At 64.2% G+C, this 55,718-nt stretch carries 58 protein-coding genes and 1 tRNA gene (2 of these 59 only partly in view); 31 read left to right on the plus strand and 28 right to left on the minus strand.

The annotated features are described in order from the left end of the window. The 6 genes from iolB to LCM4577_RS01975 all read right to left on the minus strand — a co-directional run. Positions 1–223, minus strand: partial view of a 5-deoxy-glucuronate isomerase gene (gene iolB, locus LCM4577_RS01950; protein WP_071036730.1) — the beginning only. The gene continues 590 nt to the left of window position 1, outside the view; 223 of the gene's 813 nt are visible here — the first part of the coding sequence; the start codon lies at positions 221–223; its stop codon lies off the left edge, out of view. Between the two features lie 382 nt (positions 224–605). Beyond that, the gene (locus LCM4577_RS01955) at positions 606–818 is read right to left on the minus strand and encodes a hypothetical protein (protein ID WP_071036729.1); all 213 of its coding nucleotides are present in this window, start codon (positions 816–818) and stop codon (positions 606–608) included. A gap of 81 nt (positions 819–899) precedes the next feature. Beyond that, positions 900–1,814 (minus strand): myo-inosose-2 dehydratase, encoded by a 915-nt coding sequence (gene iolE / locus LCM4577_RS01960; RefSeq protein WP_071069313.1) that lies wholly within the window; start codon positions 1,812–1,814, stop codon positions 900–902. Positions 1,815–1,964: 150 nt separating this feature from the next. Beyond that, positions 1,965–3,815, minus strand: a complete 1,851-nt coding sequence (iolD, locus tag LCM4577_RS01965; protein WP_071069315.1) for a 3D-(3,5/4)-trihydroxycyclohexane-1,2-dione acylhydrolase (decyclizing) — start codon at positions 3,813–3,815, stop codon at positions 1,965–1,967. A 32-nt stretch (positions 3,816–3,847) separates the two neighbouring features. Then, positions 3,848–5,782, minus strand: a complete 1,935-nt coding sequence (gene iolC / locus LCM4577_RS01970; protein WP_071069316.1) for a 5-dehydro-2-deoxygluconokinase — start codon at positions 5,780–5,782, stop codon at positions 3,848–3,850. Positions 5,783–5,936: 154 nt separating this feature from the next. Then, positions 5,937–6,782 (minus strand): MurR/RpiR family transcriptional regulator, encoded by an 846-nt coding sequence (locus tag LCM4577_RS01975; RefSeq protein WP_071069851.1) that lies wholly within the window; start codon positions 6,780–6,782, stop codon positions 5,937–5,939. Between the two features lie 158 nt (positions 6,783–6,940). Between LCM4577_RS01975 and LCM4577_RS01980 the strand changes: the two genes are divergently transcribed. After that, positions 6,941–8,050 (plus strand): Gfo/Idh/MocA family protein, encoded by a 1,110-nt coding sequence (locus LCM4577_RS01980; protein WP_071069318.1) that lies wholly within the window; start codon positions 6,941–6,943, stop codon positions 8,048–8,050. A 13-nt stretch (positions 8,051–8,063) separates the two neighbouring features. Here the strand turns inward: LCM4577_RS01980 and iolG are convergent, their stop codons facing one another. The 6 genes from iolG to iolE (LCM4577_RS02010) form a co-directional block, all read right to left on the minus strand. Beyond that, a complete protein-coding gene (gene iolG / locus LCM4577_RS01985) occupies positions 8,064–9,056 on the minus strand; it encodes an inositol 2-dehydrogenase (protein ID WP_071069320.1) in 993 nt (330 codons plus the stop codon). A 21-nt stretch (positions 9,057–9,077) separates the two neighbouring features. After that, positions 9,078–9,896 (minus strand): ATP-binding cassette domain-containing protein, encoded by an 819-nt coding sequence (locus tag LCM4577_RS01990; RefSeq protein ID WP_071036722.1) that lies wholly within the window; start codon positions 9,894–9,896, stop codon positions 9,078–9,080. Beyond that, positions 9,896–11,014 (minus strand): ABC transporter permease, encoded by a 1,119-nt coding sequence (locus tag LCM4577_RS01995; RefSeq protein ID WP_071069322.1) that lies wholly within the window; start codon positions 11,012–11,014, stop codon positions 9,896–9,898. The genes LCM4577_RS01990 and LCM4577_RS01995 overlap by 1 nt, the downstream gene beginning before the upstream one ends. A 66-nt stretch (positions 11,015–11,080) precedes the next feature. Further along, positions 11,081–12,070: a sugar ABC transporter substrate-binding protein gene (locus tag LCM4577_RS02000; RefSeq protein WP_244508195.1), complete on the minus strand. Its 990-nt coding sequence runs from the start codon at positions 12,068–12,070 to the stop codon at positions 11,081–11,083. 129 nt (positions 12,071–12,199) lie between these two features. After that, entirely contained in the window at positions 12,200–13,042 is an 843-nt protein-coding gene (locus LCM4577_RS02005; protein ID WP_244508196.1) for a polysaccharide deacetylase family protein, read from the minus strand. After that, positions 13,032–13,961, minus strand: coding sequence for a myo-inosose-2 dehydratase (gene iolE, locus LCM4577_RS02010; protein ID WP_071069326.1), 930 nt, complete (start codon positions 13,959–13,961; stop codon positions 13,032–13,034). The genes LCM4577_RS02005 and iolE (LCM4577_RS02010) overlap by 11 nt, the downstream gene beginning before the upstream one ends. A gap of 522 nt (positions 13,962–14,483) precedes the next feature. Here iolE (LCM4577_RS02010) and LCM4577_RS02015 point away from each other — a divergent pair. Continuing rightward, positions 14,484–16,040: a PLP-dependent aminotransferase family protein gene (locus LCM4577_RS02015; RefSeq protein ID WP_071069328.1), complete on the plus strand. Its 1,557-nt coding sequence runs from the start codon at positions 14,484–14,486 to the stop codon at positions 16,038–16,040. 34 nt (positions 16,041–16,074) lie between these two features. On the opposite strand, the gene LCM4577_RS02020 is transcribed toward LCM4577_RS02015, so the two are convergent. Both LCM4577_RS02020 and LCM4577_RS02025 read right to left on the minus strand, forming a co-directional pair. After that, entirely contained in the window at positions 16,075–17,247 is a 1,173-nt protein-coding gene (locus tag LCM4577_RS02020; protein ID WP_131803415.1) for a hypothetical protein, read from the minus strand. A 6-nt stretch (positions 17,248–17,253) separates the two neighbouring features. Further along, the gene (locus tag LCM4577_RS02025; RefSeq protein WP_071069330.1) at positions 17,254–19,536 is read right to left on the minus strand and encodes a hypothetical protein; all 2,283 of its coding nucleotides are present in this window, start codon (positions 19,534–19,536) and stop codon (positions 17,254–17,256) included. Positions 19,537–19,669: 133 nt separating this feature from the next. On the opposite strand from LCM4577_RS02025, the gene LCM4577_RS02030 reads away from it, so the two are divergent. Then, positions 19,670–20,254 (plus strand): hypothetical protein, encoded by a 585-nt coding sequence (locus tag LCM4577_RS02030; protein ID WP_071069332.1) that lies wholly within the window; start codon positions 19,670–19,672, stop codon positions 20,252–20,254. 76 nt (positions 20,255–20,330) lie between these two features. Here the strand turns inward: LCM4577_RS02030 and LCM4577_RS02035 are convergent. Both LCM4577_RS02035 and LCM4577_RS02040 read right to left on the minus strand, forming a co-directional pair. Beyond that, a tRNA-Arg gene (locus LCM4577_RS02035) sits at positions 20,331–20,407 on the minus strand. A gap of 211 nt (positions 20,408–20,618) precedes the next feature. Next, the gene (locus tag LCM4577_RS02040; protein ID WP_071036695.1) at positions 20,619–21,560 is read right to left on the minus strand and encodes a DUF1003 domain-containing protein; all 942 of its coding nucleotides are present in this window, start codon (positions 21,558–21,560) and stop codon (positions 20,619–20,621) included. A 477-nt stretch (positions 21,561–22,037) separates the two neighbouring features. Between LCM4577_RS02040 and LCM4577_RS02045 the strand changes: the two genes are divergently transcribed. Then, positions 22,038–22,487, plus strand: coding sequence for a universal stress protein (locus LCM4577_RS02045; RefSeq protein WP_071069334.1), 450 nt, complete (start codon positions 22,038–22,040; stop codon positions 22,485–22,487). Positions 22,488–22,765: 278 nt separating this feature from the next. Here LCM4577_RS02045 and LCM4577_RS02050 read toward each other — a convergent pair whose 3' ends face one another. Continuing rightward, entirely contained in the window at positions 22,766–23,824 is a 1,059-nt protein-coding gene (locus tag LCM4577_RS02050; RefSeq protein ID WP_071069335.1) for a D-alanyl-D-alanine carboxypeptidase family protein, read from the minus strand. A gap of 427 nt (positions 23,825–24,251) precedes the next feature. Between LCM4577_RS02050 and LCM4577_RS02055 the strand changes: the two genes are divergently transcribed. The 3 genes from LCM4577_RS02055 (at position 24,252) to LCM4577_RS02065 (ending at position 26,899) form a co-directional block, all read left to right on the plus strand. Continuing rightward, complete coding sequence (locus LCM4577_RS02055) at positions 24,252–25,355, plus strand: hypothetical protein (RefSeq protein ID WP_071069853.1); 1,104 nt, start codon at positions 24,252–24,254, stop codon at positions 25,353–25,355. A gap of 405 nt (positions 25,356–25,760) precedes the next feature. Then, a complete protein-coding gene (locus LCM4577_RS02060) occupies positions 25,761–26,372 on the plus strand; it encodes a nucleoside triphosphate hydrolase (RefSeq protein WP_041009032.1) in 612 nt (203 codons plus the stop codon). A gap of 188 nt (positions 26,373–26,560) precedes the next feature. Next, on the plus strand, positions 26,561–26,899 hold the full coding sequence (locus LCM4577_RS02065; RefSeq protein WP_071036689.1) for a hypothetical protein: 339 nt from the start codon (positions 26,561–26,563) through the stop codon (positions 26,897–26,899). 4 nt (positions 26,900–26,903) lie between these two features. On the opposite strand, the gene LCM4577_RS02070 is transcribed toward LCM4577_RS02065, so the two are convergent. From LCM4577_RS02070 to LCM4577_RS02080, 3 genes are all read right to left on the minus strand, one after another. Then, the gene (locus LCM4577_RS02070; protein ID WP_071069337.1) at positions 26,904–27,608 is read right to left on the minus strand and encodes a glutathione S-transferase family protein; all 705 of its coding nucleotides are present in this window, start codon (positions 27,606–27,608) and stop codon (positions 26,904–26,906) included. A 135-nt stretch (positions 27,609–27,743) separates the two neighbouring features. Further along, positions 27,744–28,952, minus strand: coding sequence for a beta-ketoacyl synthase (locus LCM4577_RS02075; protein ID WP_071069339.1), 1,209 nt, complete (start codon positions 28,950–28,952; stop codon positions 27,744–27,746). Positions 28,953–28,956: 4 nt separating this feature from the next. Continuing rightward, positions 28,957–29,211 (minus strand): acyl carrier protein, encoded by a 255-nt coding sequence (locus tag LCM4577_RS02080; RefSeq protein ID WP_041003067.1) that lies wholly within the window; start codon positions 29,209–29,211, stop codon positions 28,957–28,959. 195 nt (positions 29,212–29,406) lie between these two features. Between LCM4577_RS02080 and LCM4577_RS02085 the strand changes: the two genes are divergently transcribed. From LCM4577_RS02085 to LCM4577_RS02105, 5 genes are read left to right on the plus strand one after another with little or no spacing between them, the layout of a single operon-like run. Further along, positions 29,407–30,294 (plus strand): urease accessory protein UreD, encoded by an 888-nt coding sequence (locus tag LCM4577_RS02085; protein ID WP_371410022.1) that lies wholly within the window; start codon positions 29,407–29,409, stop codon positions 30,292–30,294. A gap of 21 nt (positions 30,295–30,315) precedes the next feature. Continuing rightward, positions 30,316–30,618 carry an urease subunit gamma gene (locus tag LCM4577_RS02090; RefSeq protein WP_071036682.1) on the plus strand — a complete coding sequence of 101 codons (303 nt, stop codon included), beginning with the start codon at positions 30,316–30,318 and terminating at the stop codon, positions 30,616–30,618. Between the two features lie 12 nt (positions 30,619–30,630). Next, positions 30,631–30,882, plus strand: coding sequence for a DUF1272 domain-containing protein (locus tag LCM4577_RS02095; protein ID WP_041003806.1), 252 nt, complete (start codon positions 30,631–30,633; stop codon positions 30,880–30,882). A gap of 25 nt (positions 30,883–30,907) precedes the next feature. After that, positions 30,908–31,501, plus strand: a complete 594-nt coding sequence (locus tag LCM4577_RS02100) for a HupE/UreJ family protein (RefSeq protein WP_071036676.1) — start codon at positions 30,908–30,910, stop codon at positions 31,499–31,501. A 7-nt stretch (positions 31,502–31,508) separates the two neighbouring features. Next, entirely contained in the window at positions 31,509–31,814 is a 306-nt protein-coding gene (locus LCM4577_RS02105) for an urease subunit beta (RefSeq protein WP_040986972.1), read from the plus strand. A gap of 50 nt (positions 31,815–31,864) precedes the next feature. Here the strand turns inward: LCM4577_RS02105 and LCM4577_RS02110 are convergent, their stop codons facing one another. After that, the gene (locus LCM4577_RS02110) at positions 31,865–32,350 is read right to left on the minus strand and encodes a hypothetical protein (protein ID WP_244508198.1); all 486 of its coding nucleotides are present in this window, start codon (positions 32,348–32,350) and stop codon (positions 31,865–31,867) included. A gap of 117 nt (positions 32,351–32,467) precedes the next feature. Continuing rightward, positions 32,468–32,845 (minus strand): hypothetical protein, encoded by a 378-nt coding sequence (locus LCM4577_RS02115; protein ID WP_116389956.1) that lies wholly within the window; start codon positions 32,843–32,845, stop codon positions 32,468–32,470. A 167-nt stretch (positions 32,846–33,012) separates the two neighbouring features. Here LCM4577_RS02115 and ureC point away from each other — a divergent pair, with 167 nt between their 5' ends. The 9 genes from ureC (at position 33,013) to LCM4577_RS02160 (ending at position 39,693) form a co-directional block, all read left to right on the plus strand. Continuing rightward, positions 33,013–34,725 carry an urease subunit alpha gene (gene ureC, locus LCM4577_RS02120; RefSeq protein WP_071069343.1) on the plus strand — a complete coding sequence of 571 codons (1,713 nt, stop codon included), beginning with the start codon at positions 33,013–33,015 and terminating at the stop codon, positions 34,723–34,725. Positions 34,726–34,785: 60 nt separating this feature from the next. Further along, positions 34,786–35,274, plus strand: a complete 489-nt coding sequence (locus LCM4577_RS02125) for a DUF29 domain-containing protein (protein WP_071069344.1) — start codon at positions 34,786–34,788, stop codon at positions 35,272–35,274. Between the two features lie 38 nt (positions 35,275–35,312). Further along, the gene (locus LCM4577_RS02130; RefSeq protein WP_071069345.1) at positions 35,313–35,906 is read left to right on the plus strand and encodes a hypothetical protein; all 594 of its coding nucleotides are present in this window, start codon (positions 35,313–35,315) and stop codon (positions 35,904–35,906) included. A 46-nt stretch (positions 35,907–35,952) separates the two neighbouring features. Beyond that, on the plus strand, positions 35,953–36,558 hold the full coding sequence (locus tag LCM4577_RS02135) for a glutathione S-transferase family protein (RefSeq protein WP_071069347.1): 606 nt from the start codon (positions 35,953–35,955) through the stop codon (positions 36,556–36,558). Then, the gene (ureE, locus tag LCM4577_RS02140; protein ID WP_071069349.1) at positions 36,555–37,121 is read left to right on the plus strand and encodes an urease accessory protein UreE; all 567 of its coding nucleotides are present in this window, start codon (positions 36,555–36,557) and stop codon (positions 37,119–37,121) included. Before LCM4577_RS02135 ends, ureE begins: the two co-directional genes overlap by 4 nt. Continuing rightward, positions 37,114–37,785 carry an urease accessory protein UreF gene (locus tag LCM4577_RS02145; protein ID WP_071069855.1) on the plus strand — a complete coding sequence of 224 codons (672 nt, stop codon included), beginning with the start codon at positions 37,114–37,116 and terminating at the stop codon, positions 37,783–37,785. Before ureE ends, LCM4577_RS02145 begins: the two co-directional genes overlap by 8 nt. Next, positions 37,782–38,222 carry a DUF3995 domain-containing protein gene (locus LCM4577_RS02150; protein ID WP_071069351.1) on the plus strand — a complete coding sequence of 147 codons (441 nt, stop codon included), beginning with the start codon at positions 37,782–37,784 and terminating at the stop codon, positions 38,220–38,222. Before LCM4577_RS02145 ends, LCM4577_RS02150 begins: the two co-directional genes overlap by 4 nt. Beyond that, positions 38,219–38,851, plus strand: coding sequence for an urease accessory protein UreG (gene ureG / locus LCM4577_RS02155; RefSeq protein ID WP_041003813.1), 633 nt, complete (start codon positions 38,219–38,221; stop codon positions 38,849–38,851). Before LCM4577_RS02150 ends, ureG begins: the two co-directional genes overlap by 4 nt. A gap of 74 nt (positions 38,852–38,925) precedes the next feature. After that, positions 38,926–39,693 (plus strand): class II aldolase and adducin N-terminal domain-containing protein, encoded by a 768-nt coding sequence (locus tag LCM4577_RS02160; RefSeq protein WP_040986987.1) that lies wholly within the window; start codon positions 38,926–38,928, stop codon positions 39,691–39,693. A gap of 237 nt (positions 39,694–39,930) precedes the next feature. Here LCM4577_RS02160 and LCM4577_RS02165 read toward each other — a convergent pair whose 3' ends face one another. Next, a complete protein-coding gene (locus LCM4577_RS02165) occupies positions 39,931–40,563 on the minus strand; it encodes an HAD family phosphatase (protein ID WP_040986989.1) in 633 nt (210 codons plus the stop codon). A 209-nt stretch (positions 40,564–40,772) separates the two neighbouring features. On the opposite strand from LCM4577_RS02165, the gene LCM4577_RS02170 reads away from it, so the two are divergent. Further along, positions 40,773–41,729, plus strand: coding sequence for a sugar-binding transcriptional regulator (locus LCM4577_RS02170; RefSeq protein WP_071069353.1), 957 nt, complete (start codon positions 40,773–40,775; stop codon positions 41,727–41,729). 20 nt (positions 41,730–41,749) lie between these two features. On the opposite strand, the gene LCM4577_RS02175 is transcribed toward LCM4577_RS02170, so the two are convergent. Next, positions 41,750–41,935, minus strand: a complete 186-nt coding sequence (locus LCM4577_RS02175; protein ID WP_040986994.1) for a hypothetical protein — start codon at positions 41,933–41,935, stop codon at positions 41,750–41,752. Between the two features lie 100 nt (positions 41,936–42,035). Between LCM4577_RS02175 and gcvA the strand changes: the two genes are divergently transcribed. The 9 genes from gcvA to LCM4577_RS02220 all read left to right on the plus strand — a co-directional run bounded on the left by gcvA (position 42,036) and on the right by LCM4577_RS02220 (position 52,057). Then, complete coding sequence (gene gcvA, locus LCM4577_RS02180; RefSeq protein ID WP_071069355.1) at positions 42,036–42,944, plus strand: transcriptional regulator GcvA; 909 nt, start codon at positions 42,036–42,038, stop codon at positions 42,942–42,944. Between the two features lie 172 nt (positions 42,945–43,116). Further along, entirely contained in the window at positions 43,117–44,427 is a 1,311-nt protein-coding gene (locus LCM4577_RS02185; RefSeq protein ID WP_040986998.1) for a sugar ABC transporter substrate-binding protein, read from the plus strand. A 144-nt stretch (positions 44,428–44,571) separates the two neighbouring features. Continuing rightward, positions 44,572–45,444, plus strand: a complete 873-nt coding sequence (locus LCM4577_RS02190) for a carbohydrate ABC transporter permease (RefSeq protein ID WP_071069357.1) — start codon at positions 44,572–44,574, stop codon at positions 45,442–45,444. An 11-nt stretch (positions 45,445–45,455) separates the two neighbouring features. Then, a complete protein-coding gene (locus tag LCM4577_RS02195) occupies positions 45,456–46,280 on the plus strand; it encodes a carbohydrate ABC transporter permease (protein ID WP_040987001.1) in 825 nt (274 codons plus the stop codon). Between the two features lie 46 nt (positions 46,281–46,326). Continuing rightward, complete coding sequence (locus LCM4577_RS02200; protein ID WP_071069360.1) at positions 46,327–47,331, plus strand: ABC transporter ATP-binding protein; 1,005 nt, start codon at positions 46,327–46,329, stop codon at positions 47,329–47,331. A 25-nt stretch (positions 47,332–47,356) separates the two neighbouring features. Continuing rightward, positions 47,357–48,127, plus strand: coding sequence for an L-iditol 2-dehydrogenase (locus LCM4577_RS02205; RefSeq protein WP_071069362.1), 771 nt, complete (start codon positions 47,357–47,359; stop codon positions 48,125–48,127). Between the two features lie 164 nt (positions 48,128–48,291). Continuing rightward, positions 48,292–49,770 (plus strand): mannitol dehydrogenase family protein, encoded by a 1,479-nt coding sequence (locus tag LCM4577_RS02210; protein ID WP_071069364.1) that lies wholly within the window; start codon positions 48,292–48,294, stop codon positions 49,768–49,770. 20 nt (positions 49,771–49,790) lie between these two features. Beyond that, positions 49,791–50,474: an HAD family phosphatase gene (locus LCM4577_RS02215; protein ID WP_071069366.1), complete on the plus strand. Its 684-nt coding sequence runs from the start codon at positions 49,791–49,793 to the stop codon at positions 50,472–50,474. Beyond that, positions 50,471–52,057 carry an FGGY-family carbohydrate kinase gene (locus LCM4577_RS02220; protein WP_071069368.1) on the plus strand — a complete coding sequence of 529 codons (1,587 nt, stop codon included), beginning with the start codon at positions 50,471–50,473 and terminating at the stop codon, positions 52,055–52,057. Before LCM4577_RS02215 ends, LCM4577_RS02220 begins: the two co-directional genes overlap by 4 nt. A gap of 366 nt (positions 52,058–52,423) precedes the next feature. Here LCM4577_RS02220 and LCM4577_RS02225 read toward each other — a convergent pair whose 3' ends face one another. The 4 genes in view from LCM4577_RS02225 to LCM4577_RS02240 are tightly spaced (at most 14 nt apart) and all read right to left on the minus strand, a layout consistent with a single transcriptional unit that may run on beyond the window. Beyond that, a complete protein-coding gene (locus tag LCM4577_RS02225; RefSeq protein ID WP_071036627.1) occupies positions 52,424–53,509 on the minus strand; it encodes an ABC transporter ATP-binding protein in 1,086 nt (361 codons plus the stop codon). 3 nt (positions 53,510–53,512) lie between these two features. Further along, positions 53,513–54,559 carry an NAD(P)-dependent alcohol dehydrogenase gene (locus LCM4577_RS02230; RefSeq protein ID WP_071069370.1) on the minus strand — a complete coding sequence of 349 codons (1,047 nt, stop codon included), beginning with the start codon at positions 54,557–54,559 and terminating at the stop codon, positions 53,513–53,515. 14 nt (positions 54,560–54,573) lie between these two features. Then, positions 54,574–55,386: a carbohydrate ABC transporter permease gene (locus tag LCM4577_RS02235; RefSeq protein WP_071036825.1), complete on the minus strand. Its 813-nt coding sequence runs from the start codon at positions 55,384–55,386 to the stop codon at positions 54,574–54,576. 11 nt (positions 55,387–55,397) lie between these two features. Next, positions 55,398–55,718 carry the final stretch of a carbohydrate ABC transporter permease gene (locus LCM4577_RS02240; RefSeq protein WP_041009099.1) on the minus strand. Its footprint extends 546 nt past the window's final position, so the window shows 321 of its 867 coding nt (coding positions 547–867); its start codon lies beyond the right edge, outside the window; the stop codon is at positions 55,398–55,400.

The following is a 55,718-nucleotide window of genomic DNA, read 5'->3' on the forward strand; positions in this document are numbered from 1 at the left end:
TGCGCTCGCCAAGCAGGCCGAGATCCTTGCCCCCGGCCGAGGCCTTGCCCTTGCCGGTGACGAAGACCAGGCAGACCTCGCGGTCGACCGTCTTGCCAGACGCCGTCTCGCCCGCCTTCAGCCGATGCAGATCGAAACCGACATAGGTCCAGCCGGCGCTTTGCGGCGTGACGTGAGCGACGTGGCCGTGGCCTTTGTCGGCCTTGACGAGCAGTTTCGACATTTTTTGTCTCTCCTATCCCTATTCGCTCTGGCGGGCTGGCGACCCAGAGATTCCATCAGCTGAGGAGTCCGGCGCGAACCTTCGCGATTGGCCGTGGCCTCCAAACTTCGTCATCCTAGGGCGAAGCAGGAGCGAAGCTCCGTCGCGGAGACCCTAGGATCCATGCCGTTACCTCCGACGTGGAATGCCAGCAGCGCAGAATTCTGCACCGTCGCAACGCTTCAAAGTCATGGCATGGATCCTAGGGTCTGCGCTGCGTCGCTGAGCTCCTTGCTCCGCCCTAGGATGACGAGGCGAGGGGCGTTCCGGCCAACCGCCGACGCTTGCGATCCTCTGCGCAGGCAACATCCGCAAGGTAAGGACCGTTGCACCATCGACCGATTCATTCCTTCGGCTCGGCCGGAGGCTTCCCCTCCTCGACCGGCTTGTAGAGATAGAAAAACTGCCACACGGCATATCCGGCGAAGCCGAGCGCGATGACGCCCCAGAACGGCGTGCCGGAGGCGAACTCGATCGCCGACCAGATCAGGCAGACCGCGACGACGGCGATGCGCCGCCACAGCGGCCGGAAGAAGGGGTGCTCATAGTCTTTCATCGCGCCAATCCAGGATTTGCCAAAGCGCAACGGATAAACCGCGCGCCCCGACTAATCCATCATTCATGACGAATCCACCGTTTACGCCGGAAACCCTTGTGTCTCCACCGTGTAGCCGGCGGCCGTCATCACCCGCATCAGCTCCTTGTGGCCGACTTGGGCCATCTTGAGCGGCGGGTTCTTCTTCGGATCCTGCTCGGCCTCGACCACGAACCAGCCCTCATAGCCATGATCGGCGAAGCGCTGGACGATGGCGGCGAAATCGAGCGAGCCGTCGCCCGGCACGGTGAAGGCGCCGAGCGCCACGGCATCGAGGAAGGACTGTTTCGAGCGATCGAGGCCGTCGATCACGCCCATGCGCACGTCCTTCACATGGACATGGTTGATGCGCTTGTGATGGTTGTCGATGGCGCGCAGCACATCGCCGCCGGCGAAGGCGAGGTGGCCGGCATCGAGCAAAAGCGGGATGCCTTCGCCGGAATGGCGCATGAAGGCGTCGAGCTCCGGCTCGGTCTCGACCACCGCCGCCATGTGATGGTGATAGGAAAGCGGCATGCCCTGCTCCGCGCACCATTCGCCGAATTCGGTGACGCGCCGGCCATAGGCCTTCATCTCGTCGCCGGTAAGCTTCGGCTTGGTGGCCAAAGGCTTGGAGCGGTCGCCCTGGATGGAACGGCCGACCTCGCCATAGACGATGCAGGGCGCGTCGACCGCCTTGAACAGCTCGATCATCGGCTGGATGCGATCCTTGTTCCGGGCCAGGTCCTCGTTGACCAGCGTGCCGGAGAACCAGCCGCCGCACAGCGTCACGTCGGCCTCTTTCAGGATCGGCAGCATCACCTTCGGGTCGTTGGGGAAGCGGCGGCCCATCTCCATGCCGGTGAAGCCGGCCGAGCGCGACTGGCGCAGACATTCCTCCAGCGACACGTCATCGCTGAGCTCCACGAGATCGTCGTTCCACCACGCGATGGGGGACATGCCCAGTTTGGCTTTCAAGTCGTCACTCCAATATCGGTTCGTTTCTACCCTCCCCCTTTGTGGGGAGGGTCGCTGCAAAGCAGCGGGGAGGGGGCAGCGCCGACCCCCACCCGGACCTTCGGTCCGACCTCCCCGCAAGGGGGAGGTAGGGGATCTGCGCTGTCAGCTTCAATCTCCGATCTTCTGCATTTGACGTTTTTCTTCGTAGACTTTGCGCGCGGCGTTGACCTGGGGCCGCGACGAGACTTCCGGCACGGCCACATCCCACCAGTGGCCGCCGGCTTCGGTCGAAACCAGCGGGTCGGTGTCGATGACCAGCACGGTCGTCCTGTCGTTCTTCTTCGCCTTGGCCAGCGCCGTTTCCAGCTCGGCGATCGAGGCCACCTTCTCGGCGACAGCGCCGAGGCTTGCAGCATGCGCGGCGAAGTCGACGTCGGGCAGCACCTCGTGGCGGGCATCCTTCAAGAGATTGTTGAAGTTGGCGCCGCCGGTCGCCATCTGCAGGCGGTTGATGCAGCCATAGCCGCGATTGTCGAGCAGCACGACGGTGAGCTTCAGGCCAAGCATCACCGATGTGGCGATCTCGGAATTGAGCATGAGGTAGGAGCCGTCGCCGACCATGACGACCACCTCCTGGTCGGGCTTCGCCATCTTCACGCCGAGCCCGCCGGCGATCTCGTAGCCCATCGTCGAGAAGCCGTATTCGGCATGGTAGGAACCCGGCGCGCCGGCCTGCCAGAGCTTATGCAATTCGCCGGGCAGACCGCCCGCGGCATGCAGCAAGGTGACCCCGGAACCCATGGCGCGCTGCACGGCGCCGATCACCTGCGCGTCGGACGGATGGGCCGCATTGGTCGAGGCTGTCACCTTGGCGGCCVCCGCCTGCCACTCCGTCTTGCCCTTCAGCGCATTGTCGGTCCAGGCGCTCGGCGCCTTCCAGCCTTTTAGCGCGGCCGACAGCTCGGCAAGTCCTTCGGCCGCGTCCGCGACCAGCGGCAGAGCCCAATGCTTGCCGGCGTCGAAGACCTGCGTGTTCAGCCCGATGATGGTGCGGCCGGCATTCTTGAACAGCGCCCAGGAGCCGGTGGTGAAATCCTGCAGCCTGGTTCCCACGGCAAGCACGACATCGGCTTCCTCGGCCAGCCGGTTGGCGGCCGACGTGCCGGTGACGCCGACCGCCGCCATGTTGAGCGGATGGTCGTCGGGCAGCGCGGACTTGCCACCCTGCGTTTCGCAGACCGGAATGCCCGTGCCCTGCACCAGTTTCGCCAACTCGCCGGAAGCCTGCGAATAAAGCACTCCGCCGCCGGCGATCACCAGCGGCTTCTTTGCGCCCTTCAGCGCCGCGACGGCGGCCGCCAACTCGTTGCGGTCCGGGCGCAACCGGCGCGGCGTCCAGACGCGCTCGACGAACAGGCTTTCGGGATAATCATAGGCCTCGGCCTGCACGTCCTGGCAGAGCGAGAGCGTGACCGGGCCGCATTCGGCCGGATCGGTCAGCACCTGCATGGCGCGGTTCAGCGCCGGGATGATCTGCTCCGGCCGCGTGATGCGGTCGAAATAGCGCGACACGGGGCGGAAGCAGTCGTTGACGCTCGCCGTGCCGTCGGAAAAGTCCTCGGCCTGCTGCAGCACCGGGTCGGGCAGGCGGTTGGCGAAGACATCGCCGGGCAGAAACAGGACGGGCAACCGGTTCACATGCGCGAGCGCGGCCGCCGTCACCATGTTGAGCGCGCCGGGGCCGATCGAAGAGGTCGCGGCCATGAAGCGGCGGCGGAAATTCGCCTTGCCATAGGCGATTGCCGCATGCGCCATCGCCTGCTCGTTATGGGCGCGGAAGGTCGGCAACTCGTCGCGCACCTGGTAGAGCGCCTCGCCGATGCCTGCGACATTGCCATGRCCGAAGATCGCCCAGACGCCGCCGAAGATCGGCACTCGTCTGCCATCGATCTCGGTCATTTGCCGGCTGAGGAAGCGGGTCACAGCCTGCGCCATCGTCAGGCGAATTGTCTTGCTCATGATGTTTCCTCCGCGATCCTTCAGCGGTCTTGTTATGCTGCCTTGCGGCCGCGTGCGGCAAGCCATGCCTCGGTCAGTTGCTCGAAGCGCGCGGCCATATCGGCGACCGCCTCGTCATCCGACATCCGGCCTCCCAGCCATTGTTCGGCGGCGTTGATGAAGATGGTGCGACCGACGGCGAAACCCTTGACGATCGGCGCATTGCTCGTTGCGGCAAACGCCGCGACCAGCTCGTCCTGCGGCGCTTCGAGCCCGAGCAGCACGACGCCCCGGCACCAGGGGTCGTTCTTGACGATCACCTGTTCGATCTTTGCCCAGGCGGCTGCAGAAGCCTGCGGCTCCAGCTTCCACCAGTCGGGCTTGATGCCCAGCGCGTAGAGTTCCTCCAGCGCGCGCGGAATGGTGGTGTCGTCGAGCTTGCCGTGCTTGCCGGCAATGATCTCGACCAGCAGTTCCCGGCCGACTTTCCGCGCCGCCTCGAACAGCGCGCGCAGCTTCTGCTGCTGCTCGACTTTGAGCGCTTCCGGGTCGTCCGGGTGGTAGAAGCACAGGCATTTGATGCAATGGTCGACCGGCCATTCGGTCAGCTGCGAGCCGATGTCCTGCGAGAATTCGAAGCGCAGCGGCCGCGATCCCGGCAATTCGACCGGGCGGCCGAGCCAGGCGAAGGGATGGCGGGCGAATTCGAACATCGCGTCGCGACCGTATTTCTCGTCGATCAGCATGCCGTAGCCGTCGCGGCCGGCGGCGACCTTTGCCGCCGCCTTCACGGTGAGCACCTTGAAATCAGGGATGCGCGCGGCGTCGGCGCCGACTCTTGCCGCGACGTCCTCGAGCTGCACGCGATGGTCGCAGGCCAAAGCCATCAGCGAGGGAATGTCGCGCCGGCGCGTCGTCGCCCAATGAATGTGGTTGATCGCTTCGTCCTTACGCAGCGCCAGATGCTTGCTGCCGTGCTTCAGGAAGAACTGCAGCTCCTCGAAAGTCGGATATTCCGGCGCGCAGAGCAGGCGCGACACAGCGAAGGCGCCGCAGGCATTGGCCCAGGTCGCGGCGGTGGCAAAGCTTTCGCCGCCCAGCCAGCCGCGCAGGAAGCCCGACATGAAGGCATCGCCGGCGCCCAGCACATTGTAGATCTCGATCGGGAAACCTTTGCCGACGATGCCGTCCTCGAGGTCGTCGCTGATCGGCCCGTCATAGACGATGCAGCCCTTGGCGCCGCGCTTCAGCACGATTGTGGCCGAGGACAGCGCGCGGATCGTCTTCAGCGCGCTCAGGCACTCGTCGGCGCCGGAAGCGATCATGATTTCCTCTTCGGTGCCGACGATGAGATCGCAATCCGGCAGCACCGTCTTCAGCTGCGCCGAGACGCGGTCGGACTTGACGTAGCGCTCGAAACCTTCGGCATGACCGGCAAGGCCCCAGAGGTTCGGGCGGTAGTCGATGTCGAAGACAACCTTGCCACCCCGGGCCTTCATCAGGCGGATCGCCTTGCGCTGCGCGGCATCGGAATTCGGCCGGGAAAAATGCGTGCCGGTGACGACGACCGAGCGGGCCGAAGCGATGAAAGCCTCGTCGATGTCCTCCTCGGCAAGCGCCATGTCGGCGCAGTCGGAGCGATAGAAAATCATCGGCGAGACGCCTTCGCTCTCGACCGACAGCAGCACCAGCGCCGTCAGCCGCTCCTTGTCGGTCTTCAAGCCGTCGACCGAGACGCCCTCGCGCCGAAGCTGCTCGCGGATGAAGCGGCCCATCTGCTCGTCGCCGACGCGGGTCAGCAGCGCCGAGCGCAGGCCGAGCCTTGCCGTGCCAACGGAAATATTGGCCGGGCAACCGCCGACCGACTTGGCGAAGGAGGCGATGTCCTCCAGCCGCGAGCCGATCTGCTGGCCATAGAGATCGACCGATGCACGGCCGATGGTGATGACGTCGAGCGGCGGGTATTTCCCTTCCACGGCTTCGCCCATTCGAACCTCCCATCGGCCTTGTTGTGCAGAGCAGCGTCGTTTGGACAGCGCGCGCCAGCGATGGCGTGGTGTCGTCAATATGAAATATTAATTCCAATCTACAGTCAATATGGAATGAGCATTCCCATGCTGAAAAGCGCTGGCCGCCGAGGCCTCAGCCCTTGCGCCGGCGGCCGGCTTCGCGGCGCTTCTCGCCGACGGCGACCGTCAGCGCCATGGCCAAAGCCATGGTTGCCGAAATCGAGCGGAAGCCGCCGAAATCGGCCTCGGCGACCTCGAACCAGACCTTGGCGAATTGCGCCAGCGGCGAGAAGGACGAGTCGGTGACGGCCACGATCGGCACGCCCTGTTCGGCGATCGAGCGCGTCTCGTCGATGGTCGCGGGCGCGTAAGGCGAGAAGCTGATGGCGATGACGGCGTCGCGCGGCGTGGCGAAGCCGATCATCTCGGCGTTGAGCCCGGCTGCCGATTCCACCAGCTGGTTGCGGATCTTGAGCTTGCCCAGCGCGTAGGCGATGTAGGAGGCGACCGGATAGGAGCGGCGCTTGGCCAGCACATAGATGGTCTCGGCCTTCGCCAGCAAATTGACTGCCTCTTCGAAATGCGCATCGTTGAGCGAACGCGAAATATCGCCCAGCGAGGTGCTGGCGGCGGCGACGAAGCCGTCGAAGATCGCCCGGTGGCCGCCACCGTCCTCGGCCTTGGCGCGCAACGCCGCCAGCCGCTCGTCATAGGAGGAATTGCGCTCGCGCAGCCGCTCGCGGAAAACCTGCTGCAGGCTGGTGAATCCGTCGAAGCCGAGTTGCTGGGCAAAGCGGATCAGCGTCGAAGGCTGGACGCCGGCCGAGGCCGCGATGCTCGCTGCCGTCCCAAAAGCGATGTCGTCGGGGTTGTCGAGCGCATAGGCGGCGATCTGCGCGATGCGCTTGGGCAGGCTCGCGCGCCTGTCCAGGATCGTCGCGCGCAGCGTTTCGAAATCGCGAGGCACCCGTTCGTCCATCGTCGCTCCGCCCACGCCCATATGGTTCGTCCCTCTCCTGCCCCATCATAGCGAGTTCGCGCAAGAACACCATAAAAAATGATTTGTATGTTCCATTCTTTACCAAAATGGACTAATCAATCCACACCGTTATTTCCTTCATCTTGGAGACAATCGACATGGTCGGAGTGGGCCTCATCGGCACGGGCTTCATGGGCAAGTGCCACGCCATCGCCTGGAACGCGGTGGGCACCGTCTTTCCCGATGTCGAGAAGCCGAAACTCGTGCATCTGGGCGAGGTGAATGACGAGTTGGCCCGGCGCAAGGCCGGCGAGTTCGGCTTCGCGAAAGGTTCCGGCGACTGGCGCGCCGTGGTCGACGACCCGGAGGTCGATGTCGTCTCGCTGACCACGCCCAATCAGTTCCATCCGGAAATGGCGATCGCCATCCTCCAAGCCGGCAAGCATCTGTGGTGCGAGAAGCCGATGGCGCCGAGCTTTGCCGAGGCCGAGACCATGGCGGCCGCGGCGAGGAAATCCGGCAAGGTCGCTGGGCTCGGCTACAACTACATCCAGAATCCCGCCATCCGTCACATCGGCGCGTTGCTCGAGGAAAAGATCATCGGTGACGTCAACCTCGTGCGCATCGAGATGGACGAGGACTTCATGGCCGACCCGGAAGCGCTGTTCTTCTGGAAGCACGAGGCTACGTCCGGCTATGGCGCGCTCGACGATTTCGCCGTGCATCCGCTGTCGCTGATCAAGGCGCTGTTCGGCCGCGTCAGCCGCGTCATGTGCGACATGGCCAAGCCCTATGCCGACCGCAAGACCGCGTCCGGCGCCCGCCGCGCGGTCGAGACCTATGACATCGCCAGCGTCTTGATGCATCTCGAGAACGGCGTTGCCGGCACGCTGCTGGTCAACCGCTCGGCCTGGGGCCGCAAGGGCCGCATCGCCATCCAGATCTTCGGCTCGAAGGGCTCGATCCTCTACGACCAGGAGCGGATGAACGAGTTCCAACTCTACCTCACCGCCGACCGGCCGACCGAACAGGGCTACCGCACCGTCCTGGTCGCGCCGCACCACAAGCCCTACGATTCCTTCCTGCCGGCGCCCGGCCATGGGCTGGGCTTCAACGATCTCAAGATGATCGAATGCCGCGAGCTCCTGATGCGCATCGCCGGCAGGCCGGCCCGCATCATCGACTTCGACGAGGGACTGGAGATCGAGCGCACCGTGCACGCCATGGCGCGTTCCTTCCAGGAGCAGCGCTGGGTGGATGTGAGATAGGCCAGGCAACGCCTCAGAACCGGACTGGCTCGAAGCGGCCGGACTTCGCGGAGGCAAGCGCGGCCTCGCACAGGATCATCGCCTTGCGGCCGTCCGCCGCGCCGACGGCCGGCGTCCGTCCCGCGCCGACCGACTGGATGAAATGGTCGAGCTCCGCCTCGTAGGAGTCTGCATAGCGCTCGACGAAGAAATAGAGCGGCCGGTCGGCCGCGATCCCGCTCTCGCCGCTGAGGCTGACCGAAGTCGGCGTGCGGTTGCCGGCCTGCAGCATGCCCTTCGCGCCATGCACCTCGATGCGCTGGTCGTAGCCATAGACGGCGCGCACGCTGTTGTTGATGTGGCACTGCTTCCCTGAGGCGGTGCGCAGGATGAACATCGCCGTGTCGTAGTCGCCGAGCTTGGCGTAATAGGGCTCGACCAGCGAGGAGCCGGTGGCAAAGAGCTCGACCGGCTCCTCGCCCAACAAGAAGCGCGCCATGTCGAAATCGTGGATGGTCATCTCGCGGAACACGCCGCCGCCGCCGGCCAGCGCTTCCTCGGTCTCCGGTTCCGGGTCGCGGCTGGTGATGATCACCTGCTCGACCGCGCCGATCTCGCCGGCGTCGATGCGCTTTCTCACAGCGGCGAAGGACGGATCGAAGCGCCGGTTGAAGCCGATCTGCAGCGGCACGCCGGCCTTCTCGACCGCAGCCAGGCATTGATCGGTGCGGGCGATGTCGAGGTCGATCGGCTTCTCGCAGAAGATCGCCTTGCCTTGTGCCGCGGCCCCGATGATCAGGTCGGCATGGGTGCGGGTGGCAGACGCGATCACCACGGCCTTGACCGACGGGTCGTTCATCACCGTCGCGGTGTCGGCGATCTCCGCGCCGGTTCCGGCGGCGATCCGCTCGGCGGCGTCCTGTCGCGGGTCGACGACATAGCGCAGGCGCACGCCCGGATGCCGGGCAAGATTTTTCGCATGCACCGAGCCGATCAGCCCGGCGCCGAACAATGCGGCGTCGATCATTTTTCTACCTTCTGTAGTGCCTCAGTTGGCTGCCGCTTCCGCGCCGGATCCCGGCTTGGTGAAGCGCTCCAGCTCCTGCTGCAATTCGCGGATCTCGCGGCCGCCGGCCATCATGTCCAGCACCTCCTTCTCGCTGATATCGCCCTTGCGGAACGTGCCGAGCGAGCGGCCGCGGTTGAGCATGGTGAAGACATCGCCGATCGGATAGGCGTGATGGATGTTGTGGGTGATGAAGATGACGGCGAGCCCGCGCTGGCGCGCCTGCGCCACATAGCGCAGCACGATCGAGGCCTGGTGCACGCCGAGCGCCGAGGTCGGCTCGTCGAGGATCAGCACCCGGGCGCCGTGATAGACGGCGCGCGCGATCGCCACGCATTGCCGCTCGCCGCCGGAAAGCGTGCCGACCGCCTGCTGCGGATCGCGCACATTGATGCCGATCTTGCCGAGCTGGTCATAGACGATCGCATCGGCCGTCTTCATGTCGATACGCCTGGCCGGCCCCCAGCCCTTCACCGGCTCGCGTCCAAGGAAGAAATTGCGGGTGATGCTCATCAGCGGGATCATCGACAGGTCCTGGAAAACCGTGGCGATGCCGGCGTCGAGCGCCTGCCTGGGCGATGAGAACGTCACCGGTTTGCCGTCGACATACATCTGGCCTTCGCTCGGCGTGTGCACGCCCGACAGCGTCTTGATCAGCGTCGACTTGCCGGCGCCATTGTCGCCGAGCAGGCAATGCACCTCGCCGGCATGCGCGGCAAACGACATGTCGCGCAGTGCCGTCACCGAGCCGAAGCGGCGGGTGACGTTGCGCAGTTCGATGAGCGGAACGGGCTCGGTCATCAGCGTGCCTCCGTCGCCTTGCGGCGCACGTAATTGTTGACCAGCACGGCGATCAGAAGCATCGAGCCGAGGAACACCTGGAACCAGTCGGTGTCGATGCCGGTGTAGAAGATGCCCATCTCCACCGTGCCGAAGATCAGCGCGCCGAACATGGCGCCGATCGCCGAGCCGTAGCCGCCGGTGAGCAGGCAGCCGCCGATCACCGCCGCGATGATCGCCTGGAATTCCTTCTGCGTGCCGCGCAGCGTGTCGGCGGAGCCCGCCTCCAGCACCTGGATGACGGCGAACAGCGTCGCCGAAAGCGCTGTGCCGATGAACAGCAGGATCTTCACCCGGTCGACCGGCACGCCGACATTGCGCGCCGCGCGGTCGTCGCCGCCGACGGCGAACACCCAGTTGCCGAAGCGCGTCTTGATCAGCAGCCAGGTGGCGAAGGCGGTCACCGCCACCCACCACAGGATCGACATCGAAAGACCCTGCACCATCGCCGAGCCGTCGGGGCGCGCGGCGATCACGCCATGCGCGGCGAGCCAGGCGAAGACCGGCGCGCCGAACTTGCCGCCGAACAGCCAGACCACGAAGCTGCCTTCCTGGCCGTCGGTGATATAGGGGATCTGCGTGCGCCCGGTGATGGTGCGCGTGATCGCGAGCGTCAGGCCGCGCAGGATGAACAGGCCGGCCAGCGTGACGATGAAGGAGGGCAGCCTGGTGCGCACCACGAGGATGCCGTTCAGTGCACCCACGATGATGGCGATGATGAAGGCGATCGCCACCGCCGCGGGGATCGAAAGCCCGAACTGGGTGACGCAAAGCCCGATGGTGACGCTGGCAAAGCCAATCATCGAGCCCAGCGACAGGTCGAACTCGCCGCCGATCATCAGCAGCGCCACCGCCGCGGCCAATATGCCGAGCTGCGCCGATACCTGCAGGAAATTGGCGATGCCGGCCATCGAGAACAGGCCGCTGTTGCCTGCGGTGATGCCGAAGGCGAGGAACACGATGACGGTGCCGGTGATGGCGCCGAGCTCCGGCCGCCGCATCAGGCGCACCAGGCGTCGCGAAACGGGTTTCGGCTCGGGCGGATGAGCCGGGTTCAGTGCATCGGTCACGATCGTCATCCCAATAAGCGTCCAGGGCACCCAACAAAGGCCCGCCGGCGCTTTCGCCGGCGGGCCATTATAGCATCAGCGGATGCCGGCCTTGCTGAGATCGCGCACGGCGGCCGCGTCGTCCTTCATGATGAAGGACGGACCGGTGCGCACGGCCGATGTCGGGAAGGTCTTGTACATCGCCTTGTTGGTGAGGAAGACGACGGGATAGTAGCCCATCATATATTGCTGGTTGTCGATGCCGAACATCATCGTGCCCTTGGCGACCGCATCGAGGATCTCGGGCGACAGGTCGAACGTGCCGATCTTGTAATTGCCGATCGTGCCGGCATCCGAAAACATCTTGAGCAGGGGTGCGGCGACGGTCGGGCCCAGCGTCAGCACGCCGGTGACGTCCGCATGCGCGGTGAGATAGCCTTCGACGCGGCGCGTCACGTCGGTCGGGTCCATCGTGGCCGCCACCACGTCGGAGGAACCGCCGCTCTTCTTCAGCCCGTCATTATAGCCTTCGCAGCGCTTGTCGAGGCTGACATTGCCGACCTCATGGTTGATGCAGATGCCCTTCTTGACGCCGGCCTTGGCCATGATCTCGCCGGCCTTGACGCCATTGTCGTATTCCGAGCCGCCGCCGACGAAGAGGTCGAGGCCCCAGGGCTCCACCGCTTCCTCGCCGCTGTCGATGACCACCACCGGGATGCCGGCGGCCTTGGCCGCTTCCACCGGCGCCTTCAGCGCGTCCATGTCGGGGATGGAGACGACCAGCCCGTCCGGTTTGGACGCGGTCGCCGCCTCGATCATGCGCGCCATGCGCACCACGTCGAAGGTTTCCGGCGCCTGGTATTCGACCTTGACGCCGAGCTGCTTGGCGGCGGCCTGCATGCCGTTCTTCACCACGCTCCAATAGACGTCGTTGGCCTGGCCGTGGGTGACGAAGACGATGCGCACATCGCTTTCCTTCTTCACCTGGGCCGGCGCGGGCAGGACGCCTGCGCCGGCAAAGGCGAGCGAAAGCGCCGCCGCGCTCAACGCATTTCGCAGTCCGGACATCGAGAATAAGGCACTCATAGTGGTTCTCCTCAAGTTATCGTTGTCGTCTCTCAAGTCTTGGCCTCGACCCTCCCGGTCAGGCCGCCTTCGTCATGATTCCTGTTCGGAGCATGATCTTTTCCGAAAACCGGTTTCCACTTTTCGGGATCATGCTCTGAAATCCCGGAGCGTGCCGCGGCGGATGGACAATCCCTCCACGAAGGCCATGAAATCCGGGTCTGGAAGCAGGTCGAATTCGTCGATGCGGATCTGCGCCGAGTTCGGCTCGATCACCTCGATCTCGCCGGGCGCATTGGCGTGCAGGCAAAGGAAATTCAGCCCTTCGCCGATCTGGYCGAACAGCGCCTCGTAGCGGGCGCGTGCCGGCTGGTTGCGGTGCCATGGCGTTTCCAGCACCGCGCTTGCCAGCGTCTCGCCGGCCTCAACCAGCCGCTTGCCCGGCGCCGAGAAGACGCTGTCGTCCAGCGGACCCAGATTGTGGATCGGTCCGTAGACGGAAATGCTTTTCGGGAACAAGGTCGGCAGGCCGTAGTCGATGCCGACCGCCGCGTAGCGGTCGACGAACTCCGGCGAGAACACCGCGCCCATGTGTCCATCGATATGCGTGAGCGACAGCCCCGCGGCCTTCGCCGCGCCGATCTGCGCCCGCATCTCCGCCTCCACCGCTTCCGGCTCGCCTCTGGCGCGCAATTCCGGCACCGAGCGGAACAGATAGCCGTCGCTGTCGACGATGCCCGACGCCTGGCTCGCCTTGGTCAGCGGCCGCCAGCGGTAGTACTTCTTCTCGGAGGTGAGCGTGATGTGGACGCCGAGATTGAGCGAGGGATCCTTGGCGCCTTCCTCGGCGATCTCCAGGAACCACGGGCAGGGCACCATCACCGAGCCGCTGTCCACCGCGCCGGCGCGCTTCAGCTTGAGATAGGCGACATTGGCGCCGTGGCACATGCCGACATCGTCGATGTTGATGACGACCTTGCGTTCAGCCGGCATGGCGGACCTCCTTTGCGCGCTCGTGCACATAGAAGCCCGCGCCCTGCGCCAGCTTCTTCAGATTGCGGTAGCCCATCGTGGCATAGGTCAAGGGATGCGCCTTGGCCGGGTCCTGYTCGGCCTCCACCACCAGCCAGCCGGAATAGCCCTGGCCGGCGAGGATCTTGAGCAGCGTCGGATAGTCGATCGCGCCGTCGCCCGGCACGGTGAAGATGCCTTCCATCACCGCGCCCATGAAGCTCATGTCGGCCTCGCGCGCCTTCTTCAGGATGGCCGGGCGCACATCCTTGCAATGCACATGCACGACGCGCTCCACATGCCGGCGCAGCAATTGCTCCGGGTCGCCGCCGGAAAAGGCGCAGTGCCCGGTGTCGTAGAGCAGGCCGACCGCCTCGCCGGTCGTGTGCATCAGCCGGTCGATCTCCTCATCGGTCTCGACGATGGTGCCCATGTGATGGTGGAAGGCCATGCCGACGCCGAAGTCGGAGAACCGCTCGGCGAGCCGGGTGATCTTGGCGCCATAGGCCTTCCATTCGCCGTCCATCAGCTTCGGCCGCTGCGAGATCGGATCGTGGATCGCGCCATGCCGGCCGCGCGAGGTGTCGGCATAGACGACGCGTCGGGCGCCGAGGTCGCGCAATAAAGTCAGATGCGGCCGGATCGCCTCGAACTCCTCGTCCACCTCCTTCTCGCAGATGCGCCCGTCATACCAGCCGGAGACCAGCGCCAGCCCGTAATGGTCGAGGATGGGCCGGAGCGCGCGGCTGTCGCGCGGAAACTTGCCGCCAAGCTCGGTGCCGGCATAGCCGGCTTCCGCGGTTTCGGCGAGGCAGGTCTCGAGCGGCGTGTCGCCGCCCAGTTCCGGCACGTCGTCATTGGTCCAGGTGATCGGGTTGATGCCAAGTCGAACTGTCGTCATTGCTCGCTTTCCCCCCCGCAGCCGGATGGCTGCGGGGTTGATGGTCTCGGGAGGAGATGGCTGCGATTGCTGGCGGCAGGGGCGCGGAACCCTGCCGTTTCGTTTGGCAGAACGCCCTCCCAGCGGCCCGCCTCACATATTCTGTCGACGTCTTGCCCCAACGTCAGTGCGCGAAGTCTACCCCGCTCTGTCTCCCCCGCGAGGGCCAGTTTTGCGGAAAATGAAGGAACCAGTTTGTGTTGGGAGGTGGCTGTGGCAGGATGGGGGATGGAGATCACGAAGCGGCCGCGCGAGGCCCCCCTCTCTGCCCTGCCGGGCATCTCCCCCTCAAGGGGGGAGATTGGCAGTTCAGGCGCCCCGCTCGTCTTTGCAACGTTGGCGATTGGCGAAACCCAACGCGACATCCAATCTCCCCCCAAGAGGGGGAGATGTCCGGCAGGACAGAGAGGGGGGCGAAGGAACTCGACGTCTGAAGCCAAGCGTGCCGCGGCTCGCCAGCGCGCCTACGGGTGGGCGTAACCCATGCGCCCCCACCCCAAACCCCAGCCCTTCCCGCTCGACACGCTCGCCGTGAACCGCGCCAGCCCCGAGCATCTGTCGCGCCAGCTCTATCACGGCCTCGTCGCCATCATCCGCGGCCGCGCGCTTCCCCCCGGCTCGGAGCTGCCTTCCACCCGCGCTCTCGCCGCCGAGCTCGGCCTTGGCCGCAACACCATCGTCGCCGCCTACGACCAGCTCGTCACCGAAGGCTATCTCGCCAACCGCCAGGGCGCGCGGCCCGTGATCGTCGATCTGCCCGAAGGCCCACGCGAAACGCCGCGCGAAGAACCGCCGGTGCCTTTGCGGTCACCCTCCCTGCGCGGCCAGCTTCTGCTCAGCCAGCCCTACCATCACGGCAGGCCGGGGCATGTCGCCTTCCATCCCGGCATGCCGGATGCGCAGAGCTTTCCCTTCGGCGTCTGGGGCCGGCTGGTGGCGCGCCGCGCCAGCCATGGCGGCGAGACGCTGTTCGGCACCTATGACGTGACCGGCCATCCGGCGCTGAAGGAGGCGATCGCCGGCTATCTCTTCTCCGCGCGCGGCGTGCGCTGCCGTCCGGAGCAGATCGTCGTCACCACCGGCGCGCAGGCCGCCTTCGATCTTCTGGCGCGCCTGCTGCTCGACCCCGACGACACGGTTTGGATGGAGGAGCCCGGCTATTACGGCGCCAAGGCCGCCTTCACCGTGGCCGGCGCCAGGATCCTGCCGATCGCGGTCGACCAGGAGCGCGGCTGGCGTTTTGAGCATGATCCCGAACCGAAGGTCAGCGAACGCAAAAAGTGGGAACCGGTTTTCGGACAAAGATCATGCTCCAACAAAGGGTCAGCTGCTCCAGGCTTTTCGCCCCGCCTCATCTATGTGACGCCGGCCTGCCAGCATCCGCTCGGCATCACCATGCGCATGGAGGAGCGGCTGCGCCTGCTCGACATCGCCGAGACCGCCAATTCCTGGGTGATCGAGGACGATTTCGACGGCGAATACCGCTTTCAAGGCCGCCCCGTGCCGGCGATCCAGAGCATGGACCGTTCCGGCCGCGTCATCTATGTCGGCACCTTCGCCAAGCTTTTGTTCCCGGCGCTGCGCCTGGGCTTCATGGTGCTGCCGCCGGAGCTCGCCGGCCGCATCGTCAACGCGCTCTCCACCACCGGCCAGTTCGCGCCGCTGCTGCTCCAGGCCGCCTTGGCCGATTTCATCACCGAGGGCCATATGAGCCGGCATTTGAAGCGCATGCGCCGCATCTACGCCCAGCGCCGCCAGCTCTTCCGCGACATCGTCACCGAGCGCCTGCGCGACGAGATCACGCTTTCCCCCGCCGAGGCCGGCATCCAGGTGGTGGGCTATCTGAAGGCCGGCATCGACGACATCAAGGTCAGCCAGGCGGCGGCGAAAAGGGCGATCAACGTCTCGCCCCTGTCGAAATATTTCCAGAACACCGCGCCGACGCAAGGGCTGGTGCTGGGCTATGCGGCCTGTGATGCGGCGCAGACGAGGGACGGGGTGGAGAGGCTGGCACAGGCGATAGGGGAGGTGCTGGGGTGAGGGGGCGACGAACGAGAGGTGCGCGATCAACATGTTAGTCGAGTTCAGAGCCTCGCAGCATCTTGGATGGACGGGGCAGTACGATTGCGGCCGAGACACCTTTGATGGCCTCAAGTCCGGCTCTTAGTTCGTCGTGCTGCTCGGTCTGCGCACGGTCATCCCAGACGAACGCGATTATGTTATCGTACGCAGTTGACCTGCTGAGATAGAGGCTCGCATCGGCGGCAACCTCTTCGATAATCTTGGCGCAGGCCTGTTGGCCCGCGTTTCGCATGAATTTGACCTCAATGATCGTGCGCAATGACGGAACGCCAAGGTCTGCGCGAGGATTTTTATGTCCAATTGACGGTAAATTCTCTTCGTTCTCAAGGTCAGATAAGACCGGTGCCAGAATAGCCCAAAGCAAATTTTGAACGTGATATTCGTTCTCGATATCCCATCTTGCAATTTCAGACTTCCGAGTGCGCTTTGCCGACTCGTACGTCCAAAGTCGCATCGACCGCGAAATATTTCGTAGAAGATCGACGAGATCGTTCCTCGTCACTGCAGCAATCGAAATCTGTCCGCGCCGCGCCAGGATATACTCGAAGACGGCAAGTCTCACTGCATCGCGCGAAGGTCCGGAATTGTGCGATTCAAGTCGTGCTGCCATCCCCCAACTCGCTTCAAGATCATCGCCTCGAAGTTCTCCAATACCCTTAGCCACAACAGCTACAGAAAGATCAGGCGGGATGATCCGTATGTTGGTGTCGCCGATGACTAGGCGCGCCACTCTAACCAGACCGATTTGCCAAGGGTCGCTGGCAACTTCTTTGGTCGAGCGCGATAGAACTTCTCTCAACCATTGTTCATCGGCATTATTTCCCGCGATCCCCAGAGAGACCCCGAGAAGCGCAACACCGTCGACCTCAAACCGCCACGGTCGACCTGGAACAAAGAAAGCCCGCCCGCTTAATTGGATGAGTTCCTCAAGGAGCAAGCCTTTCTCATGCTCTACGAGCAGCGCTCTAGCTAAGCCGTAGCCGAGTGCAGCCACATGCTCGGGGCGCCGCATTTGCCCCTTAAAGCGGATCGCTTCCTCAACGTATGTCCGAAGGACTTGATCGTCCGACAGTATCCAAGCACCAAAAGCCCCGATGTGACAGGGCGGGTTGGAGATGCTCCGATATTGGGCCTGTAACGCAGTGCGTATGTCGAGCAAATTCATCATAGGCTACAGGAACCAAAGGGTGCGGCCGATTTGCCCAAACCGAACCGCTTCTGGATCCCAGCCAGGTACAGCATTCAATCCTGCAAGTCGTTCGGCGATCAGGTCCGAATAGCGAATGGTGATTGGGAACGGCTCGGGTGACAACATGCGCCACGAATGACCTGAGAACTCGAATGCTTGGCGTGCGAGATAGGTCATGTCGGTGAAAGTTGAGAGCCGATGAAGTTTCAACAGGCATGGTCTCGGCATTCCGTCGCTCGCCTGCTTCAACTCGGAGGCTCCAGAGAAGACAATCAGCGACTCGAAATCACCAAGCTTGAGATGAAGGCCACGCTCAGGCCCAAGAATACCCTTTTTCGGGTCGCGGTAACCGATGCCTTTCTGGGTGTTGTCAAAGATCAGGTATGGATGACTTGGCGCGATGTGCACGAATGCGAACGTAACATTGTCTAGTTTGAGATCGTCTACGGTCCGCTTGATCGCTCCCGCTTCTGTGTCCTTTGGCGGCTTGAACATATGGAAAACAAGCCGGACTTTGTCCGTGCTGCGCCAATTATCCTGCTTCCGTACCGTTGTGATCGAACGCTTTAGCGTCTCATAAAGTGCATTCGCATACTCTTCGTAAGGGACAACGGCCGTTCGGTCGCTGAGCAGATAACTGCCATCACTTGAGAATACGGTCGTGATTCCAACGAACCTTTGCTGCGAGCCAATGCGACTGTTGGCAACCGAATGCGAACCTAGGCCAATCACCAACTCATGGGCAACGGTTTGTTGCGAAGCCAATAACCAAGGTGTACCTCCCAACTTAGCGTAGGTGGCGAGGCTCATGTGATTCATCGAGAAGATCAGTTGGCTATCAGCTTGTGCCATTGTTTCAAGGCGAACGCTTTGGACGGGCACGTCGCGCTTGAGGAATACCGATTTGGTTGCATAGTACGGATTTGCGTCGTCGTCGAAGCCCTTAAACTCCTCCTCGACTTGGATGAGAGCCAGATCCCACTTGAATCCTTCATCAGTAGCCTTGGTCAACGCGGCTCGGCTAGCTGCCAAATAGTCGCTCGTCTTTGCGCTTGATGCGGTAAAAAACGTAACGTTTGGCTTTTCTAATGAAAACCGCCGCAGGAATCCGTCACCGTAACGCGGAACACGGTTCCTGCCGGTAAGAACATCAGGCATGCCATCGAGAAATTTGGCGATAAAGCCGTCGACCTGCCCTTCGTACTTGGCTTGGCAAATTACCGCAACTTTCAACTGCTTTGGACTGAAAGTTCTCTGGTCATAAGGTCCGTTCTTCTTGATCCCTCGCTCGTTCCAGTCATCTTTGCGTGTTCCACTGGGATCGAAAACGAATATCGGTTTCGCGATCATCTCGGTTGACGGAAAGCCTTTGTCGCCCGAGGACAGCATGGAGCTGATTACAAATTTCGCCCCTGGTACAGCCTCAAGTGAAACTCTCTCTCGTAGGTACTTCAGCGCTTCCTCGATTTGCTCTTTGCGCCCTGGTCCGGCATGAAACGAAGCTGCCATGGCTTCGGCCTTGGCAAGAAGGGAGGCCGCGTCGCGGTTGACTATTCGCTTGACGCAGTCGTCAAATATTTCCCTCCTAGCTTCGAGAAAAGCCAGAATCGTGGGAACGGTCGGAAAGCCTTCGGCGTGGTCCTCCAGAATGAGGTCGTCACCCTTGATCGCCGATACTCTACCTACCAACCGTCGTTTCTTCATCAACCTGGGATCATAGTGCGGCTCCTCGATCTGGACGTATCTTCCGAGAAGCGGAATCCCGAGAGCAAGCAGCTCTGCACACGATCCCTGAATGAAGTTCTTTAACCGCGCCTCGCAAGCAAGACCAAATGTATGCTTGCCGCTCGTGTAGATCGTGCGCGTATCAAAGCGCATTAGAGTTCGCCTTTGCATCCAGTGCGGCAGGTCTGGGTGCTGAATTAGGCCACGTGACACTGAACCCACGACGCTAACCGGCCGCTCAGAGAGAATGTCCCGCACCCCGCTAAAGGCTCTAACGAGTGCTGCCGAGAGAAGGGAGGGCCAAAGCTTAGGATACCGTCCAAGGTCGATTTCTTCCTGAACATTTCCGATTGGCTTCTGACCCGCAGCAACGGGAACGTCGATGATAGCGTCGATGCCGTCACGTCGAAAAACATGTGTTTCTCGAAACGCTTCGCGAAGTTCGTCCAGACGGCCGTCTTCGAAAGGTTGGCGACCCACCAGAATTTTAGTCTGTCCTGCGACACTAACAGGAGAGAAATTGATCGTGTACTTAGCCATCCTACCAACGGCGCCTCATAGGGAGCAGAATCAGTTTCTATATTACGCAAGCGTTTCATCCAGGGGAGGTCCGAACTCCTACAATGCGCAGGGCGATGATTGAAGCGACGCCAACACCTGGGAGGTGTATTGAATGGCAAAGGCGCGATTTCGAATCCAGGAGCACAAAGACATCTATATCCACAACGATCTTGCAAATGCGGCTTTCTATTTCAAAGAGCGCATTTCGGGGCGGTTGAAGAACGACGACCGGGAAGGGATCGGAATTGAGATGATGGCCTGCTTGACCATGATCGCTTTTGCGGTCGAGGCCCGCATGAACTTCCTCGGCTATAAGCTTATCGAAAAATGGAAGGAACGCGCGCCATTCATGGTTAAGGTCGAGAAAGTGACCAGGCGCTTAGGCGTGGCGCCGGACTACGGCGAGCGCCCCTACAAAACCATCGAATCTCTTAAGAACTTTCGCGACACGCTCGCGCACGGCAAGCCACTCGAAATTCGAAGAGATCTTGAAGTCGAAGCAACAGAGGAGGAACTACGAGGACGGGGATGTCTGAGCGCGCCTTGGGAAACCTCGGTCAGCGGTGAGTTTGTTGAGGTGGGCTTCGAAGACATGGAGGCGGTCTGGCGTGACCTTTTGGCGAGGTCAAGGCTTGGCGTGATGGAGACAATAACTCAAGGTGGCGCCACGATTAGCTTCATCGGGCCCGTGGGCTAAGCAGCCAGTTCCGCGACGTCCCTTGATTTCACTCGCGTCAAATGAACCCATAGGAATGTCCAAGCCAGCTTTGAAATGGCGCACCCGACAAGATTCGAACTTGTGACCTCTGCCTTCGGAGGGCAGCGCTCTATCCAGCTGAGCTACGGGTGCTTCCCGGAAACCGGAAAACGAACCGGCCGGTGAGCCGGCCAGCCACGGCTTCTTAGCGGAAGCCGCAGCGGGCTTCAACGGGCAATTGGCGATTGTGCGGCGGGCTGGTGGGGTGATTGTCTGACCGATGGGCTGACGGAGAGGGCGCTCCCCTCTCCGTCTCGGCTTCGCCGAGACACCTCTCCCCACTGCGTGGGGCGAGGAACTGGCCTCACCCCTCAGCCCCCACCTTCGCCGTCTTCCTTCTCACCGCCCGTGTCGCGCGCTTCACCTTCTTCGCCGCGGTCAGCTCGTGCATGGCATCCAGCTGCATCTGCTGCATTTCCGCCAGGCGCTGCCATTGGCGCGAGATCAGATAGTCGAGCTTTTCGTGCAGGTGCCGCACTTCCAGCTCGGCCTTCAGGTTCACCCGGTAGTCGTTGAAGGAGCGCAGCCGGTCTTTGGCTTCCTGGCGCTTCTGGCTCATCATGATCACCGGCGCCTGGATGGCGGCGATGCAGGACAGCATCAGGTTGAGCAGGATGAACGGGTAGGGGTCGAAAGCGCTGGTCGTGCCGGCGATCAGGTTGATGCCGATCCACAAAAGCAGCACCGCGGCGAAGGAGATCAGGAACCACCAGCTGCCGCCGAACTCGGCCATCGAGTCGGAAACGCGGTCGGGGAAGGAGCGGTGCTCCTCATATTCCTCTTCCGAGTTTTCCGAGATCGTGTCCTGCTTGGCGATCGATTCCACCACCTGGCGGTCGAGCTCGGAGAACTCGCCGTGCTCCTGCTGCAGCAATTCCTCCATGTAGCGCATGCGGTAGCGCCCGAGCTCCTCGCGGCTGATGCGGGCGCCGCGCGGCAGGTCGGGATGGTCGGAGCGGATGCGGTCGGCGAGGCTGGGCCTGAGATCGTCGACGCGCACTAGGTCGCGCTTGCGGAATTTGCGCCCCGATATCGCCGAGGGCTTCTTCTTCGGCTTGATCCGGGCCGTGCCTGGAACATGCGGTTCGCCGTGCGGCTCGGAATCCGGCACTTCCGGCGCTTCGAGGATCTCGTCGGCGGCTGCTTGCGCATCCTCCGGCACGGTTTCCGCCTCGAGATATTCGCCGGCGACGTCGTTCTCGTTGTCGGCCTGGATCTGCGCGGATGCCTTCGGGTCGCCTGCCATGGTCGGTGCTCCTGTTCGAGGCTTTGCGGCTACGATACGCCAAGCCGGCGCGGCATATCCATGGTCAGTGTGAAGCTGGTGTGACCGAACAAGTTCTTGTGATGGAGCAGGGCTGCTTAGGCCAATCGCATAGGTCGGCGCCGCCCCCTCTCCGTCTCGGCGCTGCGCGCCGATCCACCTCTCCCCCGCTTTGCGGGGGCGAGGAAACGCCTGTCGCCAAGGGCGCGACCTCGCAAGCCTGGGTTCCTCGCCCCGCGGAGCGGGGAGAGGTGGCTCGGCGAAGCCGAGACGGAGAGGGGAGCGCCGTTCGCGATTTCACGCCCACCCCTGGCGCAATCGTCTCCGCCGCCTGGCCTTGATCCACATCAAACTGGCCTCTGTGGCTGGGCTGATAGGCTGACTATATCGAAATCAGGCGTGACCGTTCAGGCTCCCGCCAACAGGCGCGCAGCGCCGCGCAAATGAGGGATCGTCACCATGTACAAGAAAATCCTGATCGCCACCGACGGCTCCGAACTCGCCCAGAAGGGCGTCGCCCACGGCCTCGAGCTGGCCAAGGGTCTCGGCGCCACCGTCGCCTTCGTCACCGTCTCGGAGCCGTTCCCGGCGCTGGCCTGGGGCGGCGCCATGGCCGGCTATGTCGCCGCCGACGAGCTGGTCAATTACGAGGAAAGCGCGCGCAAATACGCCAGCGAGCTGCTCGCCGAATGCAAGGCCGAGGCCGATGCCAAGGGCGTTGGCTCCAAGGGCCTGCATATCGAGAACCGGACGCCCGCCGAGGCGATCCTCGAGGTCGCCGGTGCGGAAGGCTCCGACCTCATCGTCATGGCCTCGCACGGCCGCCGCGGCATCGGCCGCCTGGTGCTCGGCAGCCAGACGGCGGAGGTGGTGTCGCTGACGACGATCCCGGTGCTGGTGGTGAGATAGGTCCGCCGACATTCAGGTGAGGCCGGCCCGACCTGAATCTCGACAATCCTTGCGCCAGCGAAAGGCGGGGCAGGCAGCGATCCTTCGCGCCCCCCTCTGTCCTGCCGGACATCTCCCCCACAAGGGGGGAGATTGGCGGTTTCGGCGCCCCGCCCATTTCTGCAGCGTTTGCGATTGGCGAAAGCCGGCGCGACATCTGATCTCCCCCCTTGTGGGGGAGATGGCCGGCAGGCCAGAGGGGGGCGCTGTCCCGCCGGCGTGTAAAACTTTCCCCGCCTCTACTGCGTCGGCAGCAGCGGCGCGCCGGGCGATGCCAAATCCGGCGACGGAAAATCGGATGCCGGCTGGCCAGGCACCGCCGACGCAGGCGTCGGCTGCTGCGACGGCGGCAGCCCCGGCAAACCAGAGTCCGGCGGCGTCATGCCCGGAAGCGGCGCGGCCGCGGTCTGCTCCCCGGAATACATCAGCCTCGGCTGGCCGGCGTCCGCGACCGCCGGACCCAGGCTGCGCTGGATCAGCGCCTCGACATGGTCGTTGCGCTGGCGCGCGGTATCGGCGCCCATCACCACCACGATCAGGTGCCGCCCATCGGCATTGTAGGAGGTGACGATGTTGTAGCCGGAAGCGCGGATGTAGCCGGTTTTGATGCCGTCGACGCCGCGCACACGCCCCAGCATGTCATTGTGGCCGCGCACCAGCCTGCCGCGGAACATGAAGTCGCTTTCGGAGAAATAGTGGAAATGCTGCGGGAAGYGTTTTTCCAGCGCCATGCCCAGCACCGCCATGTCGCGCGCGGTGGTCACCTGGCCGTCGTCGGGCAAGCCGCAGGCATTGCGGAAATTGGTGCCGGTCATGCCGAGCGAGCGCGCCTTGGCGGTCATCATGGCGGCGAACTGGTCCTCCGAGCCGCCGCCCAGATACTCGCCCACCGCCACCGCCACGTCGTTCGCCGACTTCACCACCATGGCGCGGATGGCGGAATCGACGTCGATCGTCTCGCCGCGCCGGAAGCGCAGCTTGGTCGGCGGCTGCGAGGCGGCGTGGTCGGAAACCGGGATCCGCGTTTCCTTGGAGACGCGGCCGCTCTCCATCGCCTCGAACAGCATGTAGAGCGTCATCATCTTGGTCAGCGACGCCGGATAGCGCTGCGATCTCGAATTGACCTCGAACAAGGTCTTGCCGGTCGAGGCGTCGACCACGATCGCGGCATATTTCTGCGGCTGCGCCGGCACGGCCAGCACGCTTTCCGGCGGCCCGGCCGTCGTGCAGCCGGCGACCAGCGCGAGCAATGCCAATATGGCGATGAGTTTCTGGAGGAAAGGGAAGATACGGGGCAAGACGTTTCTAAAACTGTTGCTGAGACGCGGCGAAGCTAACGTAACCCATGTGCGGCGTCCAACTGGTTAACGGCGATAGAAGCGCATTTGCCCAGGTTTTCGGTGTGTGTGAGTATGCTTTCTTTGCTTCCGGAGGTTCGGCGCTGCCCCTCACCTGCCTGCCGGCATCCTCTCCCCGTGTAGTGACGGGGAGAGGGGAGCCGCCATCGCCGGTTTCGCTAATCCCCAGCGTTGCAGAAAGGGCGCAGCCATAGCGGCCAGCCCCTTTCTCCCCGTCACTATACGGGGAGAAATGCCCGGCAGGGCAATGAGGGGCAGCGCCTGCGACCACAAGTTGGCCGCACCTTGATGCAAAATGCCGATTGCCCCGCTTGCGCGCCCTCCATTGGACAGGCTTTTCTTGCGCAAAGATTCGCGGGAGGCATGCATGGACACGGTCACGATCGGCGCAAAGGGCATCTCCGTCTCGCTCGATCTTGCGGTCGGCCATATCGCCGCGATGGATATCGAGGCAGACGGCCGCGTCCTGAAACCGCTGCATCGCGCCCCCTGGGTCGRCTCGCCGCGCGAGACGTTGCCCGCGAACCTCCCCGAGGGCACCGTGCGCCTGTCCGGCGATTTCCTCTGCGCGCCCTTCTCCGCCAGCGATGTCGAGGCGGCACCCTTGCATGGCTGGCCGGCCAACAGCCCGTGGGACGTCGTCGACAACGGCGCCATTGCCGGCGGCCGGCGGGCTGTCTTCCGGCTGCGTCGCAAGGTGATGGGCGCCACCATCGACAAGGTCTTCACGCTGCGCGACGGCCACCCCTTCCTCTACCAGGAGCACATCTTTTCCGGCGGCTCCGGCGCGATCTCCGTCGCCCATCATCCGATGACAGTGATGAAGGGCGGCGGCCGGCTGGCCTTCTCGCCCAAGCGCATGGCCGTCACACCTCCCACGCCGCCGGAGCCGGATCCGGCGCGCGGCCGGTCCATGCTGGCCTATCCGGCTCGCGTCACCGACCTCTCGCGGTTCCCGCTGGCCGCCGGCGGCACCACCGATCTCACCGACTATCGCATGGAAGACAGGCGCGAGGATTTCATCACCCTGGTCGAGGCGGATCACGGCGGCCCGGGCTGGGCGGCGATCGCCCGGCGCGCCGAGCAGGATCTGGTTATGGTGCTGAAGAACCCGGCCGAACTGCCGGTGACGATGCTGTGGTTCTCGAATGGCGGCCGCGACTACGCGCCCTGGAGCGGCCGCCATGTCGGCGTGCTCGGCGTCGAGGACGGCCGCTCGGCCGTCGGCCACGCCGCCTCGCTCGGCGACAACTGGCTGAAGCAGGAAGGCGTGGCGACGGCCTTCGCGCTGGCCGAGGGGCGCTCGGTCTCGTTCCGCCATGTCATCGGTGGGGTGCCGTTTGCGGAAGCCGAGCCGCCGAGCATCGAAGCCGCGCCCGATCGTTTGCGCGTCCTTGCCCCGAACGGCGCGGCGAAGGAGGTGCCTTTCGACGGCGACTTCCTGCGCGTCGGGCGTTCTGCTCCGGCGTAAGGTTTCGGGAGCGCCCCAGGGAATCCGTCATTCCAGGGCGGAGCAAGGAGTGAAGTTCCAGAGGTGATGGGGCGACAAGGACAGTCACTGTGACGCCGCGTTCCTTCACACCCCCCTCTGGCCTGCTGGCCATCTCCCCCGCAAGGGGGGAGATCGGATGTCCCCTTCGCTTTCGCCAATCGTCAACGCCGCAGGACGCGCGCGGGCGACGAAGCCGCCAATCTCCCCCCTTGCGGGGGAGATGTCCGGCAGGACAGAGGGGGGTGCTGTCCCGCCTGCATCTCGGATTTCCGCACAGCGCCGACAGTATATGACTGCCTGCTTGCGGCCAGGTGCTACCATCCGGTTTGAAATTTCCATCCACACCCGCCAAAATGCCGGCCGAACCTTACCGGAAAGCCGCCGATGTCCGAGATCGCCCATATCACAGCCGCCATCTTCAAGCGCGCCGGCAAGGCCAGGCGCTTCGTCGTCGCCATCGCCGGTCCGCCAGGCGCCGGCAAGTCGACGCTGTCGGCGAGCCTGCATGAGCTTTTGCCGGAAGGCACGTCCGAAATCGTGCCGATGGACGGCTTCCATTATGACGACATCATTCTCAACCGTCGCGGCTTGCGCCCGCGCAAGGGCGCGCCGGAAACCTTCGATTTCGCCGGCTTCGAGACGCTGCTGAAGCGCATCCGCTCCGGCGAGCCCGACATCGCCATTCCGGTGTTCGACCGCAGCATCGAGCTGTCGCGCGCGGCGGCCGAGATCGTCGGCGCCGACACCAAGTTCATCCTGGTCGAGGGCAATTACCTGCTGCTCGACGAGGAGCCGTGGTCGCGGCTGGCGCCTTTGTTCGATTTCACCATCTTCGTCGACGTGCCGCGCAATGAGCTCGAGCGCCGGCTGATGGAGCGCTGGCGCGAGCACGGCAAGTCCGACGAGGACGCCCGCGCCTGGATCGCCTCCAACGACATGCCCAACATCGAGCGGGTGCTGGCGCGGCGCCGGCCGGCCGACATGGTCATTGGTTGACGGCCGGTCATTGATCAATGACCCTGGTGATTGGTTAACCTGCTCAATTTTCACTATTTTTGGGCGGGAACCTTAAGGTTTTCGCGCCGTTATGACCCTATCCCGAATTGTCCGGCGCCGGAGCAATTCCAGGAAGGCGCGCACCGCTTTCCGTCTGGAGTTGCGAAGAAGATTGCAGGAGCTGTCAGATGGCAACCAACAGCAGAAAAACCGCGCCCAAGAAAGCCAGGGCCAATCAATCCAGGGGGGCGCAGGCCAAGGCCGGCGCCGCCCCCGCTATCGCGGAGCGGTCGAAGGACGCCAAGCCGGCTTTCGGCAAGGCGGCGCCGAAGAAAGTGACGCCCGGCGCGGCTCACAAGGTCGCGGCCAAGGCACAGAAGCCGCATAAGCCAGCAACGGGAGCGGCGGCGAAGAAATCGGGCCCAATCCGCACCGTGGCCAGCGTCGCTACAGGAGCGGTCGTCGCTACCGCGCGGCTCGCGGCGTCCGTGTTCGGCCGCGGTGGCGCGAGCGCCAAGACGAAGTGAGGGCTCAGCCCTTCGCCGGGATGGTGAGGCCCCGCTTTACCGCCGGCCGCGCCAGGCCACGCTCAAGCCAGTCGGCGACGATCGGGAAATCGTCGAAGCCGACCAGCTCGCGCGCTTCGTAGAAGCCGATCAGGTTGCGCACCCAGCCCAGCATCGACACGTCGGCGATGGTGTAGTCGTCGTCCATGATCCACTTGCGGCCCTTCAGCCGCGTTTCGAGCACGCCGATCAGCCGCCGTGACTCGTCGCGGTAACGCTCCAGCGGCCGCTTGTCGGCGATCTCGCGCCCGGCGAATTTGTGGAAGAAGCCGACCTGTCCGAAGATCGGACCGATCGCCGCCATCTGGAAGAACACCCACTGTATGGTCTCGTAGCGCCGCGCCGGATCGGCGGGCATGAGCTTGCCGGTCTTGTCGGCCAGATAGAGCAGGATGGCGCCGGACTCGAACAGACCGATCGGCTTGCCGCCCGGACCGTCCGGGTCGATGATAGCCGGGATCTTGCCGTTCGGGTTGAGCGACAGGAATTCCGGCGTCCAGCTCTCGTTCTTGCCGATGTCGACATAATGCGGCTCATAGGCAAGGCCGATCTCCTCCAGCGCGATCGACACTTTCACGCCATTGGGCGTCGTGGCGGAATAGAGCTGCAGGCGGTCGGGGTGCTCGGCCGGCCAGCGCTTGGCGATCGGAAAGGCGGACAGGTCGGTCATCGGAAACTCCGGATGCGGGTTGGCGCCGGGCGGCGCCTGTGGCGGGTGAGCAAAGAATTAGGACTCCGGCCAGCCGGGATCAATACACGGCGAAAACGGCCAGCCGTGCACACAGAGTCAACCGACTGGCTGGGATCAGATCGCCTTGAAGGCCAGCACCGCATTGGTTCCGCCGAAGGCGAAACTGTTGCTGAGCGCGGCGCGCACCTTACGCTCACGTGCCGTGTTCGGCGTCACGTCGAGGTCGCATTCCGGGTCCGGCTCGCGGTAATTGGCGGTCGGCGGCACGATGCCGTCGCGGATCGCCATCACGCAGGCGATCATCTCCAGCCCGCCCGAAGCGCCCAGGCAATGCGCATGCATCGACTTGGTCGACGATACCGAAAGCGAACGGGCATGGTCGCCGAAGACGCGCTTGATCGCCGCTGTCTCGATCTGATCGTTGGCCTTGGTGCCGGTGCCATGCGCGTTGAGGTAGTCGACGTCTTCCGGATTGAGCCCGGCATCCGCCAGGCAGAAACGCATCGCCGCTTCCGGCCCCTCGACGGTTGGCGCGACGATGTCGGAGGCATCGGCGGAAAGCCCGACGCCGGCGATCTCGGCCAGGATGGTGGCGCCGCGCGCCATCGCATGATCGTAGCTTTCCAGCACCGCCATGCCGGCGCCTTCGCCGAGCACAAGGCCGGCACGGTCGGCCGAGAACGGCCGGCAGGTATCAGGCGAAAGCACTCTCAGCGCCTCCCAGCCCTTCAGCACGCCCCACACCAGCGGCGCTTCGGTGCCGCCGGCGACCATCACGTCGGCGCGGCCGAGCCTGATCTGGTCGACGGCCGAGGAAATCGCATGGTTGGCCGACGAGCAGGCCGAGGTGGCGCCGAAGACAGGGCCGCGCAGCCCGAGCGCCATGCTGACCTGGCCGGCGGCCGCGCCCGGCATCACTTTCGGCACGGTGAAGATGGCGGCACGGTTGCGCCCTTCGAGCAGGATCGCGCGGTAATTCTCCTCGATGGTCTCGAAGCCCGCGACGCCGACGCCGACGATTGCGCCCATCCGGTAGGTGTTGTCCGCATGCGCGGTCAAGCCCGATTGCCGCATGGCTTCCCGCGCCGCGATCACCGCCAGCAGGCTGAAACGGTCCATCGACACCACCTGCTTGCGGTCGATGCCATGGTCCGGCAATTGCTTGATTTCGCAACCGGTCTTGACCTTGAGGTCATGCAGCGACGGATTGTCGATAGGGCCGATGGCCGAGCGGCCGGCGCGCATGGCGTCCCATATCGCCGCCGCATCGTTGCCGAGCCCGCAAATCCCGCCGATACCGGTGATGACGACGCGTTTTTGCATGCAGTCAGGCTTTTTTCGCGATCAGTTCGCGAACCGCCTCGACCATGTCGCCGACGTTCTTGAGATTGCTCCAGGCGTCGACCGTGTTCATCTCGATCTCGATGCCGTACTTTTCCTCGAGATCGAAGATGATCTCGGTCAACTCCAGCGAATGGATGCCGAGCGTTCCGAGATCGGTGCTGGCGGTGATTTCCTCGCCGCCGGTGTCGGCATGCGCTTTGATCTTTTCGATGATCTCGGTCGTCAGTTGGTCAGCCATTCGGTTCCTTCCCTGTCGTTTCCCGACGCCAACTGATCAGCGCCTTTTTTATCCCCGGATCCAACAACGCCGTTGCCCTTACCTCGCCAGACATCGCGCGACCGCTCCAGGGTGGCTTCCCTCTATAGAAACCAAAACGATGTCAAGCAACAAGCGATATATCGACAAAGCCGCCAGAGTGCTTAACCTGCAATCGTGGACACGATCGAGAACGCCCTGACATCCCGGCCCGCCTTGCCTTTGGCTGCCACTCCTTTGCTCGCCGCGCAACGTGTTGCCGGGCGAGCCAGGCTTTTCTGCGGCAAGAGCGACGGCCGGACACGCATGCGGCGGCTCTACCAGGACGGATCGGCCAAGATCCGCATGCCGGCGGTGGAAGGCGATCCGCTCGAGGCGGTGCTCATCAACACGGCCGGCGGAATGACCGGCGGCGACCGCCTCGGCTGGACGATCGAGGTCGGCGCCGGCGCCTCCGCCTCCATCACCACCCAGGCCTGCGAGAGGGTCTATCGCGCCGCCGCCGACAGGGCCGAGACAAGCGTCGGCCTGCGGGTCGCCCCTGGCGGCCGCATCGCCTGGCTGCCGCAGGAAACCATCGTTTTCGATCGCGCCGCCTTCGCCCGCACGCTGGATGTCGAGCTTGGCGACGATGCCGAGGCGTTGATACTCGAAGCCACCCTGTTCGGCCGGCTGGCCATGGGCGAGCGGACGGTTCAAGGCAGCTTCCATGACCGCTGGCGGGTCCGCCAGGGCGGCGTGCTGATCCATGCCGAGGATTTCCGGCTCGGCCCGGATATCGCGGCGACGCTCCAGCGGCGGGCGGCGACCGGCGGCGCGCTTGCCGTTGCCACGGTGCTGCTCGTTTCGCCGCGGGCGGAAGATCTGCTGGACAAGGTCCGCACCATTATCGGCGGCCCCGTTATCAGTGACGGCGGCGGCGCCAGTTTCTGGAACGTCGGCCGATCTGGCAAGCTTCTTGCGAGGCTCTGTGCCGGCGACGGCTACCAGCTCCGCAAGCGGCTGGTTCCGCTCGTCGAACTGCTCAATGGACGGGCGGGCCTGCCCAAATTGTGGTCACTCTGATCTGAGATACCGGGACATTGCATGAATCTTACGCCGCGTGAAAAAGACAAGCTGCTCATCGCCATGGCGGCGATGGTGGCGCGCAAGCGCCTGGAGCGTGGCGTCAAGCTCAACCATCCCGAAGCTATCGCCCTGATCACCGACTTCATTGTCGAGGGCGCGCGCGACGGCCGTCCGGTCGCGGAATTGATGGAGGCGGGCGCCCATGTCGTCACCCGCGCCCAGGTCATGGACGGCATCGCCGAGATGATCCACGACGTCCAGGTCGAGGCGACGTTTCCCGACGGCACCAAGCTGGTGACCGTGCATGAACCGATCCGGTGAGGAGGAAGACCGATGCTGGAGCTCAGGCCCAATTGCGAATGCTGCGACAAGGACCTGCCGCCGGAGGCGACCGATGCCTTGATCTGCACCTTCGAATGCACCTTCTGCGCCGACTGCGTGGACACTGTGCTGGGCGGCGTCTGCCCCAATTGCGGCGGCAATTTCGCGCCGCGGCCGATTCGGCCGGCGGCCAAGCTGACGAAATATCCGCCGTCGACCAAACGCGTGCTCAAGGCCGAAGGCTGCGCGCGCAGGGTCGCGTAACCACATGATTTGGAAGGGCAGAAAGATGATTCCCGCTTCGACGAAACGAACCACACTTGCCGCGATCCTTTTCCTGGCGGCCGCCATGCCGGCTTACGCCCATGTCGGCGCAGGCGCCACCTCGTCCTTCGCCGCCGGTTTCGCCCATCCGCTGTCCGGGCTCGACCATATGACCGTGATGATCGCTGTCGGCCTATGGGCGGCGCTGAAGGGCGGCAAGGCGGTTCTTGCCTGGCCGCTTGCCTTTGTCGGCGTGATGCTGGTTGGCGCAGCGCTCGGCATGCTGCATGTGCCGGTGCCCTTCGTGGAGCCGGCCATCCTCGCTTCCGTCGTGGCGCTCGGGCTGCTGGTGGCGCTGGCGATCGACCTGCCGGTCTCCGCCGGTGTCGCCATCATCGGCCTGTTCGCGCTGTTCCACGGTCACGCCCACGGCACCGAAGTGCCGGAAAATGCCGCCGGACTAGACTATATGGCGGGCTTCGCGGTGGCCACGGCGCTGCTGCACGGCATCGGCATCGCGGCGGCTCTCAGCCTCGGCCAGCGCTTCCGCGGCCTCGTGCGTGCCGCCGGCGCCGCGTGTGCTGCGGTCGGCGTCGGCCTCGCCTTCGGCATGTTGTGAGGGCGCCATGATCCCCGGCGAAGTCATCACCGCCAAAGGCGACATCGAGCTGAACGAGGGCTTGCCCACGGTGACGCTCAAGGTCGCCAACAGCGGCGACCGGCCGATCCAGGTCGGCAGCCACTATCATTTCTTCGAGACCAATGAGGGCCTGAAATTCGACCGCGAGCGCGCGCGGGGCATGCGGCTCGACATCGCCGCCGGCACCGCCATGCGCTTCGAGCCGGGACAGGAGCGCGATGTCACGCTGGTGCCGCTGGGCGGCGGGCGCGAGGTCTATGGTTTCCAGCAGAAGGTGATGGGCAAGCTGTGAGGTCCGCCGCCGCGCTCACATCGCTTCGGCGGCCATCACTTCGGGGGCCATCACTTCGGGGGCTTGGCGGCCGCGTAGATGACGACCTTCCCCGGATTGTCGAACTCCACGGCGAGCACGTCCTCGGCCTGCACGCGTCGCGAATCGATCGCGTTGAAGAGCAGGGCGTTCGCCTCGATCTCCTGGCGCAGTTCGGCGACATCCTCCTGATGCTGCTTCACCTTGTTCTCGATGGCCGGCGGCGGCCCGCCTTCGCTGCGCGCGGCATCGGTCAGGAACACGATGTCGACCGTGTCGAGCTTGGTGGTCTTGCGCACCGTGCCGATGTTGTCGCGGGTGCGGTCGATGGCCGTAATGACCTTTCCGGCCTCCGTCTTGGAGAGCGACTCTTCCTGCCGGACATCGGAATCGACGATCGCCGCGGCGGGCTTGTCGCTGTGCAGGGRCTGCACCGCGGATGCCGAATGGGGCGCGGCCATGAAAAGCGCGGCGGCAATCATGGCAATCGGTCTTGCAGAGCGCGGGGCATTCGCCATCATTCGCTCCTGACTGAACTCGTGGCGGGGCGAAAACAGCGAAACGGTCCTGCCTGGCTGCAGGTTCCCTTCAAAAGCCTGCCGGCGGACCGCGAGGCGGCCCGCCCTGGCCCGCGATCAGCTCGCTTTCTTGGTGATCAGCGTCAGCGCGCCATTGGGCTGCATGCTGGCGGCAATCACCTGCGCCGAGCTCATGCCCTTGGCTTCGAGCGCGGATTTCACCTTGGGCGTGGCGTCGATCGATTTACGCAACGTCTGCAGACCGGCATCGCCGCGCTGCGCCACGATTTGGTTGACCTGCGTCTGCGTGTCCTTGGGCAGTTCGGTGATGTCGACGACGTTGACGCTCTGGATCGCCGGCACGGCGGGCTGAGCTTTCGGGGCGGCGGGCGCAGTCGGCGCCGGGCTGGGCTGCGGCGTCGGCTGCTGCTGAGCGCTCGCGGCACCCGCCATCATCAGGGTGGCGGTCGCGGCGAAAACTATCGCTTTGCGCATGGATATTCCTTCCATCGGCTTGGGAGTGATTCCGCCCGCCTCAACGGTTCGATGGGAACGTCCAAATTGGCGCTCAAAGTGTCGCCGGGCGGGTCATTGCGTGACCATTGGGTGGCGACAATGTGTGCCCAGTACGCAATCAATTGGAATTTCGGGAGCAATTTCTGATGGCCAGGATAAGCCGCGCCGCCTATGCGCAGATGTATGGACCGACGGTCGGCGACAAGGTGCGGCTCGCCGACACCGAGCTCTTCATCGAAGTCGAGAAGGACCTTACGGTCTACGGCGAGGAAGTGAAGTTCGGCGGCGGCAAGGTCATCCGCGACGGCATGGGCCAGAGCCAGGTCACGCGGGCGGGCGGCGCGGTCGATACCGTCATCACCAACGCGCTGGTCGTCGATGCGCTCGCCGGCATCGTCAAGGCCGATATCGGCCTGAAGGACGGCCGCATCGCCGCGATCGGCAAGGCCGGCAATCCGGATACGCAAGCCGGCGTCACCATCGTCATCGGCCCCGGCACCGAGATCATCGCCGGCGAAGGCAAGATCCTGACGGCCGGCGGCTTCGACGCGCATATCCATTTCATCTGCCCGCAGCAGATCGAGGAAGCGCTGATGAGCGGCATCACCACGATGCTCGGCGGCGGCACCGGTCCGGCGCACGGCACCTTGGCCACCACCTGCACGCCCGGCCTCTGGCACATGGCGCGCATGATCCAGTCCTTCGACGCCTTTCCGATGAATATCGGCCTGTCGGGCAAGGGCAATGCGTCAAAGCCGGCGGCGCTGGAAGAGATGGTGCTGGCCGGCGCCTGCTCGCTGAAGCTGCATGAGGATTGGGGCACGACGCCCGCCGCAATAGACTGCTGCCTGTCGGTCGCCGACGCCTACGACGTGCAGGTGATGATCCACACCGACACGCTGAACGAATCCGGCTTCGTCGAGAACACGGTGGCGGCCATCAAAGGCCGCACCATCCATGCCTTCCACACCGAGGGCGCCGGTGGTGGCCACGCGCCCGACATCATCAAGGTCTGCGGCCTGCCCAACGTCATCCCGTCCTCGACCAATCCGACCAGGCCCTACACCGTCAACACGCTGGCCGAGCACCTCGACATGCTGATGGTCTGCCATCATCTGTCGCCGTCGATCCCCGAGGACATCGCCTTCGCCGAGAGCCGCATCCGCAAGGAGACGATCGCAGCGGAAGATATCCTGCACGATCTCGGCGCCTTCTCGATCATCTCTTCCGACAGTCAGGCCATGGGCCGCGTCGGCGAGGTGGCGATCCGCTGCTGGCAGACCGCCGACAAGATGAAGCGCCAGCGTGGCGCGCTGCCGGGCGAAACCGGCGACAACGACAATGTCCGCGTCCGCCGCTATATCGCCAAATACACGATCAACCCGGCCATCGCGCACGGCCTGTCGAAGGAGATCGGCTCGATCACGGTAGGCAAGCGCGCCGATCTCGTCTTGTGGAACCCGGCCTTCTTCGGCGTCAAGCCGGAGATGGTGCTGGTCGGCGGCTCGATCGCTGCCGCCCCGATGGGCGATCCCAACGCCTCGATCCCCACGCCGCAGCCGATGCACTACCGGCCGATGTTCGGCGCCTATGGCAAGGCGCTGACCAATTCATCCGTGACGTTCGTCTCGAAGGCGGCGCTCGACGCCGGCCTGCATGAAAGGCTCGGCGTCGACAAGGCGATGATCGCGGTCGAGAACACGCGCGGCGGCATTGGCAAGCACTCCATGGTCCTCAACGACGCCACGCCGCATGTCGAGGTCGATCCGGAAACCTATGAAGTGCGCGCCGACGGCGAACTGCTGACTTGCGAGCCGGYGACCGTGCTGCCGATGGCGCAGAGATATTTTCTGTTCTGACAAGCGGCGTGCGTGCGCGCGTTCTTTGCGATTTTCGCAAATTGAGGGCATGATGCGCCCATGAACAGGATTGATCGTCTCCGGGCGTCGACGCCCTACGAAGCGGACTTCGTCCAGTGGTGTGCGGAGCAAGCCACCCTGCTGCGTGAAGGACGTCTTTCCGAGGTTGACCGAGACAATTTGGCCGAGGAGATCGAGAGCTTGGGAAGGAGGGACAAGCGGGAGATCCGTAGCAGGATGGAAGTACTGATCACCCACCTGCTGAAATGGGAATTCCAACCCGGCCACCGGTGCCATAGCTGGCAAGCGTCGATCTCCGAGCAGCGCACCTGGATCGACGGTATCATCAAGGATAGCCCGAGCCTTCGCCGATATCCGGCCCAAATCTTCGAGGAGGCGTATAAAGGAGCTTTGCCCGTTGCTGTCAGAGAGACAGGAATGAAGAAGGCATATTTCCCCAGCGAACCTCCCTTTACACCCAAGCAAGCGCTCGACGGCCGGTTTTGGCCGGGTGGGCCTCTTTCGATGGACGATTTCCTGCGAGACTGACCACCTGCGCTTCTTTCCGCATTCTTTGTTTAAGGTCGATGCCCACCGAAATAGCCTCTCCGCACGATATCTTCCCGCATATCCGCATCGTCATGGGCATGGTGATCGGCCTCGGCGTCACGCGTCTGCTTTCGGGAACCGCCCGCATCGTCCAGCATCCCGGCCAGTACCGGCTCTATGCGGTGCATCTCGCCTGGGTCGCCTCGGTGTTGCTGATGCTGGTGCATTTCTGGTGGTGGGAGTTCGGCCTCTACGCCATCGGGAACTGGACCTTCGGCAAGTACCTTTTCATCATCTTCTACGCCATCACGCTGTTCCTGCTCTGCGCGCTGCTGTTTCCGGATTCGATGCTCGATTACACCAGCTACGAGGATTATTTCTATTCGCGCCGCGCCTGGTTCTTCGGGCTGCTTGGCGCGACCTATCTGCTCGACGTCATCGACACGCTGCTCAAAGGCCCGGAGCATTTCGCCCGCTTCGGCAACGAATATCTGATCCGCACGCCGGTCTTCGTGGCGCTTTGCCTGGTGGCGATCCTGGTGCGCGACCGCCGCTTCCACATCGCCTTCGTCGCGGCCGCGCTGATCTATCAGATATCGTTCATCCTGCGGCTCTTCGACACCATCGTCTGAGCGTTCGCGATGCGGTAGGGTTCTCGAAAAAGGCAAGAGTTCAACCATGTACAAGGCGGTCGGATCGCGCGGCTCCCGGGTCAGCCGGGTGCTCTGGATGCTCGAGGAGCTCGGGCAACCCTACGAGTTCGTCGAGGTCAAGCTGCGCTCGCCGGAGGCCTATGCGCTCAATCCTTCCGGCAAGGTGCCGATCCTGATCGACGGCGATGTCAAGGTCACGGATTCGGCGGCGATCTGCGTCTATCTGGCGGACAAGCACGCGGAGCAGGGCATGGGCGCCAATCCCGGCCTTGCCGGGCGCGCCGAGATGGATTCCTGGATGCATTTCGCCCAGAGCGAAGTGGAAGCGCCGCTCTGGAACAAGCTGCGCCATCGCTTCCTGCTGCCCAAGGATGTTCGGGTCGATGTCGGCCCGGCCGCGGCCTATGATTTCGCATCCGAAATAAAAGCGCTGGATCGCAGGCTTGGCGATAAATCCTTTGCTTTGGGCGACCGCTTCTCCGCGGTCGACGTGTTGCTGGGCGATATGGGCGGCTGGGCGCGCGCCGGCCGTTTTCCGATCGAGTCCGACCGGGTGAATGCCTATTTCGACCGTGTCCTCGGGCGCCCCGCTCGTGCCCGTGCCCAAGCTAATGGCGGAGCCATGAAATGAAGCTCAACATCACCACCGATTTCACCAAGTTCCCGCGCGCCGTCTCGGTGCTTGCCGCCGGCGACCCGGCTTCGATCACGCCCTATGACAAGGCCGTGCTGCCGCATGACGAGCGCCATCTGCGCCGCCGCGCCGTCGAGACCGCCGGCGGCGATAAGGTGCTGGTCGACCTGCCCGAACCGGTGGCGCTCGCCAATGGCGACCGGCTGGTGCTGGAGGACGGCCGCCAGCTCGAAATCGTCGCGGCGCCCGAGGAGGTCTACGACATCCGCGCCCGCGGCGCCGTGCATCTGACTGAACTCGCCTGGCACATCGGCAACCGTCACCTTGCGGCGGCGATCGAGGCGGACCGCATCCTCATCCTGCGCGACCATGTCATCAAGGCGATGCTCGAAGGCCTCGGCGCCACGGTGAAAGAGGTTTTGCAGCCGTTCAGCCCCGTGCGCGGCGCTTACTCCGGGCATGGCCACGATCACGGCCATTCGCATGATCATCACGATCATGACCACGGTCACGATCATCATGGTCACGACCATCACCACCACGACCATCACCATGATTGACCAGCCGTCGTCGATAGCGCTGCTGCGGCTTATGGCCTGGCTGTCGCCGGCCTTCCCGGTCGGCGGCTTCTCCTACAGCCACGGGCTTGAGCGCGCCGCGCAGGATGGGCTGATCGCGGATCGTGAAGATCTCGCCGGCTGGCTGGAGACACTGATCGAGATGGGCTCGGGCTGGAACGACGCCGTGCTCTTCGCCGAAAGCTGGCGCCGCGCGCGTGACGGCGGCGATCTGGTCGAAGTCGCCACGCTGGCCGAGGCGCTTGCCGGGTCGCAGGAGCGTCATCTCGAAACCATGCTGCAGGGCGTGGCCTTCCTCCAGGCCGCGTCCGCCTGGTCCTCTCCGGTGCTGCTGCGCTTGCCGGCCGATTGCCCCTATTGCGTTGCCGTCGGCGCCGTTGCCGGTAGCGGCGGCATCGATCTTGCGCAGGCTCTGTCCGCCTTCCTGCAGGCTTTCTTCTCCAATCTGGTGCAGGCGGCGATCAGGCTCGGCGTCGTCGGCCAGGTCGACGCCGTCGCATTGTTAGCCGGCTTCGAAAATCTCGCTATGGACACGGCCGCCCGGGCGGCGGCGTCGACGCTCGACGATCTGGGCGGCGCGGCCTTCATGTCGGACATAGTGGCGATGAGGCACGAAACGCAATATTCGCGGCTGTTCCGCTCATGACCGTGCTTGCCGTCATCCTCTCCTTCGTCCTGCTTTTGATCACGACGCTGCATGTCTATTGGGGCATAGGCGGCATCTGGCCGGGCACGGACCAGGCGTCCTGCGCGCGTGCCGTGGTCGGCTTCCGCGGCGTCGACGAGATGCCGTCGTCATTCGCGAGTTTTGCAGTCGCCGCGTGCCTCGCGCTCGCGACGCTCTGGCCGCTGGCGCTCGCAGGTGTCTTCGCCACGCCCTTTCCAAGGGAAGGCCTGGCCGCCACGGCGTTGATGATCGGCCTCGTCTTCCTCGGCCGCGGCATTGCCGGCTTCACGCCCTGGTGGCGCCGGCTGGCGCCGGAGCAACCTTTCGCGCGGCTCGACCAAAGCTTCTATTCGCCGCTCTGCCTGCTGATCGGGCTGGGCTTCGCAATCCTTGCCATCACGGAGTTCCCGGCATGACGTCGAAAAACGGTCCTCTTCGCATCGGCATCGGCGGTCCGGTCGGCTCCGGCAAGACGACGCTGACAGAAAAGCTCTGCAAGGCGCTGCGAGACGATTTCTCGATCGCCGTCGTCACCAACGACATCTACACCAAGGAGGATGCGATGATGCTCGCGCGGCTACAAGCATTGCCGGAGGAGCGCATCGTCGGCGTCGAGACCGGCGGCTGCCCGCACACCGCCATCCGCGAGGATGCCTCGATCAATCTGCGCGCCATTGCCGAGTTGAACAGAAAGTTCCCGGATCTCGACATCATCTTCATCGAATCCGGCGGCGACAACCTCGCCGCCACCTTCTCGCCCGACCTTGCCGACCTGACGCTCTATGTCATCTCGGTCTGCCAGGGCGAGGAGATCCCGAGGAAGGGCGGCCCGGCCATCACCCGGTCGGATTTCCTGATCATCAACAAGAGCGATCTGGCGCCCTATGTGAACGTCAACCTCGACGTCATGGAGTCCGATGCCGGCCGCATGCGCGGCAAGCGGCCCTTCGGCTTCACCGACCTGTCGCGCGGCAAGGGCTTGCAGCAAGTGATCGACTTCATTGTCGAGCAGGGCGGGCTGCAGTCGGAACGGCCTGCCGCCTGAGCCGCTGACCTACCAGTTTGCGGTTGCTGGCAGCCGTCAGGCACGGCATTCTCCCCCAAACAGGAGGATTTTCGATGAGCCTTGCCCGCCTGCACAAGGAACCGCTGAGCAACCTGCCCTATTATGAGGAGCGGGTCGACCTCGCCGCCGCCTTCCGCTGGACCGCTCGGCTCAACATGCATGAGGCGGTGGCCAACCACTTCTCGCTGTCGGTCAACGAGGACGGCACGAAATTTCTGATGAATCCCAACCAGGTGCATTTCTCGCGCATCAAGGCGAGCGACCTGCTCCTGATCGACGCCAACGATCCCGACACGCTGTCCGGTCCCAACGCGCCCGACCCGACCGCCTGGGGTCTGCACGGCGCCATCCATCGCAACGTCCCGCATGCGCGTTGCGCCATGCATGTCCATTCCATCCACGCCACCGTGCTTGCTTCGCTCGCCGATTCGACGCTGCCGCCGGTCGACCAGAACTCGGCCATGTTCTTCAACCGCCATGTCGTCGACGCCAATTATGGCGGGCTGGCTTTCGAGGAGGAGGGCGAGCGCTGCTCGCAGCTTCTCACCGACCCCAAGGTCAAGGTGATGGTCATGGGCAATCACGGCGTCATGGTCATCGGCGACACCGTCGCCGACACCTTCAACCGCATGTTCTATTTCGAGCGCGCCGCCGAGACCTACATCAAGGCGCTGTGGACCGGCCGGCCGCTGCGCACGCTCTCCGACGAGATCGCCGAGAAGACCGCGCGCGAAATGGACGACTATCCCGGCCAGGCCGAGCGCCATCTGGCCGAGTTGAAGGCGATCCTCGACGAGGAAGAGCCGGTCTATAGGAATTGATGCTGCGCGACTGATCAGGCCCAGGCTTGATTGCCGCGTGGTTCCCCCAATCCGCCGCTGCTTCGCAGCGCCACCTTTCCCCCCTCCGGAGGGAAAGGAAGGGCGCCGTTCCTCTACCCCGTCGATCGGGGGAGAGGTGGCTCGGCGAAGCCGAGACGGAGTGGGGGTCGACCAGCGCTACGTTGGACAATGCATGCGCCAAGCTGCCCGAAGATGAGGCAGCACCGACGTTCGGGCTTAAAGCCCCAGTTGCGCCCGCAATTCCTCGGCGCTGCTGATCACGATCGCCCCGGCCGGACCTTCCATCGGCGCTTCCGGCCAGAAGATCGTCTTCATGCCGGCCGCCAGTCCGGCCATGGCGCCGGTCAGGCTGTCGTCGACGGCGAATGCGTCGGCCGGCTCGACCCCGGCGAGATAGGCGGCGCGCAGGAAGGGTTCGGGAAGCGGCTTGCCGTCGATCACGTCGTTGCGGCTGACCGTCATCATGCCCGGATAGGTGAGGCCGACGGCGCGCAGATTGGCGTCGACGATCAGCCGGTCGGAGTTGGACACCACCGCCTGCTCGACGCCCAGCGCCCGCAACTCGTTGAACACTTCGATCGCGCCGGGGCGAGGCTTAAGCGTTTCGGCCAGCGGCAGATAGTGATCGTATTTGCGCACGATCCAGTCGTCGAAGGGCAGGTCGAGGCCGAACTCGTCGCGCAGCATCTCGTAGACCGGCCATGCGGCGATGCCCAGCACGCGCTCATGCAGGTCGTGCGGCGGAGCGATGCCGACGCTGCGCAGGGCCGCCGCGAGCGCCGCCTCATGCAACGGCTCGCTGTCGACCAGCGTTCCGTCCATATCCCAGAAAACGGCTTTTGGCGTCATGCGTGGCTCCTTTCGTCGATCCCTTAATCGGTTTCCCGGTGGAGATAAACCGTCCCGCCCGGCAAATGGTCGCAAGCGCGACGAATTGATCCTTCGCCAGCTTGTGAGCCGCTCAAGCAATTGCTCTTCCGATAAGCAATTGCGCGCCGCGATATTCGCTGTAAGCTATGGCGCCCGCTTCAGCATTCTTGCGGGCGGGGAGGCAGGACGTGAATTCGCGACAGGAAACCGGCAACACCAGGTTGGACGACGCCGCGCGCGCCGGCTGGCTCTATTATGTTGCCGGCAACACGCAGGACCAGATCGCCGCGAAGCTCGGCATCTCGAGGCAGACGGCGCAGCGGCTGGTGTCGCTCGCCATGTCGGAAGGGCTGATCAAGGTGCGGGTCGATCATCCGATCGCCAACTGCCTCGACCTTGCCGCCCGCCTGAAGTCACGGTTCGCGCTCGACCTTGTGGAGGTGGTGCCAAGCGATCCGACGTCGAATTCGACGACGATCGGCATCGCCGAGGCGGCCGCGGCCGAGATCGAACGCCGGCTGCGCTCGGACACGCCCATCGTCATGGCGATCGGCACCGGGCGCACGCTGAAGGCGGCGATCGAGCAGCTGCCGCCGATGGACTGCCCGCAGCATAAGGTCGTGTCCTTGACCGGCAACATCTCGCCCGACGGCTCGGCCGCCTTCTACAACGTCATCTTCACCATGGCCGACCGCGTCAAGGCGCGATCCTTTCCGATGCCGCTGCCGGTCATCGCCTCCTCGCCGGAAGAGCGCGAGATGCTGCTCAACCAACCGATGATCCAGCCGACCCTGGCGCTGGCCGCGGAAGCCGACGTCACCTTCGTCGGCATTGGCGATCTCGGGCCCAAGGCGCCGCTTTACGAGGACGGCTTCATTTCCGAAAGCGAGTTGAAGGCGCTGCAGAAGGCCGGCGGCATCGCCGAGATCGTCGGCTGGGTCTTCGACCGCGAAGGCCGTATGATCGAGGGCATCACCAACGACCGCGTGTCTTCCGCCGCGCTGCCGTCGCGGGAAAGGTCGCTGGTCATTGCCTTGGCCATGGGCGAGCGCAAGCTGCCGGGCATCCTGGCGGCCGTCAATCGCCGGCTCGTCAACGGCCTCATCACCGACGAGCGGACTGCCGAAGCCCTGCTTGCCGGCTGATTGCCCATAAAAAGAGCCGGCTATTGCGAGGGGCCGCGCGGGTCGTTGCCGTCGAGAAAACCCATGTCGCGCTGCAGATGCTCGGATAGCTCCCGGACATCGATATAGCCGCGCCTGCGGCCCGAAAACCTTGCAAATTCGCGCACAAGCGTGAAAAACCAGCCGCGTGCCGGGGTGGAAACGAGTTTTTCCTGAACCGTGACCATGATCGTCAGCCTTGAACTGGATTGATCGTCAACCCCAAATATCGGTCTGGCCGGTTCGTGCTTCCAATTAAACCTCGATCATGACCCATAAGGAGGCCTTATGCCCGATCTGAGTTCTCCGCAGCTGGCGCCGCTGCCACCGCTGCAGGCGATCCGGGTATTCGAAGCGGTGGCGAGGCACCTGTCCTTTACGAAGGCAGCGCAGGAACTGGGCATGACCCAGGCGGCCGCGAGCTATCAGATCAAGGTGCTGGAGGAGCGCATCGGCGCGCCGCTGTTCCTGCGCCGTCCGAAGCAGATCGAGCTGACCGAGCCCGGCCAGCGCTTGGCGCCCGCCGTCAGCGAGGCCTTCTCCATCCTGGGCCAGGCCTATGCCGCGGCGCGCGGCGGCGCCGACGGCCTGCTTTGCGTCACCACCGTGCTGACCTTCGCCTCGAACTGGCTGGCGCAGCATCTGGGTTCGTTCCAGCTTGCCCATCCGGCGCTTGCCGTACGGCTCGACACGTCGAGCCGCCTGACCGATTTCGCGCGCGAGGATGTCGATCTCGCCATCCGCTCCGGCGGCGGCAAATGGCCGGGCCTGGAGGCGCACAAGCTGCTCGACGCCGATTTCACGCCGATGCTGAGCCCCAAGCTCGCCGCGAGCATCGGCGGCGTCAAGGAGCCTGCCGACCTCCTGCGCCTGCCGATCCTCGATCCCGGCGACATCTGGTGGTCGCAATGGTTCGCGGCCGCCGGCGTGACCGGGCACGACCTCGCCAAGCGGCCGGGCTCCAGCATGGGCGCGCAGGCCTATGAGGCGAACGCGGCGATGGCCGGCCACGGCGTGGCGATCCTGACCAGGGCCCTGTTCAAGAACGAGATCGCCGACGGCCGCCTGGTCCAGCCCTTCGATCTCGTGGGCGATGACGGCCATGCCTATTGGCTGGTTTATCCGACGGCCCGCCGCAACGTGCCGAAGATCCGCGCCTTCCGCGACTGGATCCTGGCCGAGATCGCCTGCCCGTAAGCAGGCCGCCGCTAGCTCCCCTTCCCGAAGGCCGGCCGCATCGTCGGGCCGGCTCACCTCGCGTCATTTCTGCTGCGACGCAGCATAGATTCCGGCTTGACATAAATCACGGTAAGTGAGTAATTGCTCAGAACCAAGGCAAATGCTCATCTTGGTTTAAGGGAGGAATTTGATGAAACTTCGCACGCTCACCCTGGGCCTGTTGTCGGCCAGCGCCCTCGCTTTCGCCGCGCATGCCGAATCCATCACCATCGCCACCGTCAACAATGGCGACATGGTCCGCATGCAGAAGCTGACGGACGACTTCACCAAGGCAAACCCCGACATCCAGCTCAACTGGGTCACGCTTGAAGAGAACGTGCTGCGCGAGCGCGTCACCACCGACATCGCCACCAAGGGCGGCCAGTACGACGTCATGACCATCGGCACCTACGAGGTTCCGATCTGGGCAAAGCAGAGCTGGCTCCTGCCCCTCGACAAGCTTGGCGACGACTATGACGTCAAGGACATCATCCCGGCCATCGCCGGCGGTCTTTCGGTCGACGGCAAGCTCTACGCCGCGCCCTTCTACGGCGAAAGCTCCTTCGTCATGTACCGCAAGGACCTGATGGAGAAGGCGGGCCTGAAGATGCCCGACGCCCCGACCTGGGATTTCATCAAGCAGGCAGCCGACAAGATGACCGACCGCGCCAACGGCGTGAACGGCGTGTGCCTGCGCGGCAAGGCCGGCTGGGGCGAGAACATGGCCTTCCTCACCGCCATGTCGAACTCCTTCGGCGCCCGCTGGTTCGACGAGAACTGGAAGCCGCAATTCGACCAGCCCGAGTGGAAGAACACGCTGCAGTTCTATGTCGACCTGATGAAGGCCGACGGTCCGGAAGGGGCTTCGTCCAACGGCTTCAACGAGAACCTGGCGCTGTTCCAGCAGGGCAAGTGCGGCATGTGGATCGACGCCACCGTCGCCGCGTCCTTCGTCTCCGATCCGAAGGCCTCGCAGGTCGCCGACAAGGTCGGCTATGCGCTGGCGCCGGACAACGGCCTCGGCAAGCGCGGCAACTGGCTGTGGGCATGGTCGCTGGCGATCCCCGCCGGCACCCAGAAGGCCGACGCCGCCGAGAAGTTCGTCTCCTGGGCAACCTCGAAGCACTATGCCGAGCTGGTCGCCTCGAAGGAAGGCTGGGCTAACGTTCCTCCGGGCACGCGCTCCTCGCTCTATGCCAATCCGGAGTACCAGAAGGCGGCGCCTTTCGCGAAGATGACGCTGGACTCCATCAACGCCGCCGATCCGACGCATCCGACCGTCAAGCCGGTGCCCTATGTCGGCGTGCAGTTCGTCGCCATTCCTGAATTCCAGGGTCTCGGCACCACCGTCGGCCAGCTCTTCTCGGCGGCTCTCGCCGGCCAGTCGAGCGTCGACGATGCTCTCAAGCAGGCCCAGGACGCAGCCACCGCGGCGATGACCGAAGGCGGCTACATCAAGTAAGGCTCCTCCCGGTGCCGAACGCCGGTCGCCTATCATGGCCGGCAAGGGGCCGCCCGAAACCCAGTTCGGGCGGCCACCCTTCAAGACCGGGAAGATTCTGGGCGCAACTCTGAAAATCCGGCTGACTTTGGGAGGGTGACCGTCATGGCTACTCAGCAAACCCGTTCGCTTGCCCGTTTCATGATGGCGCCATCGGTGATCCTGCTGTTCGTCTGGATGATCGTGCCGCTGCTGTTCACGCTCTGGTTCTCGTTCCAGCAATACAATCCGCTGAACCCGATCCGTGACGGCTTCGTCGGCTTCTCCAACTACGCGCTGTTCTATTCCAACCCGGCCTTCCTCTCCTCGATCCTCAACACGCTGATCATCGTCGTCAGCGTGCTGGTCATCACCGTGGTCGGCGGCATCCTTCTGGCGATGCTGCTCGATCAGCCGATCTGGGGCCAGGGCATCGTGCGCATTCTGGTCATCTCGCCGTTCTTCGTCATGCCGCCGGTCGCGGCCCTTGTCTGGAAGAACATGATCATGCACCCGCAATACGGCGTCTTCGCCGACATCGCGCGCTTCTTCGGCGCCCAGCCGATCGACTGGTTCGGCCAGCACCCGCTGACCGCCATCATCCTCATCGTCGCCTGGCAGTGGCTGCCCTTCGCCACGCTGATCCTGCTCACTTCGCTGCAGTCGCTCGACGGCGAGCAGAAGGAGGCGGCCGAGATGGACGGCGCCGGCTTCCTCAGCCGCTTCTGGTATCTGACGCTGCCGCACATGTCGCGCGCCATCACCGTCGTCATCCTGATCCAGACGATCTTCCTGCTGTCGATCTATGCCGAAATCCTGGTCACCACCAATGGCGGCCCGGGCTACGCCTCCACCAACCTGCCCTTCCTCGTCTACCAGAAGGCGCTGTTGGAGTTCAAAATCGGCCAGGCATCAGCCGGTGGCGTCATCGCCGTCATTCTCGCCAACATCGTTGCCTTCTTCGCCATGCGCGCCGTCGGCAAGAATCTGGACAAGTAAGGGAGGATAAGATGGCCCGCGCAGTCACCACCCAGCACAAGACCATCGCCACGGCCGCGGCCTGGATCGTCGCCCTGCTGATCTTCTTTCCGATCCTCTATACGATCATCACCTCGTTCAAGTCGGAGCAGGAGGCGATCCAGGGCTTCAACCTGATCCCCTCCGGGACCTTCGAGAGCTATTCGGAGGTCCAGCAGCAGAGCGGCTACTTCAAGTTCTTCTTCAATTCGGTGCTGCTGTCGGTCGGCTCGACCATCCTCGCGCTCATCGTCGCCATCCCGGCGGCCTGGTCGATGGCGTTCTCGCCGACCAAGCGCACCAAGGACATCCTGATGTGGATGCTGTCCACCAAGATGATGCCGGCCGTCGCGGTGCTGTTCCCGATCTACCTGATCTTCCGCGACTCAGGGCTGCTCGACAGCCGCATCGGCCTTACCGTGATGCTGATGCTGATCAACCTGCCGATCGTGGTGTGGATGCTCTACACCTATTTCCGCGAGATCCCGGGCGAGATCCTGGAGGCCGCGCGCATGGACGGCGCCTCGCTGTGGAACGAGATCATCTATGTGCTGACGCCGATGGCCGTTCCCGGCATTGCCTCGACCATGCTCTTGAACATCATCCTGGCCTGGAACGAGGCGTTCTGGACCATCCGGCTCACCACCACCAACGCCGCGCCGCTGACCGCCTTCATCAGCTCCTTCTCCAGTCCTCAAGGGTTGTTCTGGGCCAAGCTGTCGGCGGCCTCGACGCTGGCGATCGCGCCGATCCTGATCATGGGCTGGTTCAGCCAGAAGCAGCTGGTGCGCGGCCTGACCTTTGGCGCCGTGAAGTAAGAGCGCCCAAGCGGCGGACGACGATAGATATCCCCGGGAGGAAACCATGGGAAACATCACGCTCAAGAACGTCTCCAAGTCCTTCGGGTCGACGACGATCATTCCGAACATCGACCTCAACATCGAGGACGGCGAGTTCGTGGTGTTCGTCGGCCCCTCGGGTTGCGGCAAGTCCACGCTGCTCCGGCTGATCGCCGGGCTTGAGGACACAAGCGGCGGCACCATCTCGATCGATGGCCGCGACGTCACCCGCGAGGCTCCGGCCAAGCGCAAGCTCGCCATGGTGTTCCAGTCCTACGCGCTCTATCCGCACATGACGGTCGCCAAGAACATCGCCTTCCCGCTGAAGATGGCCGGCGAGGACCAGGCGACCATCGACAAGAAGGTGAAGGACGCCGCGCGCGTCTTGAACCTCACCAACTATCTCGAGCGCCGTCCGGGCCAGCTGTCCGGCGGCCAGCGCCAGCGCGTCGCCATCGGCCGCGCCATCGTGCGCCAGCCCTCGGCCTTCCTGTTCGACGAGCCGCTGTCCAACCTGGATGCGGCGCTGCGCGGCACCATGCGTCTGGAGATCAGCGAGCTGCACCAGCAGTTGAAGACGACGATGATCTACGTCACCCACGACCAGGTCGAGGCCATGACCATGGCCGACAAGATCGTCGTGCTCAATGCCGGCAACATCGAGCAGGTCGGTTCGCCGATGGAGCTCTACAAGACGCCGAAGAACCTCTTCGTCGCCGGCTTCATCGGCTCGCCCAAGATGAACATGATCGAAGGCGCGCCGGCGGAGAAATACGGCGCCAAGACCATCGGCATCCGGCCCGAGCATTTGAACATCTCGACCTCGTCCGGCGACTGGAAGGCGACGGTGGGCGTTGCCGAGCATCTTGGTTCCGACACCTTCCTGCACGTCCAGGCGGACGGCATCGGCACGATCAATGTGCGCGCCGACGGCGAGGTCGCGGTGAGGCATGGCGATACCGTCTACCTGACCCCCGACAAGACCAAGCTGCACCGCTTTGGCGCCGACGGCAAGGCGTTGGCCCAGTGAGGACGGGCCCAGTGAGGACGGCAAAGTGAGGCTGAAAGGCAAATCGGCGCTGATCACCGGATCGGCGCGCGGCATCGGCAGGGCCTTCGCCGAAGCCTATGCGCGCGAAGGCGCGACGGTGGCGATTGCCGATATCGACCTCGACGCGGCGCAAGCGACGGCGAAAGCGATCGGCCCCGCCGCTTACTCGATCCGGCTCGACGTCACCGATCAGTCCTCGATCGAGGCCGCGGTGAAGGCGGTCGAGGCGAAGACCGGTGGGCTCGACGTGCTGGTCAACAACGCGGCGATCTTCGACCTCGCGCCGATTGTCGAGATAACCAGGGCGAGCTACGAAAAACTGTTCGCCGTCAATGTCGCCGGCACGCTCTTCATGCTGCAGGCGGCCGCCCGCTCGATGATCGCGCGTGGCAAGGGCGGCAGGATCATCAACATGGCGAGTCAGGCCGGCCGGCGCGGCGAGCCGCTGGTCGCCGTCTATTGCGCCACCAAGGCCGCCGTCATCTCGCTGACGCAATCGGCCGGGCTCGACCTGATCAAGCACCGCATCAACGTCAACGGCATCGCGCCAGGCGTGGTCGACAGCGACATGTGGGACCAGGTCGACGCGCTCTTCGCCAAATACGAGAACCGGCCCAAGGGCGAGAAGAAGCGGCTGGTCGGCGAAGGCGTGCCCTACGGCCGCATGGGCAAGCCCGAGGATCTCGCCGGCATGGCCGTGTTCCTCGCCAGCGACGAGGCCGAATACATTGTCGCCCAGACCTACAATGTCGACGGCGGCCAATGGATGAGTTGAGGGGACAAGTTGAGGGGGAGGCGCTTCTCTTCTTTCCTCCGGAGAAGACGCCGCGGGGCAGGTGAGGGGCAGCATACCGGAACACCAGATGCTGCCCCTCATCCTCGCCCTCCCGAAGGAGGCGGAAACAGTCGGGCTGCAGATCGGCCAAAGGGTAAAATGAGATGACCGTGAAACTCTCTTCCTCGAACCTCGGCAGGCTGCCGGCCAAGGTCGCCGGTCCGAAATATGACCGCTCCGCCCTGAAAGCCGGCATCGTCCATTTCGGCGTCGGCAACTTCCACCGCTCGCATCAGGCGGTCTATCTCGACGATCTGTTCGGCACCGGCGAGGGCCATGACTGGGCGCTGATCGGCGCCGGCGTGTTCGAAGGCGAGAAGATCGGCCGTTCCAAGCTCGAGGAGCAGGATTGGCTGACCACCGTCGTCGAGCAGGACCAGGGCCATATGAGCGCCCGCGTCACCGGCGCCATGATCGATTTCCTGACGCCCGGCGACGCGGCCGCGATCATCGAACGGCTTGCCGATCCGGCGATCAAGATCGTCTCGCTGACCATCACCGAAGGCGGCTATTTCATCGACCCGGCTTCCGGCAAGTTCAACCCGGCCCATCCCGACATCGTTGCCGACGCGCAGCCCGGCGCCGTGCCGAAGACCGTTTTCGGCATCATCCTCGCGGGCCTGCTGCGCCGGCGCGCCGACGGCATCGTGCCGTTCACCGTCATGTCCTGCGACAACATCCCCCATAACGGCCATGTCACCTCCGATGGCGTCATCGGCCTTGCGCGGCTGATCGACGAGGACCTCGCCAAATGGGTGGAGGACAAGGTCRCCTTCCCGAACGGCATGGTCGACCGCATCACGCCGGCCACCAGCGACCGCGAGCGCAAGATACTCGCCGATGATTTCGGCCTGGAGGACAATTGGCCGGTGTTCTGCGAGCCGTTCAGGCAATGGGTGCTGGAGGACCATTTCACCGCCGGCCGTCCGGCGCTGGAAAAGGTCGGCGTGCAGTTCGTCAAGGACGTCTCGCCTTACGAGCTGATGAAGATCCGCATCCTCAATGGCGGCCACGCCACCATCGCCTATCCAGCCGGGCTGATGGACATCCATTTCGTCCATGAAGGCATGCAGGAGCCGCTGGTGCGCGCCTTCCTGTCGAAGCTCGAGCATGACGAGATCATCCCGACCGTGCCGCCGGTGCCCAACACCGATCTGGAGGACTATTATCAGCTCATCGAGCGCCGCTTCTCCAATCCCAAGATCGGCGACACCATCCGCCGGCTTTGCCTCGACGGCTCGAACCGCCAGCCGAAATTCATCATCCCGACGATCGCCGACCGGCTGAAGGCGGGCAAGGGCGTTGCCGGTCTCGCGCTGGAATCGGCCTTGTGGTGCCGCTACTGCTTCGGCACCACCGACAGCGGCGCCGTCATCGAGCCGAACGACCCGAGCTGGGACCGCATGCAGGCGACCGCGAAGGCGGCCAAGGACGATCCCAAGGCCTGGCTGGCGATGGAGGACATCTATGGCGATGTCGGCCGCTCGCCCGTCTTCGCCGAGGCCTTCGCCCATGCCTTGAAGGCGCTGTGGGCGAACGGCGCGCGCGAAACCCTGACGCGCTATCTCGCCGGCAAGCTCTGACGCTCACTGGAAGCAGCGCGATGACGCCGAAACTGGTCATCTTCGACTGCGACGGCGTGCTGGTCGACAGCGAGGCGCTTTCGGTCTCGGCGCTGCTCGACATGATCGAGCTTGCCGGCGGCACGGTGAGCGAGGACACCGCCTACGAGCATTTCCTGGGCAAGAGCATGAAGAGCGTGCGCGAGATCCTCGGCCGGGAGTTCGGGCTGGAGATCAGCGACCGGCATCTGACCGCCATGCGCGTCGACCTCATGCGCAAATTCCGCGAGGAATTGAAGCCGATCCCCGGCGTCAAGGAGGTGCTGCCGAAGCTCGGCCGGCCATGTTGCGTCGCCTCGTCCGGCACGCTGGAGCGCATCCGCTACGCGCTCGAGGTCACCGGCCTGCTCCCCCTGCTGGAGCCGCATCTCTTCAGCGCCACCATGGTCAAACGCGGCAAGCCGGCGCCCGACCTTTTCCTCCATGCCGCCGCCTCGATGCGGGCGGATCCGCGCACCTGCCTGGTGATCGAGGACAGCCCGGCCGGCGTGGCCGCCGCCCGCGCCGCAAGCATGCGCGTCTTTGCCTTCACCGGCGGCTCGCATGCCTCCAACCCCACCCTCAAGGCGCGGCTTGCGTCGACGGAGCCTGACTTTATATTCGCTGACATGCTGCAATTGCCCGATCTGATTGCAGGCCTGGGAGCGAGAGAAAAAGCATCTTGAGGAAGAGTTTCGTTTGCGCGGTCGATGTCGGCACCGGGAGCGCTCGCGCGGGCATTCTCGACTCTGAAGGCAACCTGCTCGGCCGCGCCGATCATCCGATCGCCATGCACCAGCCCAAGCCCGATCACGCCGAGCATGATTCGGAAGACATCTGGTCGGCGGTCTGCAAATCCGTGCGGACCGCTCTCGAGAAATCCGGCGTCGCCGGCGGCGATATCGCCGGCATCTCCTTCGACGCGACCTGCTCGCTGGTTGCGCGCGATARGCAGGGCGGCCAGATCAGCGTCTCGGTCACCGGCGAGAAGCGCTGGGACACGCTTGTGTGGCTCGACCATCGCGCCATCGCCGAGGCGGATGAATGCACGACCAGCGGCCACGCCGTGCTCGACTATATAGGCGGCGTGATGTCGCCGGAGATGGAAACGCCGAAGCTGATGTGGCTGAAGCGCCATCTGCCGAAGACATGGAATGAAGCCGGCTACCTGTTCGATCTCGCCGATTTCCTGACCTGGAAGGCATCAGGCTCGCTTGCCCGCTCGCAATGCACGCTGACGGCCAAGTGGACCTATCTGGCGCATGAGGAAAAAAGCTGGCGGCGCGATTTCTTCGAGCTGGTCGGGCTTGGCGATCTCTTCGAGCACGGCAATCTACCGGAAAAGGCAAGCCCGGTCGGCGCCGATATCGGTCCGCTGACGGYGAAGGCCGCGGCCGAGCTCGGCTTGACCGAGAAATGCCGGGTCGGCGCCGGCGTCATCGATGCCTATGCCGGCGCGCTGGGTGTCCTGGGCGGCTTTGCCGGTGACGAGAAGAACATCAGCCGCCATCTGGCGCTGATTGCCGGCACATCGTCCTGCGTCATGGCGATGTCGCTCGACCCGCAGCCCTTTGCCGGGGTATGGGGGCCCTATTACGGCGCGGCTTTGCCGACGCTGTGGCTGTCGGAAGGCGGCCAGTCGGCCACCGGCGCGCTGCTCGACCACATCATCCGCTGGCACGGCGCCGGCGGCGAGCCGGACGCCGCCATGCATATGAAGATCGCCCGGCGCGTCGCCGAGCTGCGCGCCGAGGAGGGTGATGCGCTGGCTGCGCGGCTGCATGTGCTGCCGGATTTCCACGGCAACCGCTCGCCGCTCGCCGATCCGCACGCCGTCGGCGTCATCAGCGGCCTGACGCTCGATTCCTCCTTCGACAGCCTGTGCAAGCTCTATTGGCGCACCGCGGTCGGCATCGCGCTCGGCGTGCGCCATGTGCTCGAGGCGCTGAACGAGAACGGCTATCTGATCGACACGCTGCATGTCACCGGCGGCCACACCAAGAACCCGCTGTTGATGGAGCTCTATGCCGACGCCACCGGCTGCACCGTGGTCGAGCCGCTTGCCGACGAGGCGGTGCTGCTCGGCACCGGCATGGTGGCGGCGACGGCCGCCGGGCTCTACCCCGATCTCAACGCGGCTTGCGTCGCCATGCAGCAAGGCGGCAGGACGCGCGCGCCCAACAAGGAAGCCGGCGCCCGCTTCGACCGCGATTACCGGATCTTCCTCGAGATGCACCGCCAGCGGCAGATGCTCGACGCGATCGGATAGCTTCCATCATACGCAATTCCGCTACGCTCTATGCACACATGTTCTGTGACTGGCGTGACTGATCGACGTGAGGCTTGATTGCCAGGTGGTTCCCCCAATCCGTCGCTGCTTCGCAGCGCCACCTTTCCCCCTCCGGAGGGAAAGGAAGGGAGCGTTGCCGGACGAGCGTCGACGGCAAAAAGGCTTAGCGCCTTTCCTCTACCCCGTCGATCGGGGGAGAGGTGGCTCGGCGAAGCCGAGACGGAGTGGGGGTCGACCAGCGCAGCATTCGACAATGCATGCGCCAAGCTGCCATGCACAATATCGCCAAAGACCCAGCCGCTTGGAAATGTGTGCATCCTCCAGGCAGTTCCGGGCGGAGCTGCGCTATTGCCTGCGCAGCGACTTGCCGGTCTGCGCGTCGAACAGATGGATGCTGTCCTCGTCGAAGCTGTAGCGCACGGGCGCGCGCAGCTCCGGGCACTCGCGGGCTGGCACCAGCGCGCTGATCTCCTTGCCGCCGGAGCCGAACGTCACCAGCGCGTCATTGCCGTGGAACTCGATGAGGTCGGCGGTGCCTTGCAAAAGGTTTGCCGCGCCTGCCTGCGCCGTCTTCAGATCCGGAGGCCGGATGCCGAGCACCACGCGATCGGCGTGCTCGAGATGGAAGTCGCTGCCCAGCAGCGATAGCACCGTTCCGGCGCCGGTCAGCGTCCAGCCGTCGCCCTTCCGGCCCACCGTAGCCTCGATGAAATTCATGTTCGGCGTGCCGATGAAGCCGGCTACGAACTGGTTGCCGGGACGCCGATAGATTTCCGCCGGCGAGCCGATCTGCTCGATAACGCCGTCCTTCAGCAGCACGATGCGGTCGGCCAGTGTCATCGCCTCCAGCTGGTCGTGCGTGACATAGACCGTGGTGGTCTTCAGCGACTGGTGCAGCCTGGCGATCTCGACGCGCATGTGGTTGCGCAGCTTGGCGTCGAGGTTGGACAGCGGCTCGTCGAAGAGAAAGACCTTCGGTGTCTTGATCATGGCRCGCGCGATCGCCACGCGCTGCTGCTGGCCTCCGGACAGCTCGGTCGGCTTGCGGCCGAGATAGGGTTCGAGACCAAGCGTTTTCGCGACGGCCTCGACGCGCTTCCTGATCTCAGCCGCCGGCACCTTCTGCCGCTTCAGTCCGAAGGCGACGTTGTCGAAGATCGTCATATGCGGATAGAGCGCATAATTCTGGAACACCATGGCGATGCCGCGGTCGCCGGGCTCGAGATCGTTGACCACCTTGCCGCCGATCGACACCTCGCCGCCGCTGATGTCTTCCAGCCCCGCCAGCATCCTCAGAAGCGTGGACTTGCCACAACCGGAGGGTCCCAGGAACACGACGAACTCATGCTCCTCGATCGCGAGGTTGAGATCGCGGATGACCGTCGTGGCGCCGTAGGCCTTGTCCACATGGGAGCAAACGATCGCGGACATGCCTTATCCCTTCTCGCCGGTCAGCAGGATCTGCAGCTTGACATCCTGCGGCTTGCCTTGCGCGGCGCGCTCGAACGCCTTGATGCTCTCGGAGAAATCATAGGTGCCGGTGATCAGCGGCTTGAGGTCGACCTTGCCGGAGGCGATGAGCTGCAAAGCGCGGTCGAAGATGTTGGCATAGCGGAACACGGTCTCGATGCGCACCTCCTTGGCGATCGCCGCCGGCACGTTGAGCTCGACCGTTTCCACCGGCAGGCCGACCAGCACCACCGCGCCGCCCGGCCGCACGATGTCGAACAGATTGGCGAAGGCCTTCGGGCTGCCGCTCGCCTCGAACACGATATCGGCGCCCCAATTGTCGGTCGCGGTCGCAACGGCGTCGACCAGCGACTGTTCGCCGATATTGACGGGCACGATGCCCGAATACTGGCCGGCGATCTCAAGTTTGGGCGCTGAAAAGTCTGAAATGAGCACTTTGGAGCATCCGCCCGCCAGCGCGGCCAACGCGATCATGATGCCGATCGGACCGCAGCCCACGACGACGGCGACGTCGCCGGGCACGATGCGGGCGCGTGCCGCCGCCTGCATGCCGATGGCGAAGGGCTCGACCATTGCGCCCTCGGCGAAGGAGACATTGTCCGCCAGCTTGTAGGTGAAGGCCGCCGGATGGACGGCGTAAGGCGCGAGCACCCCATGCACCGGCGGCGTCGCCCAGAAGCGGACGTCCGGATCGACATTGTAGATGCCGAGCTTCGTCGCACGCGAGGAAAGGTTCGGCACGCCCGGCTCCATGCAGACGCGGTCGCCGACCTTCAGGCTCGTGACGTTGGCGCCGACCTCGACGATCGTGCCCGACGCCTCATGGCCGAGCACCATCGGCTGGCGCACGATGTAGCTGCCGATGGCGCCATGCGTGTAGTAATGCACGTCGCTGCCGCAGACGCCGACCGTGTGGATGGCGATCCGGACATCGTCCGGTCCGACATCTTGCGGCAGCGCGATCTCGCGCAGCGACAGTTCGCCTTTTTTCTCAAGCACCAGTGCCCGCATCGGGTGTCCTCACTTCAACTTTTCTTTTGCCGGAAAACGGAATTCAGGAAGCCGCTCAAGACACCGAGGAAGAGCAGCGGCGGCAGCGACAGGAGCACGACCGAGGCGTTGAGGATGCCCCAGGGCACGTTCATGCCTTGCTGCGACAGCTCGGACGCCACGATCGGCAGCGTCTTGGCGTTGGAGCTCGACAGCATCAGCGCGATGAGGAACTCGTTCCAGACCAAGACGAAGCTGAAGGCGATGGCGCCGATCAGCGAGCGCGCCGCGACGGGAAGCGCGATCCGCCAGAACACCGAATAGGCGCCGTAGCCGTCGACGAAGGCCGCTTCCTCGATTTCCTTCGGCACGCCCTGGAAAGCCGGGATGGCGAGCCACATGATGACGGAGATGGTCAGCAGCGAGTAGGTGATGATCAGCGCCGGCAAACTGTCGTAGAGTCCGACCTGCAGCCAGATCACCATCAGCGGGATCGCCACCGCCACCGGCGGCAGGAAGCGCAGCGACAACACGAAGAACTGGATGTCGCCGGCAAAGCGGTTGGGATAGCGCGCCACCGCATAGGCCGCCGGCAGGCCGAGAACGATGCCGATCAGCACCGCCGCGCCGCAAGCGACCGCGGAGTTGTAGAGCCCGGTCAGCACGCTGTCGCGGCCGAGGATGTAGCTGATGTTGGCCAGCGTCGGCGTGAAGACCACTTTCGGCACGCGCGTGATGATGTCGACATTGTTCTTCAGCGCGTTGAGCGCCGTCCACACCAGCGGGAACACGGCCAGGAATCCGGCCAGCGCCAGTATGGCCTTGGCGATCAGTCGGCCCGGTCTCATCCGATATTGCTTCATGCCTGCACCCGCTTCCAAAGCATGGTGAAGGTGATGACCGTCGCGATCATCATCAGCACGGCCATGGCCGAAGCGTAGGAGACCTTGCCGGACTCGATGAAGCCTTGCGAGAAGGCGTACATGTCGAGCGTCTCGGTCGCGACGCCCGGTCCGCCGCGCGTCATCACATAGATCAGGTCGAAGGAGCGCAGCGACTCGATCATCTTGACGAACATCAGGCTGATCAGCGGTGCCTTCAGCATCGGCAAGGTGACATAGGCATGGATCTGCCAGCGCCTGGCGTGATCGAGCCGGGCCGCCTCGATCGGCTGCGGCGG

This window comes from Mesorhizobium sp. LCM 4577 (assembly GCF_001854795.2).
Lineage (GTDB): Bacteria > Pseudomonadota > Alphaproteobacteria > Rhizobiales > Rhizobiaceae > Mesorhizobium > Mesorhizobium plurifarium.

Excerpts from the sequence above, each read along its gene's own strand:
- LCM4577_RS02130 (WP_071069345.1), top strand. The coding sequence starts at position 35,313 with ATGCCCACCGAAATAGCCTCTCCGCACGATATCTTCCCGCATATCCGC.
- LCM4577_RS02000 (WP_244508195.1), bottom strand. The coding sequence starts at position 12,070 with ATGAGTGCCTTATTCTCGATGTCCGGACTGCGAAATGCGTTGAGCGCG.
- LCM4577_RS01995 (WP_071069322.1), bottom strand. The coding sequence starts at position 11,014 with ATGACGATCGTGACCGATGCACTGAACCCGGCTCATCCGCCCGAGCCG.
- LCM4577_RS02060 (WP_041009032.1), top strand. The coding sequence starts at position 25,761 with ATGTCCGAGATCGCCCATATCACAGCCGCCATCTTCAAGCGCGCCGGC.
- LCM4577_RS02175 (WP_040986994.1), bottom strand. The coding sequence starts at position 41,935 with ATGGTCACGGTTCAGGAAAAACTCGTTTCCACCCCGGCACGCGGCTGG.
- gcvA (WP_071069355.1), top strand. The coding sequence starts at position 42,036 with ATGCCCGATCTGAGTTCTCCGCAGCTGGCGCCGCTGCCACCGCTGCAG.
- LCM4577_RS02145 (WP_071069855.1), top strand. The coding sequence starts at position 37,114 with ATGATTGACCAGCCGTCGTCGATAGCGCTGCTGCGGCTTATGGCCTGG.
- LCM4577_RS02190 (WP_071069357.1), top strand. The coding sequence starts at position 44,572 with ATGGCTACTCAGCAAACCCGTTCGCTTGCCCGTTTCATGATGGCGCCA.
- iolG (WP_071069320.1), bottom strand. The coding sequence starts at position 9,056 with ATGATCGACGCCGCATTGTTCGGCGCCGGGCTGATCGGCTCGGTGCAT.
- LCM4577_RS02200 (WP_071069360.1), top strand. The coding sequence starts at position 46,327 with ATGGGAAACATCACGCTCAAGAACGTCTCCAAGTCCTTCGGGTCGACG.
- LCM4577_RS02040 (WP_071036695.1), bottom strand. The coding sequence starts at position 21,560 with ATGGCAGGCGACCCGAAGGCATCCGCGCAGATCCAGGCCGACAACGAG.
- LCM4577_RS02100 (WP_071036676.1), top strand. The coding sequence starts at position 30,908 with ATGATTCCCGCTTCGACGAAACGAACCACACTTGCCGCGATCCTTTTC.
- LCM4577_RS02075 (WP_071069339.1), bottom strand. The coding sequence starts at position 28,952 with ATGCAAAAACGCGTCGTCATCACCGGTATCGGCGGGATTTGCGGGCTC.
- LCM4577_RS02095 (WP_041003806.1), top strand. The coding sequence starts at position 30,631 with ATGCTGGAGCTCAGGCCCAATTGCGAATGCTGCGACAAGGACCTGCCG.
- LCM4577_RS02150 (WP_071069351.1), top strand. The coding sequence starts at position 37,782 with ATGACCGTGCTTGCCGTCATCCTCTCCTTCGTCCTGCTTTTGATCACG.
- LCM4577_RS02090 (WP_071036682.1), top strand. The coding sequence starts at position 30,316 with ATGAATCTTACGCCGCGTGAAAAAGACAAGCTGCTCATCGCCATGGCG.
- LCM4577_RS02020 (WP_131803415.1), bottom strand. The coding sequence starts at position 17,247 with ATGAATTTGCTCGACATACGCACTGCGTTACAGGCCCAATATCGGAGC.
- LCM4577_RS02065 (WP_071036689.1), top strand. The coding sequence starts at position 26,561 with ATGGCAACCAACAGCAGAAAAACCGCGCCCAAGAAAGCCAGGGCCAAT.
- LCM4577_RS02195 (WP_040987001.1), top strand. The coding sequence starts at position 45,456 with ATGGCCCGCGCAGTCACCACCCAGCACAAGACCATCGCCACGGCCGCG.
- LCM4577_RS02015 (WP_071069328.1), top strand. The coding sequence starts at position 14,484 with ATGCGCCCCCACCCCAAACCCCAGCCCTTCCCGCTCGACACGCTCGCC.
- LCM4577_RS02045 (WP_071069334.1), top strand. The coding sequence starts at position 22,038 with ATGTACAAGAAAATCCTGATCGCCACCGACGGCTCCGAACTCGCCCAG.
- LCM4577_RS01980 (WP_071069318.1), top strand. The coding sequence starts at position 6,941 with ATGGTCGGAGTGGGCCTCATCGGCACGGGCTTCATGGGCAAGTGCCAC.
- LCM4577_RS02160 (WP_040986987.1), top strand. The coding sequence starts at position 38,926 with ATGAGCCTTGCCCGCCTGCACAAGGAACCGCTGAGCAACCTGCCCTAT.
- ureG (WP_041003813.1), top strand. The coding sequence starts at position 38,219 with ATGACGTCGAAAAACGGTCCTCTTCGCATCGGCATCGGCGGTCCGGTC.
- LCM4577_RS01975 (WP_071069851.1), bottom strand. The coding sequence starts at position 6,782 with ATGGACGAACGGGTGCCTCGCGATTTCGAAACGCTGCGCGCGACGATC.
- iolC (WP_071069316.1), bottom strand. The coding sequence starts at position 5,782 with ATGGGCGAAGCCGTGGAAGGGAAATACCCGCCGCTCGACGTCATCACC.
- LCM4577_RS01955 (WP_071036729.1), bottom strand. The coding sequence starts at position 818 with ATGAAAGACTATGAGCACCCCTTCTTCCGGCCGCTGTGGCGGCGCATC.
- LCM4577_RS02070 (WP_071069337.1), bottom strand. The coding sequence starts at position 27,608 with ATGACCGACCTGTCCGCCTTTCCGATCGCCAAGCGCTGGCCGGCCGAG.
- LCM4577_RS02125 (WP_071069344.1), top strand. The coding sequence starts at position 34,786 with ATGAACAGGATTGATCGTCTCCGGGCGTCGACGCCCTACGAAGCGGAC.
- LCM4577_RS02080 (WP_041003067.1), bottom strand. The coding sequence starts at position 29,211 with ATGGCTGACCAACTGACGACCGAGATCATCGAAAAGATCAAAGCGCAT.
- LCM4577_RS02185 (WP_040986998.1), top strand. The coding sequence starts at position 43,117 with ATGAAACTTCGCACGCTCACCCTGGGCCTGTTGTCGGCCAGCGCCCTC.
- ureE (WP_071069349.1), top strand. The coding sequence starts at position 36,555 with ATGAAGCTCAACATCACCACCGATTTCACCAAGTTCCCGCGCGCCGTC.
- LCM4577_RS02030 (WP_071069332.1), top strand. The coding sequence starts at position 19,670 with ATGGCAAAGGCGCGATTTCGAATCCAGGAGCACAAAGACATCTATATC.
- LCM4577_RS02215 (WP_071069366.1), top strand. The coding sequence starts at position 49,791 with ATGACGCCGAAACTGGTCATCTTCGACTGCGACGGCGTGCTGGTCGAC.
- LCM4577_RS02135 (WP_071069347.1), top strand. The coding sequence starts at position 35,953 with ATGTACAAGGCGGTCGGATCGCGCGGCTCCCGGGTCAGCCGGGTGCTC.
- LCM4577_RS02025 (WP_071069330.1), bottom strand. The coding sequence starts at position 19,536 with ATGGCTAAGTACACGATCAATTTCTCTCCTGTTAGTGTCGCAGGACAG.
- LCM4577_RS02115 (WP_116389956.1), bottom strand. The coding sequence starts at position 32,845 with ATGCGCAAAGCGATAGTTTTCGCCGCGACCGCCACCCTGATGATGGCG.
- LCM4577_RS01990 (WP_071036722.1), bottom strand. The coding sequence starts at position 9,896 with ATGACCGAGCCCGTTCCGCTCATCGAACTGCGCAACGTCACCCGCCGC.
- LCM4577_RS02230 (WP_071069370.1), bottom strand. The coding sequence starts at position 54,559 with ATGCGGGCACTGGTGCTTGAGAAAAAAGGCGAACTGTCGCTGCGCGAG.
- LCM4577_RS02165 (WP_040986989.1), bottom strand. The coding sequence starts at position 40,563 with ATGACGCCAAAAGCCGTTTTCTGGGATATGGACGGAACGCTGGTCGAC.
- LCM4577_RS02105 (WP_040986972.1), top strand. The coding sequence starts at position 31,509 with ATGATCCCCGGCGAAGTCATCACCGCCAAAGGCGACATCGAGCTGAAC.
- LCM4577_RS02235 (WP_071036825.1), bottom strand. The coding sequence starts at position 55,386 with ATGAGACCGGGCCGACTGATCGCCAAGGCCATACTGGCGCTGGCCGGA.